Raw genomic sequence first — 55,959 nt, forward strand, 5'->3', positions numbered from 1 at the left:
AGATGATCGCGCTGCCGCTGAGCTTCCTGGTGCTGATCTGGGTGTTCGGTGGGTTGCTGGCGGCGGCGCTGCCGATGGCGCTCGGGGCGCTGGCCGTCGTCGGCTCGATGACGGTGCTGCGGCTCATCACCTTCACCACCGAGGTGTCGATCTTCGCGCTGAACCTGAGCACCGCCCTGGGCTTGGCGCTGGCCATCGACTACACCCTGCTGATCGTCAGCCGCTACCGCGACGAATTGGCCGAGGGCAGCGATCCCCATGAGGCGCTCATCCGAACGATGGCCACCTCGGGTCGCACGGTGCTGTTCTCGGCGGTCACCGTGGCGTTGTCGATGCTGGCGACGGTGGCGTTCCCGATGTACTTCCTGAAGTCGTTCGCCTACGCCGGCGTGGCCACGGTGGCGTTCGTCGCCGCCGCGTCCATCGTGGTGACCCCGGCCGCGATCGTGCTCCTGGGACCGCGGTTGAACTCGCTGGACGTTCGCCGGCTGATCCGCCACGCCCTGCGCCGGCCCGACCCGTTGCACCGGCCGGTCGAGGAGTGGTTCTGGTACCGGTCCAGCAAGTTCGTGATGCGCCGCTGGGCGCCGATCGGGCTGGGCGTGATGGCGCTGCTGCTGTTGCTCGGGCTGCCGTTCTTCTCGGTGAAGTGGGGTTTCCCCGACGACCGGGTGCTGCCGACGTCGGCGTCGTCGCACCAGGTCGGCGACGAGCTGCGCACCGGTTTCGCACACGACTCCGCGACCGCCGTCCCGGTCGTCGTCCCCGACGTCCGCGGATTGAGCCCGGCGGCTTTGGACGATTACGCCGCGGACCTGTCGCGGGTCCCCGACGTGTCTGGCGTGTCGGCGCCGGACGGAACCTTCGTCGGCGGAAACAAGGTTGGACCACCGGCCGCGCCCACCGGGCTGGCCGCCGGCAGCGCCTTTTTGACCGTGAGCAGCAACGCGCCGCTGTTTACCCAAGCCAACGACACTCAGCTCAAGCGGTTGCACGAAGTGCGCGGCCCCGGCGGCCGATCGGTGGAAATGGGTGGGGTCGCACAGGTCAACCGGGACAGCGTCGACGCGGTGACCGACCGGCTTCCGCTGGTGCTGGGCCTGATGGCCGCCGTGACGTTCGTGCTGCTGTTCCTGCTCACCGGCAGCGTGGTGCTGCCGCTGAAGGCGCTGATGTGCAACGTGTTGTCGCTGAGCGCGGCGTTCGGTGCGCTCGTGTGGATTTTCCAGGACGGCCATCTCGGCGCGCTGTGGACGACCCCGAGCGGAACGCTGGTGGCCAACATGCCGGTACTGCTGTTCTGCATCGCCTTTGGGCTGTCGATGGACTACGAGGTGTTCCTGATCTCCCGCATCCGGGAGTACTGGCTGGAGTACCGACCGGCAAAGCCGACGGCGAAGGAGGCGCACGCAGCCAACGACGAGGCGGTGGCGCACGGCGTCGCCCGCACCGGACGGGTGATCACCGCGGCGGCGTTGGTGATGTCGATGTCGTTCGCGGCGCTGATCGCCGCCCACGTTTCGTTCATGCGGATGTTCGGCCTGGGCCTGACCCTGGCCGTGTTCGCCGACGCGACGCTGGTGCGCATGGTCCTCGTCCCGGCGTTCATGCACGTGATGGGCCGCTGGAACTGGTGGGCGCCAAAGCCTTTGGCGCGACTGCATGAACGGTTCGGCATCAGCGAGGCACCCTCCGCGATGGCCGTGCACGCCGAGCCGGCCGCGGAAGCGGTGCAGCACAACGGGCGCCCGGTCCGGGAGTCGGTGACCAATATTGGTTGACGTGTCGGTCGAGGGTCTCCGTCGGGCCCGTGCCCCCCGTGGTTCCGGCGAGCGGCTTCACGACGAGATATTGTCGGCGGCCACCGAGCTCCTGTTGGAAACGGGTCACGCCCGATCGGTGTCGATCCGTTCGGTGGCTCAGCGCGTCGGCGTCACGCCGCCGTCGATCTATCTGCATTTCGCCGACAAGGACGCCCTGTTGGACGCGGTGTGTGCGCGCTACTTCGAAAAGCTGGACCCCGAGATGCGGCGGCTGGCCGGGGAGCACACTTCACCGGTTGAGGCGCTGCGCGCCCAGGGGCTGGCCTATATCCGGTTCGCGGTCGCAACCCCGGCGTTGTACCGGATCGCCACGATGGGCGAGTGGCGCTCGGGAAGCAGCGTCGATACGACGCTGAACGGCTCGGCGTTCAAGCACATCCGCGCCACCGTGCAGAGGCTGATGGACGACGGCACCTACCGCCCGGGCGACCCGACCACCGTCGCCTTGGAGCTCTGGAGCGCGCTGCACGGAGTGGCGGCCATGCTGATCGCCAAGCCGCACCTGCCGTTCGGCGAAGCCGAGGCGTTCGCGGACCGGGTGCTGTCATCTGTATTCTGCGGGCAATTGGTGATCGGGTACTGCGGTCGGGACGCCACACCGCAGAGGTTGGCGGCATGGGTCGCGACGCATCGGCCGCAGGAGGGCACTCGGGTATGACGCAGGTAGTGGAATCCACCATCGACCATCCGTTTTTCGCGCGCATCTGGCCTGTCGTCGCCGCCCACGAGGCGCCGGCGGTGCGGGCCCTGCGCCGTGAGAACGTGGCCGGCCTGTCGGGCCGCGTGCTGGAGATCGGGGCGGGGGCCGGGACGAACTTCGCCAACTATCCGCCTTCGGTCGAGAAGGTCGTCGCGGTCGAGCCCGAGCCGCGCCTGGCCGTCCATGCCCGCGCCGCGGCGGCCGCGGCGCCGGTGCCGGTCGAGGTCATCGGGCAGACCGCGGAGGCGTTCAGCGACGAGGAGCCGTTCGACGTGGTGGTGTGCTCGCTGGTCCTGTGCTCGGTGCGCGCCCCCGCCGGCGTGCTGCGGCGGGTTTATTCGATGCTGCGCCCGGGCGGGGAGCTGCGTTTTCTCGAGCATGTGGCCAGCGCCGGCGGGCGGGGCCGCGTGCAGCGGTTCGCCGATGCGACGTTGTGGCCGAGGCTGTTCGGCAACTGCCATACCCACCGCAACACCGAGCGCGCCATCATCGACGCGGGGTTCCAGATGGACACGTCACGGCGGGAGTGGACGCTGCCGGTGTGGGCGCCGCTGCCGGTGTCGGAATTGGCGCTGGGCCGGGCGCGCCGGCCTTAGCTTTTCGGCGCCGAGACTGCGCTCAGCGGGCGCCTCGGCGGCGAATCGCGACGTGTGCGCGGGCTCGCCGAAGGTCTACTTCAGCAGCGCGGGCAACCGCTGCAGCAGCTCGGGCAGCGCCTGGCTGGCACCCTCGCGGATGCTGATCGTCGCGCTCCGCGTCAGCGGTGTCGGCTCGGGATTGACCTCGACGACGATGGTGCCGCGCGACAGCGCCAGGTCCGGCAGGCCGGCCGCCGGGTAGACGATCGCCGAGGTACCCACCACCACCATCACGTCGGCCGACTGCGTCGCCTCGACCGCGCGCTGCCACGGCTCGTCGGGCAGGGCCTCCCCGAACCACACGATGTCGGGCCGGATCAGGCCGCCGCAGTGGCACACCGGGGGTTCGACCTCCAGCGCCGGCTCTGCCATTCGGGGGAGCGGCCCGGTGTAGTCCATATCGCAACGGTCGCAACGGAATTCGAAAAGGCTTCCGTGCAGGTGGTGCACCGCGGTGCTACCGGCGCGCTCGTGCAGGTCGTCGACGTTCTGGGTGACGACGGTGACCTCGGCGTGGTCTTGCCAGGCGGCGATCGCGCGGTGCCCGGCGTTGGGTTCGACGTCGGCGACCAGGTAGTGGCGCCACAGATACCAGCCCCAGACCCGTTCGGGGTTCTTGTGCCAGCCTTGCGTGCTGGACAGCTCGTAGGGATCGAAGCGGGCCCACAGTCCGTTCTTGTCGTCACGGAAGGTGGGCACTCCGCTTTCCGCGGAGATCCCCGCGCCGCTGAGCACAGTTACTCGCATCCCACAAACATAGTCGTGGTTGGGACATACTGAAGACGTGGAGCTGCGGGATTGGCTGAAGGTCGATGTCAAGGCGGGCAAACCCCTGTTCGACCAGCTCAGGACCCAGGTCATCGACGGGGTCCGGGCCGGCGCGTTGCCGCCCGGTTCCCGCCTCCCGACGGTGCGTGACCTGGCGGGGCAGCTGGGCGTCGCGGCAAACACGGTGGCCCGCGCCTACCGCGAGCTCGAGTCCGCGGCGATCGTCGAAACGCGTGGGCGCTTCGGCACTTTCATCTCCCGCTTCGATCCCACCGACGCGGCGATGGCCGCCGCGGCCAAGGAGTACGTCGACGTGGCCAAGGCGTTGGGGCTGACCAAGTCCGACGCGATGCGCTATTTGACCAACGTGCCGGACGACTGAGCGCCCTTGGCGCGCCTTGTGTTAGCGCAACACCTTGGCCAGGGTGCGCAGGTTGCGGGTCGTCGTCGAGGATTTGTAGCGGGCGTTGCCCATCGTCTTGCCGATCGTGCTGTCCAGCGTGCTGCCCTTGGGAACCTGCCAATACAGCACGCCGTCACCACGGGCGATCTTCTCGCCGGCGCCCGCCTTCAGCCCCGCGAGCTCGTCCAGCACGGCCGCATCGGCGACGAAGGTGACGTAGGACTGATACCCGTCGACCTCGCGGTCGAACGGATAGGCGTCGACGACGGCGCGCACCGTCTCGAGGTCGTACACCAGCACCCACGCGTCGTAGCCGAACCTCTCGCGCAGCGCGGCTTCGGCCTTCTTGCGCATCTCAGTAACCCCAGCCGCCCCGGCCGACGAGTCCAGCAGCACGTTGCCGCTGGCCAAGATCGTGCGGACCTTGCTGAACCCGGCCTCGGTCAACGCACCCGCGACCTCGGCCATCTTGAGGTTGACGCCGCCGACGTTGACGCCGCGCAGGAACGCCGCATATGTGGTCATGCCCCGATTTCACCACGACGTAGGCTTTCTCCCATGGGACGCCAAGTCTTCGACGACAAACTGTTGGCCGTGATCAGTGGGAACTCCCTCGGGGTGCTGGCCACCATCAAGCGCGACGGGCGGCCCCAGCTCTCGAACGTGAGCTATCACTTCGACCCGCGGGAGATGGTGGTGCGGGTGTCCATCACGGAGCCCCGGGCCAAGACCCGCAACCTGCGCCGCGACCCGCGGGCTTCGATCCTGGTCGACGCCGACGACGGATGGTCCTATGCCGTCGCCGAGGGCACCGCGGAACTGACCCCCCCGGCGGCCGCGCCCGACGATGACACCGTCGAGGCGCTGATTGCCTTGTATCGCAACATCGCCGGTGAGCATCCGGACTGGGACGACTACCGGCAGGCGATGGTCACCGACCGGCGGGTGGTGATGACGCTGCGCATCTCGCACGTCTACGGCATGCCGCCGGGCAAGCGATAAAACCACAAGCCAGGCCGGGCCGGGCAGGCTAGGCTGCCGGTATGGCCGAATCGAACCCCCAGAACGAGGACGACACTAAGCGCAAGTTTCGTGAGGCCCTCGACCGCAAGAAGGCCAAGTCGGCGGGCACGTCCGATCACAAAGACGGTGGCGACAAGCACTCGCGGGCGCACGGCCCGGTGGAAAATCGTCGCGAATTCCGCCGCAAGAGCGGGTGATTCGGGGGTAACCGGCGCGGGCCGTCCGCGCGGCGGTCAGTGCTGGTGATGGTGGATATGCCCGGTGACGATTGCCCACACGAACCACACGAAAAACGCCGTCGTAGCAACCAATATCAACGCGCCAAACGCGATCCCGAGCACCTTCATGAATTTTTCTTCGCTGTCGAGCGCACCCGAGGCATACTCGTCGACCGCGAGGGTCCCCAAGCCGAATGTCTCGACGAGGCTGCGCCATTCGGCGTCCGTGACCACGTAGATGGGCCCGCGTTCCACCCGATCGAGTCGATACGCATGGTCCAAATCGAGTGGCCGTGCCTTTCGGCTCCAGGCATACCGGAACTGGTGACCGGTCCACGTCGAGACGCGCATCGGCAGGACTCCGATCCGCACGTCCAGCACGCCGGGTGACTCGAGGAGCAGCAGCGGCTGCTTGTACAGCTTCCTGTTGGATTCGGACGAGTGGTCCACGGGTGCGTAAATCCCCGGTGTCGCGGTGACCTCCCGAATCGCCACGGAGCCGATCACCGCCTTGCTGGCCGGGTCAACGATCGAGACCGAATCTCCGCCCACGTCGATGGCCAGCAGCGGTTGCTCGGCGAATGTCTTGACCGCGTCGTCTTGGAGCGCGCGCTGCTTGTAGGCGAATCCATCCGGGTTCGCGAACAGCAGGTAGCGGCTGGATTCCGCCGGTTCGTCTTGCAGGCTCACCCCGACAGAATCCCACTCTCAGGCTTGGGGCGGCGCGAACAGGGCGATCGATGGGTCGGCCTGGCCCGGCTGGCCGCGCAGGCTCCCTCGGGTGCTGGGGTGTCCGAAGTCCACGTGGGACGGGTCGTTTCGGTACGCCCAGTCCGCCACGATGGTGCGTTGGCTGAACTTCCACCGACCGTCGTGTTTGGTGTACTCGTCCAGGTACCGGCCGCCGATGACGACGTCGGAGTCGTGGTCGGGGCCGGCGAAGGTGTGAAAGACCAGGCAGTAGATCTCGCCGCGGGCCCAATCGCCGTCGATCACGAAGTTCGTCGTGGTGATGTTGTGTTGGGACACACGCACATACGGTTCCGCCGCCCGTAGCTGCGCGATGAACTCTTCGACGCCGCCCGTCGAGAACGAGCCGTGCGCGTCGGTCGCGTCGGGGTGGTAGAGATCCCGGAGCGCTTCATAGTCGGCGCGGTCGACGGCCCGGCAATAGGCATTGACGAGCCGATGCAGTTCGTCCCGGGCGAGCAGCAGTGTCAATCCGGCTTCATCGACCACCGCGCCACGATAACCCGGCGTTGCGGTGGTCGCTGTCGAACCGAGCGGTCCCGGTCGTAGGGTGTTCAGCGGAAGGAAGGTCGTTGACAGTGAAACTTTGCCTCGCTCAAGACCCGGCCGCCGACGCGCTGCTGGACGACGACCCGTTCGCGTTGCTTGTCGGCATGCTCCTGGACCAACAGGTTCCGTTCGAGACGGCCTTCGCCGGCCCGAAGAAGATCGCGGACCGGATGGGCGGCCTGGACGCCGCCCAGATCGCAGACTACGACCCGGACAAGTTCGCCGCGCTGTGCTCGGAAAGGCCTGCGGTGCATCGGTTCCCGGGATCGATGGCCAAGCGTATCCAGGCCCTGGCGCAGATCATCGTGGACCGCTACGACGGTGACGCGGCCGGGTTGTGGACCGCCGGGGCGCCCGACGGGCACGAACTGCTGCGGCGGCTCAAGGGGCTGCCCGGTTTCGGCGAGCAGAAGGCCAAGATCTTCCTGGCGCTGCTCGGCAAGCAGTACGGCGTGACGCCGGCGGGTTGGCGGGAGGCGGCCGGTGACTTCGGCAAGGCCGGAAGCCACCTGTCCGTCGCGGACATCGTCGACGCGCAGTCCCTCGGGAAGGTGCGGTCGCACAAAAAGCAGATGAAAGCAGCAGCGAAGGGAAAGGCGGCACCGTGAAGACACACATTACGTGTCCGTGTGGCGAAGCCATCGTCGGCAAGGACGAGGACGAACTGGTCGAATTGACGCAGTCCCACCTCGCCAGTGCCCACCCAGGCCTCGAGTACGACCGCGACGCCATCTTGTTCATGGCGTACTAGTCAGCCGCCGCGCGTGTCCGACAGCTGACGCAGCACGCGCAGGAACACGCGGCGGTCATCGGCCGACAGCGTTGCGAGCCAGCGCTCTTCGCCGCGCTGAATGTCTTGCTGCGCGGCGTCTTTCGCGGTCCGGCCGGCCTCGGTGAGCGCAAGCAGCCGCACTCGGCGGTCGTCGGGGTCGGGGCGGCGCTCGATAAAACCCCGGCTTTGCAGCTCGTCGAGGGTGGGGATGATGCGTGTCTTGTCGGCGCCGATCGCCTCCGCGAGCGCCGCCTGACTGCGAACCGGCGAACGATCAAGCGCATTCAGCACGACGTAACCCCACATCGACAATCCATGCGCTGCCAGCACGGGAATCTCGGCGGCGATCATCTCGCGAACCAGCGGCCCCATCATCGCGGCGAGATCGGGACGCCGTGCCGTCGGTGCCATGGTGGAAGCGTAGCCGTTGACAGATGATATGCAGCTACCTATCGTATGCTAATGCATACTATTCCCGATGTCCGTTCCCCACACCGAACCGCCGTGCAGGCGTCCGTCGACGTCGTCGCGGCGGTCACCCGCGACGATCTGGGCCGGCCGACGCCCTGCGCGGGCTGGAACCTGCACGACCTGCTCTCCCACATGACCGTGCAGCATCACGGGTTCGCCGCGGCCGCGCGTGGCGGCGGGGACAGCCCGACCCTCTGGGCGCCGGACCGGGTGGCCGACGCCGTAGCGGCCGATCCCGCCGGCACCTACGCCGCGGCCGCCGCCGACGTGCTCGATGCGTTCGCCGACGACGGGGTGCTCGACGCGACGTTCGCGTTGCCCGAGTTCGGCCCCGGGGCGAGTTTTCCCGGCGCGGTCGCGATCGGCTTCCACTTTGTCGACTACGTGGCGCACGGCTGGGATGTCGCCCGCAGCGTCGGCGCCCAATTCGCGCTCCCCGACGACGTTTTGGCCGCCGCGCTACCCCTCGTGCTCGTCGTTCCGGATGGCGACGACCGCACCACCGACGGCGCACCGTTCGGGCCGGCCGTGGCCGCGCCCGGCGACGCGACCGACCTCGACCGCATTCTCAGCCACCTCGGCCGCACGCCCGACTGGCACCCCTGAACCGGGTCCGCCGCCTACGGCACCACCGTCGAGCCGATGGTGGGCATGAACTGGCACTGCTTTTCCTTGGTGGTGACCTGTCCGAAGATCGTCGACATGATGCTGCCCGAGCCGGTGTCCACGATCGCCGTCAGCGTCGTCGGACCGTCCCCGTTGATGTCGGTGCGCGGCTTGAGCGTGACCGTCCCGGACTTGCCGGTGGTCAGATTCACCCAGGTCACGTTCAGCGGCAGCTTCTGCACCTCGGCGGGCCCCGGCGTGCCGACCGCGGTGAACACATAGGCGGTCTGGCCGGGCCCGGGTCCTGGCGTCGGAATCTTCGCCGGGCCCGCCACCGACAGGGCGGTCGCGATCGCACTACTGCCGTCCGCAAGGCAATTGGTGCCGATCGAGGGATACATGAAGTCCTGCGTGGGCGGGGCGTCCGGGCCGAAATCGGGCGACGCGGAGGGCGCGGCACCGGGCGCGGGGGCCGGTGCCGGTGCGGGCGTGCGGGCGCAGGCGCCGCGACCGGGCCGGGACCGGCGGCGTGAGCCGGATCGATGCCCGGCGGCAGGTGCGACTGGAAGCCGGGCTCGATGCCCGCCGGCGGCACGTGTTGCACCGGCGCGGTGTCGGGCGGGGTGGCGACACCCGGCCCGGGCGCCGGCGCACCGGGAACCGGCGAGCCCGGCTCGGCCACGAAGTGATTCACCGACGCCGCAACGTTTTTGGCCTCGTTGGGCGCCGTCGGGCTGTGGGTGAAAGCTTGCGCGGCGGCCATGAGCAGCTGAGTCGCCTGCCCGGGGTTGCTGGCCGCTTGCTGGATGATCGGGCTCAGCTCCGAAAGCGCCGGCAGGCCCGGTAGTTGCTGGCTGGAGTTCGCCTGCGGTGTCGGCAGCGGCGCCGCCGGGTCGGCGGCCGCGCCCGGGCAGAACCCGAGCGCGGCAGCCGACGCCGTGACGACAGCGGCCAACCCTTTGGACAGATTCCGAGTGCTTACCACGATGCCCTCCGGTCTAGGTTGTGGGTTTGCCGATTAACGGAATGCTCAGGGGATCGCCGAGAGCAGCGGCGCCATCGGGTTGGTGAGCGACGGCAGGGTCGCCGCCGGGGCGGCCGGTGCGGCCGGGGCGGCCGGGGCCTGTCCGGTGGCGAGCGCCGTCAGGTCCTGCGGAAGCGTCAGCTGCGCCGGCACGCTGACCGGCAGGCCGGACGGCAGCGCCGGCATGTCGACCTTCGCCTGGGGGATCTGCGGGGCCGGGGGCGTCGCGGGCGCCGCCGGTGCCGACAGCCCGGGGATCGCCGGCAGGCCCGGAATGGACGGCGCGGCCGGGGCGGCGGGTGCCGCCGGCGCCTGCTGCGTCAGGCCCGGGATCGAGCCGAGCCCCGGGATCGCCGACGTTGCCGAGGGAGCCGTGGGCGCGGCGGGCGAGGTGAGCCCCGGGATCGACGGCATGCCCGCCGAAGGCGACGCGGGCGAAGTCGCCGAGGGCAACCCCGGGAACGTGATGCCGGGAGCGGCCGGGGCCGCCGGGGGCGTCGCGCCGAGCGCGGTCGCGAGGTTTTGCAGGATCTGGGGCGCGTTGGCCGCCGAACTGATCAGCTGCTGCGGAATGTTCGGCACGGGCGGGGCCGGCACGGGGTCGGCGTGGGCGATACCGCCCGTCAGTAGGGCGGCGGACGAACCGACTACGACGGCGGTCGCTCGCAAATAGGTCCAGATGGTTGGCATGACTCTCCCTGGTGATCGACGACGGGTCCGCGGCCGAAGTTACTTTGATACTCGTGTGACTCAAGTGACACGTGTGGCATTTATTCGATCGTTACCGATACGAGTGACGGCGGTGACCGGGCGGGCACCGTGATCGCTAAAGTCGGGCGCATAGACACCACCTCGACCGCCGCCCCGGCGGTCCCGTTCCACCGGCGGCTGGCGGGCCCGCTTCAGGCGGCCGCACCGGCGCTGCTGGCCGTGAGCGTCCTCGCGCGGCTGGCCTGGACCTACCTCGTGCCCAACGGCGCGAACTTCGTCGACCTGCACGTCTACCTCGGCGGCGCGGCCGCGATCGACCATCCCGGCACGCTGTACAGCTACGTGTACGCCGACCAGACCCCCGACTTCCCGCTGCCGTTCACCTATCCGCCGTTCGCGGCGGTCGTCTTCTACCCGCTGCACCTGTTGCCCTTCGGCCCGGTCGCTTTCCTGTGGCAGGTCGCGACGATGGCCGCGTTGTACGGCGCGATCCGGGTCAGCCAGCGCATCATGGGCGTCCCCGCCGATGCCGGTCAGCGCGTGGCGATGGCGTGGACGGCGGTCGCGCTCTGGATCGAGCCGCTGCGCAGCACGTTCGACTACGGACAGGTCAACGTGCTGCTCATGCTGGCGGTCCTGTGCGCGGTCGCCACCTCGCGGTGGTGGCTATCGGGGCTGCTGATCGGCGTGGCGGCCGGGATCAAGTTGACCCCCGCGATCTCCGGCGTCTACCTGGTCGGCGTTCGACGTTGGCCGGCGGCTGCATTCTCGGCGGTCGTGTTCCTGGCGACCATCGGCGTGTCGGTTCTGATCGTGGGGGATCAGACCCGCTACTACTTCACCAAGTTGCTCGGCGATGCGCACCGCGTCGGGCCGATCGCCACGTCGTTCAATCAATCCTGGCGCGGCGGCATCTCCCGGATCCTCGGCCATGACGCCGGCTTCGGTCCGCTGGTCCTGGCCGCCATCTCCGTCACCGCCGTGCTGGCCCTGCTGGCCTGGCGGGCGCTCGACGGGTCCGATCGGCTGGGCAAGTTGCTGGTGGTCGAGTTGTTCGGGCTGTTGCTCTCGCCGATCTCGTGGTCGCACCACTGGGTATGGCTGGTGCCGTTGATGGTCTGGGCGATTCACGGGCCGCCGCGCGAGCGGCCGGGCGCCCGCGTCGTGGGGTGGGGCTGGTTGGCGCTCACGATCGTCGGCGTGCCCTGGTTGCTGAGCTTCGCGCAACCGAGCATCTGGCAGATAAGCCGGCCGTGGTACCTGGCGTGGGCCGGGTTGGCCTACATCGTGGCGGCGATGGCGACGCTGATCTGGGTCGTGGCCACCGGCCGGCGCGAGGCCGGGTCTACGGATTAGTCCCCGACGATCCCGTCGATGTCGCGCGCCATGTCGACGTCGTTCTGCGTGATGCCGCCCGCGGAATGCGTGACCAAGGCGAAAGTCACCGTCCGCCAACGGATATCGATGTCCGGGTGATGGTCCTTGCTCTCGGCGTGCTCGGCCACCCGGCGCACCGCGTCGATGCCGTCGAGAAACGTCGGGAACTTGACCGACCGGCGCAGGGCGCCCCCGGAGCGCTCCCATCCGTTGAGTTCGGGCAGTGCGGCGTCTACTTGCTCATCCGTTAACACAGCCATACCCCGACGGTATACCGTCACTGGCCATGCCGACCCAGATCGTCGTCGCCGCAGCGGTCATCTGCGGCCCCACGGTGTTGGTCGCGCAGCGCGTCCGGCCGCCGGAGCTGGCCGGGCGCTGGGAACTGCCCGGCGGCAAGGTCGCGCCCGGCGAAACCGAGCCCGACGCGCTGGCCCGAGAGCTGGTCGAGGAGCTGGGCCTGCAACGCGGCGACATCGCGGTGGGCGAGCGCCTGGGGGCCGACATCGCGCTGAATGAAAAGACCACGTTGCGGGCCTATCGGGTTCGGCTGCTGCGCGGGGAACCCCACCCGCGCGACCACCAGGCGCTGCGGTGGGTCACGGCGGCGGAACTGCACGATGTCGACTGGGTGCCCGCGGACCGCGGCTGGCTGGAGGACCTGGCCAAAGCGCTGTGAGCGGGCTCATAACAAGTCCACAGGCTGCATGCAGGCAACCTTCAGCGCTATCGCAGCGGACACGCGTGAAATCGGAAGGTACAAGCCCCGAAAAACCGTAACGTCGATGTGCATGCCGAAAGCGATCCCGACGCCAGTTCGCACGGTGTGGCCCTGGCCGCCATGCCGGGCCGCGCGTCGCGGTGTCGAGAAAACGCGGCATGACGGCACCGGTTTTCCCTAACGCCCGCTGCGGGTTCCGAGCACTCGGAACCAACGGCGGGTTTCGACGCGGATCTAATAGGAGGCTTTTTTCTTGACCGTCACACCGCACATTGGTGGACCGCTCGAGGAGCTACTGGAACGCAGTGGGCGATTCTTCACCCCGGGCGAGTTCTCCTCCGATTTGCGCACCGTCACCAGGCGGGGTGGCCGCGAAGGCGACGTTTTCTACCGCGACAGGTGGAGCCACGACAAGGTGGTCCGGTCCACGCACGGGGTGAACTGCACCGGATCGTGCTCGTGGAAGATCTACGTCAAGGACGGGATCATCACCTGGGAGACCCAGCAGACCGACTATCCCTCGGTGGGCCCGGACCGGCCCGAGTACGAACCGCGCGGTTGCCCGCGGGGTGCGTCGTTCTCCTGGTACAGCTACTCGCCCACCCGGGTGCGTTACCCGTACGCCCGCGGCGTGCTGGTCGAGATGTTCCGGGAGGCCAAGGCGCGGCTGGGGGACCCCGTGCTGGCCTGGGCCGACATTCAGGCCGATCCGGAGCGCCGCCGCCGCTATCAGCGGGCGCGCGGCAAGGGCGGGCTGGTGCGGATCAGTTGGGCCGAGGCCACCGAACTGATCGCGGCGGCCCACGTGCACACGATCAAGACCTACGGCCCCGACCGGGTTGCGGGCTTCTCGCCGATTCCGGCGATGTCGATGGTGTCCTACACCGCCGGTTCGCGGTTCTATGAGCTGATCGGTGGCGCCATGACGTCGTTCTACGATTGGTATGCCGATCTTCCGGTGGCTTCCCCGCAGGTTTTCGGCGACCAGACCGATGTGCCAGAGTCCGGGGACTGGTGGGACGCAGCGTATTTGATGATGTGGGGTTCCAACGTCCCGATCACGAGGACACCCGACGCGCATTGGATGGCCGAAGCCCGCTACCGGGGCACCAAGGTGGTGACCGTCAGCCCCGACTACGCCGACAACACCAAGTTCGCCGACGAATGGATGCCGTGCGCGGCCGGCACAGACGGGGCGTTGGCAATGGCAATGGGCCACGTGATCCTGTCGGAATACTATGTGCGTAACCAGGTTCCGTTCTTCACCGACTTCGCGCGCCGCTACACCGACCTGCCGTTTTTGATCAAGCTCGAAGAACGCGGCGACATGCTGGTGCCCGGCAAAAACCTCACGGCCGCGGACATCGGCGAGACGGTCGAGAATGCCGCGCTCAAACCGGCGGTAGTTGACGAGGCCACGAATTCTGTTGTGGTGCCTCAGGGCTCGCTGGGATTCCGCTACGGCGAGGATGGCGTCGGAAAGTGGAACCTCGACCTCGGAGATCTGGCGCCGGCGCTGAGTGTCCGGGGCGCATCCGGCGGCATCGGCGATCAAGACACCGCGCTGGTCCACCTGCCCAGCTTCGACACCGTGAACGGCGAGGGTGGCACGCTGGCGCGCGGGGTGCCGGTGCGCCGCGTCGGTAAACACCTGGTGTGCACGGTATTTGACCTGCTCCTCGCCCAGTACGGGGTGGCGCGCCCCGGGCTGCCCGGCGACTGGCCCACCGGCTACGACGACCCGGCCCACCAGAACACCCCCGCCTGGCAGGAGCCCATCACCGGCGTGTCGGCCGGGCAGGCGATCCGCGTGGCCAAGGAATTCGCCCGCAGCGCAGAGGAATCCGGCGGGCGCTCGATGATCATCATGGGTGGCGGCATCTGCCACTGGTTCCACAGCGACACGATCTACCGCGCGGTGCTGGCGCTGTTGATGCTGACCGGGTCGATGGGCCGCAACGGCGGCGGATGGGCGCACTACGTCGGCCAGGAAAAGGTGCGCCCGCTCACCGGCTTTCAGACCATGGCGATGGCCACCGACTGGTCGCGCCCGCCGCGGCAGGTGCCCGGAGCCTCGTACTGGTACGCGCACACCGACCAATGGCGCTACGACGGGTACGGCGCCGACAAGCTCGCCAGCCCGGTGGGACGCGGCAGGTTTGCGGGCAAGCACACGATCGACCTGCTGGCCTCTTCGGTAGCGATGGGCTGGAGCCCGTTCTACCCGCAGTTCGACCGGTCCAGCCTCGAGGTCGCCGACGAGGCGCGCGACTCGGGCGGGGACGCCGCCGAGTACGTCGCCGAGCAGCTCGGCCGGCGCGCGCTCAAGCTCGCCGTGACCGATCCGGACAACCCCGTGAACTGGCCGCGGGTACTCACCGTTTGGCGGGCCAACCTGATCGGCTCGTCGGGCAAGGGCGGCGAATATTTCCTGCGTCATCTGCTGGGGACCGATTCCAACGCGCAGGCGCAGCCGCCGCAGGACGGGGTGCGCCCCGTCGACGTGGCGTGTGACGGTGAGATACCCGAGGGCAAGCTCGATTTGATGATGTCGATCGATTTCCGGATGACCTCGACGACGTTGGTATCCGACGTGGTGCTGCCGGCCGCGACCTGGTACGAGAAGGCGGACCTGTCCAGCACCGACATGCACCCCTACGTGCACGCGTTCAGCGCCGCCACCGATCCGCCCTGGGAAACCCGTTCGGACTTCGATGCTTTCGGCGCCATCGCTCGCGCGTTCAGCGCGATGGCCAAGGACCATCTGGGCACCCGCAGCGACGTGGTGCTCACCGCGCTGCAGCACGACACCCCCGACGCGATGGCCTATCCCGACGGCACGGAGCGGGACTGGCTGCGGGGCGGCACCACCCCGGTACCGGGACGCACGATGGCCAAAGTCACTGTGGTGGAACGGGATTACGCCGCGATCTATGACAAGTGGCTCACCCTGGGCCCGCTCGTCGACCAGTTCGGGGTCACCACCAAGGGCGTCACGGTACATCCCTTCCGGGAGGTCGAGGAATTGGCCGCCCGGTTCGGCGTGATGAATTCCGGTGTGGCGGCGGGGCGCCCGGCGATCACGACGGCCAATCGGATGGCCGACGTGTTGCTGCTGCTCTCGGGGACGACCAATGGCCGGCTGGCCGTCGAGGGGTTCCGGGAACTGGAGAAGCGCACCGGTCAGCGGCTGGCGCACCTGGCCGAGGGCAGCGAGGAGCGCCGCATCACCTACGCCGACACGCAGGCGCGCCCGGTGCCCGTGATCACCAGCGCGGAATGGTCCGGCAGCGAGACCGGCGGGCGCCGCTACGCGCCGTTCACGATCAACGTCGAGAACCTCAAACCGTTCCACACGCTCACCGGGCGGATGCACTTCTACCTGGCGCACGACTGGGTGGAGGAACTCGGCGAGCAGCTGCCCGTCTTTCGCCCGCCGCTGGACATGACCCGCCTGTTCGGCCAGCCGGAGCTGGGCCCCACCCCGGACGCCGCAGGCGGCGTCGGCCTCACCGTGCGTTATCTGACCCCGCACTCGAAGTGGTCTTTCCACTCCACCTACCAGGACAACCTGTACATGCTGTCGCTGTCCCGCGGCGGGCCGACGATGTGGATGAGCCCGGGCGACGCGGCGAAAATCGGAGTGCGCGACAACGATTGGGTCGAGGCGGTGAACGTCAACGGCATCTACGTGTGCCGGGCGATCGTCAGCCACCGGATGCCCGACGGCGTGGTCTACGTCTACCACGTGCAGGAACGCACCGTCGACACCCCGCGCACCGAGGCCAACAACAAGCGCGGCGGCAACCACAACGCGCTGACCCGCGTGCGCATCAAGCCCAGCCACCTCGCCGGTGGCTACGCGCAGCATTCGTTCGCGTTCAACTACCTGGGCCCCACCGGAAACCAGCGCGACGAGGTGACGGTGGTGCGGCGCCGCAGCCAGGAGGTGACGTACTAGATGAAGGTCATGGCGCAGCTGGCGATGGTGATGAACCTCGACAAGTGCATCGGCTGCCACACCTGCTCGGTCACCTGCAAGCAGGCCTGGACCAACCGCGGCGGTACCGAGTACGTGTGGTTCAACAACGTCGAAACCCGCCCGGGTCAAGGGTATCCGCGCACCTACGAGGACCAGGAACGCTGGCGGGGCGGCTGGATCCGGGACAAGAAGGGCCGGCTGCGGTTGCGCGACGGCGGCCGGATCAGCAAGTTGCTGCGGATCTTCGCCAACCCCAAGCTGCCCACCATCGACGAGTACTACGAGCCGTGGACCTACGACTACGAGAACCTGACGACGGCCCCGGCGGGTGACACCTTCCCCACGGCCGCCCCCAAGAGCATGATCACCGGCGAGCCGATGAAGGTCTCGTGGGGACCCAACTGGGACGACAACCTGGCCGGCTCGCCCGAAATTCTCTCGGGGGACCCGATTCTGAAGAAGGTCAGTGACGAGGTCACCCTCAAGCTCGAAGAGACCTTCATGTTCTACCTGCCGCGCATCTGCGAGCACTGCCTCAATCCGTCGTGCGTGGCGTCCTGCCCCTCGGGCGCGATGTACAAGCGCAGCGAGGACGGGATCGTGCTCGTCGACCAGGATCGCTGCCGCGGCTGGCGGATGTGCGTGTCCGGATGTCCTTACAAGAAGGTTTATTTCAACCACAAGACCGGCAAGGCCGAGAAGTGCACGCTGTGCTACCCCCGCATCGAGGTGGGCCTGCCGACCATCTGCTCAGAGACGTGCGTGGGACGGCTGCGCTACCTCGGGCTGGTCCTCTACGACGCCGACCGGGTGCTCGAGGCCGCGTCGGTGGAAGACGACAAAGACCTCTACGAGGCGCAGCGCCGGATCCTGTTGGACCCCTGCGATCCCGAGGTCATCGCCGCCGCGCGCGCCGAGGGCATCGCCGACGAGTGGATCGAGGCCGCGCAGCGCTCCCCGGTGTACGCGCTGATCAACAAGTTCCGGGTGGCGCTGCCGTTGCACCCGGAGTACCGCACCATGCCGATGGTCTGGTACATCCCGCCGCTGTCGCCGGTGGTCGACGCCGTCAGCCGCGACGGGCACGACGGCGAGGAGCTGGGCAACCTGTTCGGCGCGCTGGACGCGCTGCGCATCCCGATGCAATACCTGGCCGAACTGTTCACCGCCGGGGACACGCGCGTCGTCGAAGACGTGTTGCGCCGGCTGGCCGCGATGCGCTCCTACATGCGCGACATCAACCTCGGCCGGGACACCCAGCCCCACATACCGCAGGCCGTCGGCATGACCGAAGAAGAGATCTACGACATGTACCGGCTGCTCGCGATCGCCAAATACGAAGAGCGGTACGTCATTCCGACCGCATTCAGCCCGCAGGCCCGGGATCTGGAGGAGATGGGCTGCTCGCTGTCGGGCGAGGGCGGTCCGGGGATGTACGAATCCGGTCCGTTCGGCGAGGGCAGCGGGGCCCCGGTGCCGGTCGCGGTGGAGACCTTCCACGCCCTCAAACAGCGCCAGCGCGGCGAGGACGGGGAGCGCGGCCCTCGTCGCTCCCGGGTCAACCTGCTCAATTGGGACGGCAACGGCGCGCCGGCGGGCCTGTTCCCCGAGTCCGAGCCGGTGCAGCGATGAGGCTGCTGGCCCAGGTTCGCCGAAGCGCGGGCCACCGGACGATGCGGGACCGGCTGGTGTGGCAGGCGGCATCGCTGCTGCTCGCCTACCCGGACTCGCACCTGGCCGAGCGGCTCGACACGGTCGGCGAATTCGTGGACCACATCGGCGGGCCGGCGGCGGCGCTGCTTCGCCGAACGGTCTCGGCCCTGCGCGCCCTCGAACCGATGGCCGCGGCGACGGGGTACGTCGAGACCTTCGACATGCGCCGGCGCAACACCATGTACCTGACTTATTGGACCGCGGGGGACACCCGCAACCGCGGGCGGGCGATGCTGGCGTTCGCCACCGCCTACCGCGACGCGGGCGTCGAACCGCCCCGCGCCGAGGCGCCGGACTACCTGCCCGTCGTCCTCGAATTCGCCGCCACCGTCGACCCCGACGCCGGGCGCCGCCTGCTGATCGAGCACCGCGTCCCCATCGACGTGTTACGGGAAGCCCTGGCGGACGCCAAGTCGCCCTACCAGCACACCATCGCCGCGGTGTGCGAGACGCTGCCGCCCGCCACCGACCAGGAGGCGCGCCGGGCGCAGCGGCTGGCGCACGCCGGCCCTCCCACGGAATCCGTTGGGCTGCAACCATTTACCTTGACCGTCCCGCCGAAGCGCACCAAGGGAGCCTGACTTGGTACACCTCAAGTTGATCGAAATCTTCTGGGACGACGTGCCTTACGTCGTGCTGGCGGCCGCGGCCGTCGGCACCTGGTGGCGCTACCGCTACGACAAGTTCGGCTGGACCACCCGTTCGTCGCAGATCTACGAGTCGAAGTTGTTGTCGATCGGCAGCCCGCTGTTTCACTTCGGCAGCCTGGCGGTGATCATGGGCCACGTCATGGGCCTGTTCGTCCCGGAATCGTGGACCCGCGCGGTCGGGATGAGCGATCACATCTATCACTTGCAGGCACTGCTGCTCGGCGTGCCGGCCGGTTTCGCCACGCTGATCGGCATCGGGCTGCTGATCTACCGGCGGCGCACGCACGGGGCGGTCTTCTTGGCCACGACCCGCAACGACAAGCTGATGTATTTGGTGCTCGTATGTGCGTTGGTGGCGGGGCTGTGCTGCACCCTGGCGGGCGCCACGCACTTCGGCGAGCTGCACGACTACCGCCAGAAGGTGTCGGTCTGGTTCCGGTCGATCTGGCTGCTCGATCCGCGCGGGGACCTGATGGCGCACGCGGCGTTCTACTACCAGATACATGTGGTGATCGCGCTGGCGCTGTTCGCCCTGTGGCCGTTCACCCGGCTGGTGCACGCGTTCAGCGCCCCGATCGCCTATCTCTTCCGGCCCTACATCGTCTACCGCAGCCGTGACGTGGCCGACACGCACGAGCTGATCGGGTCGGCGCCGCGCCGCCGCGGCTGGTAGGGCCGGCGCGGACGATTTGGTGCGCATCCTGGGCGTGGGGTGTGCACTCACGGCGACGACACGCCGACGCGGCACACCGCCACCGCACACTCGGCGCCGCCACCGCACACTCGGCGCCGCCACCGCACACTCGGCGCCGCCACCGCACACTCGGCGCCGCCTATCCATGTGTCGGCGGGCGCGCGTCGGTCAGTTCGCTATCTGAGGCGCCCGCTGCCAGAATCACCGACGTGCCATTCCGCAACGTCGCCATCGTCGCCCACGTCGACCACGGGAAAACCACCCTGGTCGACGCGATGCTGCGGCAGTCCGGGGCGCTGCACCACCGCGGCGACGACACCCAGGAACGCATCATGGACAGCGGTGACCTGGAGAAGGAAAAGGGCATCACCATCCTGGCCAAGAACACGGCCGTGCATCGGCATAACACCGACGGCACCGTCACCGTGATCAATGTCATCGACACCCCGGGGCACGCCGACTTCGGCGGCGAGGTGGAGCGCGGGCTGTCCATGGTGGACGGGGTCCTGCTGCTGGTCGACGCATCCGAGGGCCCCTTGCCGCAGACGCGTTTCGTGCTGCGCAAGGCGCTGACCGCGCACCTTCCCGTCATCCTCGTCGTCAACAAGACCGACCGGCCCGACGCGCGCATCGCCGAAGTCGTCGACGCCAGCCACGACCTGCTGCTCGACGTCGCGTCCGACCTGGACGACGAAGCGGCCAAGGCCGCCGAGCATGCGCTGGGCTTGCCGACGCTGTACGCGTCGGGCCGCGCGGGCATCGCGAGCACCGAAGCGCCGGCCGACGGCGAGGTGCCCGCGGGCGACAACCTCGACCCGCTCTTCGACGTGTTGATGGAGCACATCCCGCCCCCGTCGGGGGACCCGCAGGCGCCGCTGCAGGCGTTGGTGACCAACCTCGACGCGTCGGCCTTCCTCGGGCGCCTCGCCCTGATCCGCATCTACAACGGCAAGCTGCGCAAGGGCCAGCAGGTCGCCTGGATGCGCGAGGTCGACGGGGTGCCGGTCATCACCAGCGCCAAGATCACCGAGTTGCTCGCGACCGAGGGCGTCGAGCGCAGCCCCACCGACGAGGCGATCGCCGGGGACATCGTCGCGGTCGCCGGCCTGCCCGAGATCATGATCGGCGACACCCTGGCCGACCCCGACCACGCGCACGCGTTGCCGCGCATCACGGTCGACGAGCCGGCGATCTCGGTGACCATCGGCACGAACACCTCCCCGCTGGCCGGCAAGGTCTCCGGCCACAAGCTGACCGCGCGGATGGTCCGCAACCGGCTGGACACCGAGCTGGTCGGCAATGTGTCGATCCGCGTGGTCGACATCGGCCGGCCCGACGCCTGGGAGGTGCAGGGCCGCGGCGAGCTCGCGTTGGCCGTGCTGGTCGAGCAGATGCGCCGGGAGGGCTTCGAATTGACGGTGGGCAAGCCGCAGGTGGTCACCAAGACCATCGACGGTCGTCTGCATGAACCGTTCGAGGCGATGACGATCGACTGCCCCGAGGAATTCGTCGGCGCGATCACCCAGCTGATGGCCGCCCGCAAGGGCCGCATGGAGGAGATGACCAACCACGCGGCCGGCTGGGTCCGGATGGACTTCATCGTGCCCAGCCGGGGCCTGATCGGCTTCCGCACCGACTTCCTCACCCTCACCCGCGGCACCGGCATCGCCAACGCCGTGTTCGACGGCTACCGCCCGTGGGCGGGGGAGATCCGGGCCCGCCACACCGGCTCGCTGGTGTCCGACCGGTCGGGCACCATCACGCCGTTCGCGCTCATCCAGCTCGCCGACCGGGGCCAGTTCTTCGTCGAGCCCGGGCAGGACACCTACGAGGGCATGGTCGTCGGAATCAACCCGCGCGCAGAGGATCTCGACGTCAACGTGACCCGCGAGAAGAAGCTGACCAACATGCGGTCGTCGACCGCGGACGTCATCGAGACGCTCGCCAAGCCGCTCGAGCTCGACTTGGAGCAGGCCATGGAGTTCTGCGCGCAAGACGAATGCGTGGAGGTGACTCCGGAGATCGTCCGGGTGCGCAAGGTGGAACTGGACGCCACGACCCGGGCCCGCAGCCGCGCGCGGGCCAAGGCCCGGGGTTAGCGCCGCGTGGTACGGCGGGCCGCTGGGCGCCTGCTCGATACCCTGATGGGCGTGCCAAGACCAGCCCGCCGCCTTTTCCTGACGGGCGGCGCGGTGGTCTCGCTGTTCGGGCTGGTGCTGGCGGCGTGCACCGTCAACCCGCCGCCGGCGCCGCAGAGCACCGACACACCTCATAACTCGGCGCCGCCGCCGCAGCGGCCGACCCAGATCATCATGGGCATCGATTCGATCGGCGCCGGGTTCAACCCGCATCTGCTTTCGGACCTGTCGCCGGTGAACGCGGCGATCAGCGCGTTGGTGCTGCCCAGCGCGTTTCGGCCGGTGCCCGACCCCAACACCCCGACGGGCTCGCGCTGGGAGATGGACCCGACCCTGTTGGTCTCCGCCGAGGTGACCAACCAGAACCCGTTCACGGTGACCTACAAGATCCGGCCCGAGGCGCAGTGGACCGACAACGCCCCGATCGCCGCCGATGACTTCTGGTACCTGTGGCGGCAGATGGTCAGCCAGCCCGGCGTGGTCGACCCGGCCGGATACGACCTCATCACCGGCGTGCAATCGCTCGAGGGCGGCAAGCAGGCCGTGGTCACCTTCGCGCAACCGTATCCGGCCTGGAAGGAGCTGTTCAGCAACATCCTGCCGGCGCACATCATCAAGGACGTGCCGGGCGGTTTCCTGGCCGGGCTGGCCCGCACGCTGCCCGTCACCGGCGGCCAGTTCCGGGTGGAGAGCATCGACCCGCAGCGCGACGAGATCCTGATCGCCCGCAACGACCGCTACTGGGGCCCGCCCGCCAAACCCGCGCTGATCCTGTTCCGCCGCGCCGGCGCCCCGGCCGCGCTGGCCGATTCGGTGCGCAACGGCGACACGCAGGTGGCCCAGGTGCACGGCGGCTCGGCGGCCTTCGCCCAGCTCTCGGCCATCCCGGACGTGCGCACCGCCCGGATCGTGACGCCACGGGTCATGCAGCTCACGCTGCGGGCCAGCGAGCCGAAGCTGGCCGATGCGCAGGTCCGCAAGGCGATCCTGGGCCTGCTCGACGTCGACCTGCTGGCGGCCGTGGGCGCGGGCAGCGACAACACCGTCACGCTGGACCAGGCCCAGATCCGCTCGCCGAGCGACCCCGGCTACGAGCCGACGGCGCCGCCCGCCATGACCACCCCGGCGGCGCTGGCGCTGCTGTCGGCGTCCGGCTATCAGATCGAGACCAACCCGTCGGCGTCACCGTCTCCCACCCCCGCGAGCCCCGGGCCGCCGGAGGTCATCCGCGGCCGGATCAGCAAGGACGGCCAGCCGCTCTCGCTGGCCATCGGGGTGGCCGCGAATGACCCGACCTCGGTCGCGGTGGCCAACACGGCCGCCGACCAGTTGCGCAACGTCGGCATCGACGCGACGGTGCTGGCGCTGGACCCGGTGACCCTGTATCGCGACGCGCTGACCAACAACCAGGTCGACGCGATCGTCGGCTGGCATCAGGCCGGCGGCAACCTGGCGACGCTGCTTGCCTCGCGCTACGGGTGCCCCGCGCTGCAGACGACGACGCTCTCGCCGTCGAGCACGCCGACCACCACACCCGCCGCGGCGCCGCCGCCCGGCGGCCCCGGCACCACCGCCGCGACGTCTCCGGTGACGCCGACGCCGGCGCCGCCGGCCTCCCGCCCGCCCGAGCCCGGCGCGCTCGTGCAGGCGCCGTCGAACCTCACTGGAATCTGCGATCGCAGCATCCAGTCGAACATCGACGCCGCGCTCAACGGCACCAAGAACATCAACGACGTGATCACCGCGGTCGAACCGCGACTGTGGAATATGTCGACGGTGTTGCCGATCTTGCAGGACACCACCATCGTGGGGGCCGGGCCCAGCGTGCGGAACGTCAGCCTGACGGGCGCGGTACCGGTCGGCATCGTCGGCGACGCCGGCCAATGGATCAAAACCGGGCCGTAACGGCGCCGCGGCGCCCGCCCGAGAGTCTGAAAGCCGCGATTTCCAAAAACGCCGTTTCCGCGACGGCGGAGCGATACCCGCTCGGTCATCCCGAGTTGATCTGTTCGTCGGAGGTGCACGATGTCTTTCCTGATCGCGGCGCCGGAGATGGTGGCAGCGGCGGCAACGGATCTGGCGAATATCGGTAAGACGATCGGCTCCGCTAACGGCCTCGCTGGCGCGGCAGCAGGTCTTCAACGGCGGCCAGATCGCCGGCCTGGTGGGATCATTCGACCAGCGCTGGGCGGGCGCGTTTGACTTGGCGGACGTGCTCCTCGGGACGTAAAGCCGCATCGAGCCGTGTGAATCGAAAGTAACGAATTAATCACACGAATTAATCCGATCGGGTATTCGCGAAGTTCGTTAATGCAAACAACCGTTTTCAGTACGCCATTTCGATACGCTGCGGCCATCGCAACGCCTGCCCGATCGGGCGACGGGGGTAGAGCGACCATAGCTGTGCTGAACCGGGGAGGTCTTCAGTGTCGTTTCTCATCGCAGTGCCCGACCTAATCGCCGATGCGGCAAGCAATTTGGCGAACCTTGGCTCCGTCATCGGCTCCGCCAACAGCGCGGCCGCCGCCGCGACCACGGGGTTGCTGCCCGCGGCAGCGGACGAGGTTTCGGCGGAAATTGCCGCGCTCTTTTCCTCGCATGCCGCCGGCTATCAGCAACTCAGCGCGCAGGCGGCGGTATTCCACCAGCAGTTCGTGCAGAGTTTGACCGCCGGTGCGGGCAGCTATGCCGCCGCCGAGGTAAACGTCGTGCAGACGCTCGCGAGCGCGGTACCGGCGCTCGGCATCGACCTGAGTGGTGGGCTCGCCGGCCTCGAGGCCAGCCTGAGCGCCGACCTCAACGCGATCGGTGTCTCGCTGAACGCCGCGGTGTCGGCCAGCCTCGGAGGCAGCCTCGGGGCCAACCTCGGGGGACTGGCGCCCCTGGGTGCGGCGATCGCCACCAACGTGAACGGCGGGCTGACGACGTTGGCGCAGACCGGCGGCGCGCTGGCCACCAACGTCGGCACCAGTCTTTCCGGGCTGGCGGGCGGCTTCAACGCCGCGCTGCCCGGGCTGCAGGCCAGCCTGGGCGGCGGGCTTTCCGGGCTGAACGCCTCCCTCAACGCCGCGTTGTCGGGCGGCCTGGGCGGCAGCCTTGCGGGGTTGGGGCCGCTCGGTGCAACGTTGGCCGCCAACTTCAGCAATGGCCTGTCGGGATTGGTCCAGAGCGGTAACGCGCTCGCGGCGAGCCTCGGCGCCGGGTTGCCCGGCCTGATCGGCGGCCTGAGCCTGGCGTTCCCGGGCCTCGCGGCCAGCCTGAGTGGCGGGCTTTCCGGGTTGAGCGCCTCCCTCAACGCCGCGTTGTCGGGCGGCCTGGGCGGCAGCCTTGCGGGGTTGGGGCCCCTCGGCGCGACGTTGGCCGCCGACATCGGCAGTGGCCTTTCGGGATTGGCGCAGACCGGTGGGGCGCTGGCGACCAACCTGAGCGCCGGGCTGTCCAACCTGGCCGGCAGCTTGACCGCCGGGCTGCCGGGGCTGAGCGGCGCGATCAACGCCGCGCTGTCGGGCGGCTTCGGGGGCAGCCTGTCGGGCCTCGGCGCCGCCCTGTCTGGTGCCTTGCAGACCGGTGGCTCGCTGATCGGCAACCTCGGCGCCGGCCTGCCGGCGTTGATGGGCGGCTTTGCCCTGCCGACCAACCTGAACGCCGCGCTCGCGGCGCTGGGCGGCGTCTTCGGCTTCAGTCCGAGCCTGGGCGCCAGCATCAGCGCCGGCCTGTCGGGGCTCAGCGCCCAACTCAACGCCGCCTTGAACGGGGGCCTCAGCATCGGGCTTGCCGGGCTGCCCACTCTGTTCGCCAACCTGGTGGCGCCCTGGCAAGTGCTGCTGACGGCGCCGAGCGTGCCCGCCTTCCTTACTCAGTTGCAGGCGATGGAGCTCGGCTTCAACGGCGCGTTGATCACCAACGAGCTGGGCTTCAACGGCGCCTTGGTCGCCCAGGAGACGGCGCTGGAGACGGCCCTGTTCGGCGGCACCGGCGCGGTCGGCGGCGTGCTCGACAGCTTCTTCAACTTCTGGAACACGGTGCTGGGCACCGGCGAGGTGACCTTCGACAGCCTGTTGGGCGCGCAGCTCCCGACCGGCGGCGCCATCCTGGCGAGCCTGGCGGTCGGCGCCCCGGCCAACCTGATCGCCGGCGGCGCGCTCGGTGGGTTCCTGGGGGCGGTGGACACCAAGTTCCTGTGGGACCTCGACGTCATCAGCGCGGTGGCGACGTCGCTGACCGGCAACGGCTCCCTGCAGGCCGCGTTGACCGCGGGGATCAACGCGGCCGGCTTGCAGGCCTCGCTGAACGGGGCGCTCAACGGATCGCTGTTCGCCGGCCTGCCCAACCTCGGGGTGGCGCTGGTGGCGGCGCCCACCGCGGGGTTGCAGGGCCTGGCTTCTGGCCAGCTCAACTTCCTGTCCAACCTGATTCCCGCGGAGGTCGGCTTCAACACCAACCTGGTGAACAGCGAAATCGCTTGGGAGACAAGTACGTTCGGGAGCAACGCCGCCTTCAACGGCGGACTGAACCGGCTCTTCAACGCGGGCAACCTGATTCTGGGCACCGGCGAGCAGACGGTGAACAGCTTCGTGGGCGGTGTCCAGGCGCCGGCCATCAGCACGTTGCTGACCGGTACCGCGGCGCAGGTCTTCAACGGCGGCAACATCGGCGGCATCGAGGGCATCTTCGACCAGACCCTGGCCGCTGGCACCGATTTCGCCGGCTTGTTCCTGGGCTAGTCGCTCGCGGCCACCGAGCGTGGCGGGATAACCGTGTCGACGATGGTCGCCAGGTCGCGCCGGTTCGGCGGCTCACCGGTGAGCATGAACTGGTGGTTGATCAGCGCCGGCCCCACTCGCGCGGTCAGCGGTGTGACCGTGCCCGGGTCGAGGTCGCCGTCGTCGACGGCGGCCTGCAGGATCGATTCGAGGATCTTGAGACGCGGGCACACCACGGCGTCGGCAAAGATGGCGCGCATTTCCGGTTCGTGCAGCAGCTGGTGGATGACGTCCAGTCCGGGGAAGCTGGTCTTGCCGGCCAGCATGTCGCGGTGCGCGGTGAACATCGTCAGCAGGTTCTCCCGGGCCGACCGGCCGGTGCGCAGCTCGGGCAGCGGCGGCAGGGCATAGACCAGCGCGGCGTGCACCAGATCATGCTTGCTGCACCAGCGCCGGTACAGAGCGGCCTTGCCGGTGTGGGCGCGCGCCGCGATCCCTTCCATCGTCAGCCCGCCATATCCCACTTCGGCCAACTCGGCCAGCGTGGCCTCGTACAACGCACGTTCGAGCACTTCGCCTCGTCGCCGCCTCCGCGTGCCACTCCGGTCCTGGGTTAGCTGCGACATTTCTCGATAGTAGCCGCCCGCGTTCCTATCCGCTGCCTTGCCGTGCTGCGCCATCGCCGCCGAGCGCCGCGGTAGGGTGCGTCCATGCCCGAGACTCCGCGGCTGCTGTTCGTTCACGCGCACCCCGACGACGAGAGCCTCAGCAACGGCGCCACCATCGCGCACTACACCGCGCGCGGCGCGCAGGTCGACGTTGTCACCTGCACCCTCGGCGAGGAGGGCGAGGTGATCGGCGATCAGTGGGCCGGGCTCGCCGTCGATCACGCGGACCAACTCGGTGGCTACCGAATCGGCGAGCTCACCAACGCATTGCGGGCGCTCGGCGTCAGCGCACCCCGCTATCTCGGCGGTGCGGGACGGTGGCGCGACTCGGGCATGGAGGGCACCCCGACACGGCGGCGCGAGAGGTTCGTCGACGCCGACGAGCGCGAGGCCGTCGGCGCGCTGGTCGGCATCATCCGCGCGCGGCGCCCGCACGTCGTCGTGACCTACGACCCGGGCGGCGGCTACGGCCACCCCGACCACATCCACGCCCACACCGTCACGACGGCCGCGGTCGCATCTGCCGGCTCGCACGCCGGCGACGCCGACGACTACCCCGGCAAGCCCTGGGCGGTGCCGAAGTTCTACTGGACGGTCCCGGCGGAGAGCGCATTCCACGCGGGGTGGCGGGCGCTGGAGCGCGAAGACCTGCTGCCCGACTGGGTGATTCCGCCCCACGAGGAGTTCGACTTCGGGTACGCCGACACCGACATCGACGCCGTCGTCGAGGCGACCCCGGAAGCGCTCGCGGCGAAGACGGCCGCCCTCGCCGCGCACGCCACGCAGGTCGTCGTCGGCCCGACCGGCCGGGCCTGCGCCCTGTCGAACAACATGGCGCTGCCCATCCTCGCCGAGGAGCACTACGTCCTGGTGGGCGGCGCCGCGGGGGAGCGCGACGGGCGCGGCTGGGAAACGGATCTGCTCGCGGGGCTGGGTTTCACCGCCGCCGCGGCGCGGTAGGCTGCGAAACAGGCAGCCACGGAAGGAATTAGCATGGACCCCGACCTGGACCCTAACCAGCAGCACTGGCAGGACCGGCTCGACAGCCTGCAGTGGGTCATCGGCTCGATACTCGCCAACATCGACAGCGTTCCGACCTGACCGAAACGAAGCCGCGCGCCGCGTCCGCTGAGGACGGCGGCGCGACCGATCCCGCGATTCGTTTCGTTGTGTTGGCGCTGCTGGCCGTCGACGGGATCCTGTCGGCACTCGCCGGCGCGCTCCTGCTGCCTACCTATATCGGCTCGGTTCCGTTCCCCATCAGCGGGCTGCTCAGCGGACTGCTGAACGCGGCACTGGTCTGGGCCGCCGGGCTGTGGACCAAATCTCCGCGGGTGGCCGCGCTGCCCCTGTGGACGTGGCTCCTCACGGTGGCCGTGATGAGCATGGGCGGGCCGGCCGACGACGTCATTCTGGGGGGTCGGGGGCTGATGGCGTACGGGGCCCTGCTGCTGATCGGACTCGGCGTCGCGCCGCCGGTATGGGTGCTGTTGCGGCGCGGCCGCTGGGGCTGACCGGCCGGTTACGGGAAGAACGGCGGCAGCGGCGGGAGCGGCGGCAGGAAGCTCAAGAACCAGTTGATCTCGGTCTGGATGAAGTAGTTGATCGATGCCGTGGTGGCCCCGATGAAGTTGTTCAGCCCCTGGGCAAAGGTGATGGTGCCGCCCAGCCAGTCCAGGAGGTTGAACAGCCCGCTCTGCACCATGGGCTCGAAGAGGTTGTAGACGTACATGATCTGTGGGGCCACTATCCAGCCGATCCAGGGCAACCAGCCCGCGGCGTAGGAGGCCAGCTCGAAGCCGTACTGCACGTACGGCTCGATCAGCAGGTAGGCGTTCTCGATCGACTCGGCGATAGGAGCAAATGCGTTGGCCGCCGACACCGCCGCGGCGTTGGTCACGGCGGCCGGCGCGAGCAGGGCGCTGGCCGCGGTCAGCGCCCTCACCCCCCCGGTGGGCCCGAGCAGCAGCGCGGCGGCCTGGCTGACGCCGCCGAACAGCCCGGCGCCACCCAGGAGATTGGCGGATCCCGCCACGACGCTCTCGACCTCGGTCATCGCACCGGACACGGCGTTGACGGCCGCACCCGACAGGGCGTTGACGGCCGCACCGGCCTGACCGGCGATCGCCTGGGCGCCACCGCCGAGCAGCCCGGCTCCGAGCAGCCCCGCGCCGCCGCCCAGGAAATTGGTGGAGCCCGCTACGACGCTCCCGGCCTGGTTCACCGCACCGGACACGGCTCCACCGGCCACCGCGGCCGCACCGGCGACGCCGGTGGCCCCGCCGCCGCCGAGCAGCGTCGCGGCGGGGGCGTTCGCCGCAGCGGCGAGGTTCTGCGCTGCGTCGGCCTCGGCCGTCGCGTACGCACCGGCGCCGGCGCTCAACGTCTGGACGAACTGGTCGTGAAACCCGGCGATTTGCGCGCTGATCTGCTGATATCCCAGCCCGTGCTCGGAAAGAAACGCGGCGACCTGCGCCGACACCTGATCGGCGGCGGCCGCCGCCACCGCGCTGGTCGGGGCCGCCGCCGCGGCGTTGGCCGTGCTGAGGGTCGATCCGATGCCGGACAGGTCCGAAGCCGCTGCTGCGAGCGCCCCCGGGTCGGCGAATAGGAACGACATCTAGCACCTCTCTGAGATACGACGGATGGTAACGCGGTCGCGGCGGGTTAGCGGGCAAGTCCAACAAACACATAGCAAAGGGCCGCGGGTGCCACCGGCGGGCCGGGATGTCGGCGGCGGAGTGGCCGCGGCCGAGCGCTACTGTTGCGCGTATGGCACCGTTGCCCAAGGTTCCACAGGTTGGGCCGGCGGATGAAATTCGATCGTGGGGAAGTTACACCAACGTGCCACTGACACCGGGAACACCGGAGCCTCTGGAGCCCGTCGCCCTGCCCAGCCCCGTCGTTCCGGCTGCGACCTTGCCGAGGGCCGGCGCGTCGGCGTTGCGGCGCGTCCTGCGGCGGGCCCGTGACGGGGTCGCGCTGAACCTCGACGAGGCGGCCATCGCGATGACAGCGCGCGGCGAGGATCTTGCCGACCTGTGCGCGAGCGCGGCGCGGGTGCGAGATGCGGGCCTCGAGTCGGCCGGGCGCCGCGGCCCGGGCGGACGGTTACCGATCAGCTATTCGCGCAAGGTGTTCATTCCGGTCACCCACCTGTGCCGCGACACGTGCCACTACTGCACCTTTGTCACTGTCCCCGGCAAACTGCGGGCCCGCGGCGCCGGCATGTACCTGGAGCCCGACGAGATCCTCGACATCGCCCGCCGCGGGGCCCAACTGGGTTGCAAGGAGGCGCTATTCACCCTCGGTGACCGGCCCGAGGACCGATGGGACGAGGCGCGTGATTGGCTTGACCAGCGGGGCTACGACTCCACCCTGTCCTACGTCCGGGCGATGGCCATCCGGGTGCTGGAGGAGACCGGGCTGCTGCCGCACCTGAACCCCGGCGTGATGAGCTGGTCGGAGATGTCGCGGCTCAAGCCGGTGGCGCCGTCGATGGGCATGATGCTCGAGACCACGTCGCGACGGCTGTTCGAGACGAAAGGGCTTGCGCACTACGGCAGCCCGGACAAAGACCCGGCGGTTCGGCTGCGCGCGCTGACCGACGCCGGGCGGTTGTCGATTCCGTTCACCACCGGGCTGCTCGTCGGCATCGGCGAGACACTGCCCGAACGGGCGGACACCTTGCTGGCGATCCGCAAGTTGCACAAGGAGTTCGGGCACGTCCAGGAAGTGATCGTGCAGAACTTCCGGGCCAAGGAACACACCGCGATGGCCGCCGTTCCCGATGCGGGGATCGAGGACTACCTGGCGACCGTGGCGGTCGCGCGGTTGGTGCTCGGGCCGGGGATGCGCATCCAGGCGCCGCCCAACCTGGTGTCGCGGGAGGAGTGCCTGGCGCTGATCCGCGCCGGCGTCGACGACTGGGGCGGCGTGTCACCGCTGACCCCCGACCACGTCAACCCCGAACGGCCCTGGCCCGCCCTGGACGAGTTGGCCGCGATCACCGCCGAGGCCGGATACGAACTGGTGCAGCGGTTGACCGCACAGCCCAAATACGTCCAGGCCGGCGCGGCGTGGATCGATCCGCGGGTGTCCGGACACGTTGCGGCGCTGGCCGATCCGCGCACCGGCCTGGCCCGCGACGTCAACCCGGTCGGCATGCCCTGGCAGGAGCCCGACGACGTGGAGTCCGCCGGCCGGGTCGACCTGCACGCGGCGATCGACACCGAGGGCCGCAGCACCGAAGCCCGCAGCGACCTCGACAGCGCGTTCGGCGACTGGGAATCGATCCGCGCCCGGGTGCACGAACTGGGCGCGCAGGGCGCCAAAGCGCCAGAACGCCTAGACACCGACGTGCTTGCCGCCCTGGCCTCGGCCGAACGTGATCCCGCCGGCTGCACCGACGACGAGTACCTGGCGTTGGCGACCGCCGACGGCCCTGCGCTGGATGCGGTTGCCGCGCTGGCGGATTCGTTGCGGCGCGACGTGGTCGGCGATGACGTGACCTTCGTGGTGAACCGGAACATCAACTTCACCAACATCTGCTACACCGGCTGCCGGTTCTGCGCCTTCGCGCAGCGCAAGGGCGACGCCGACGCGTATTCGCTCTCCACCGCTGAGGTGGCCGACCGCGCCTGGGAGGCGCATGTCGAGGGCGCCACCGAGGTGTGCATGCAGGGCGGGATCGATCCCGAGCTGCCCGTGACCGGGTACGCCGAGCTGGTGCGCGCGGTCAAGGCCCGCGTGCCGTCGATGCACGTGCACGCGTTTTCCCCGATGGAGATCGCCAACGGTGTGACCAAGAGCGGGTTGAGCATTCGTGAGTGGCTGATCAGCCTGCGCGAGGCGGGTCTGGACACCATCCCCGGCACCGCAGCCGAGATCCTGGACGACGAGGTGCGCTGGGTGCTCACCAAGGGCAAGCTGCCGACGTCGATGTGGATCGAGATCGTCAGCACCGCGCACGAGGTGGGCCTGCGGTCCTCGTCGACGATGATGTACGGCCACGTCGACAGCCCGCGGCACTGGGTCGGCCACCTCAACGTGCTGCGCGACATTCAGGACCGCACCGGCGGTTTCACCGAGTTCGTGCCGTTGCCGTTCGTGCACCAGAGCTCGCCGCTGTACCTGGCCGGCGCGGCGCGGCCCGGACCCACCCATCGCGACAACCGGGCGGTGCACGCGCTGGCGCGGATCATGTTGCACGGCCGCATTTCTCACATCCAGACCAGCTGGGTCAAGCTCGGTGTCGAGCGCACGCGGGTGATGCTCAACGGCGGCGCCAACGACCTGGGCGGCACGCTGATGGAGGAGACCATCTCGCGGATGGCAGGCTCCGAACACGGCTCATCGAAGACCGTGGCGGAGCTGGCCGCCATCGCCGAGGGCATCGGACGCCCGGCGCGCCAGCGCACCACCACGTACGCCCCGCTGGCGGCGTAGTTCGGTTACTCGTCGGGGCTGCCGGGTATACCGGACGCCGTGAAGCGACAGATCGACGACGAGCGTTTCCCGGAATGGCGGCCCTTTCTGGACGCGGTGCAGCGGCGCCGACCGGACGCGGGCACCTGGTGCGAGGCCTGGACGGTCCGCGACGTGGTCATCCACCAAGCCGGAAACGCCGAGGAGCTCGCCCGGGTGCTCGGCGCCCACCTGGAGGGCGAACCCGTCGGCACGCGCGGCTTCGAGGAGCGCGAGGCTCCGCTGCGCGCCCTCAACGATGCGGACCTGTGGGACGCGTTCCACGACCGGATGGCCGCCCTGAACGAGGTGGCGGTCGCCGCCGACGGCGTCTCGCCGGATACCGACGTCGCCTGGACCGGTCGCACCATGAAGGTGCCGTGGTTCGCCGAGCACATGCGGGAGGAGCTCGTGTTGCACGGCTGGGACATCACCGGGGACTGCGATACCCGCACGGTGTTCCAGGCCGGGCTGGCCGAGCCCTGGATGACCTCGCACAGCGTCGTGGCCGTCGGACGTCCCCTGCTTGCCAAGGGCGCCAAGGGATTACGCCCGGGTGAGCGAATCGAAGCCCGACTGCGCGTTGCCGGCACCGACGATGTGCTGCTCGGCGCCGAAGCCGACCAGACCACCATCGCGATGGCCGAGCCCGAAGGCCCGGCCACCCTGGAGACCGATGCGGCCGCCCGGGTGCTATTGCTTTGGGGCCGTCGACCCGCGGACGGGTCGCGGATCTGCAGCGACGCCGGCCCGGAAGCGCTGGGCCGACTACGCCGTCTGCTCAGCGGCTACTGAGGTCTCGGTCAGTAGTTGTTGCAGCTGCCGGCCACCGACAGCACGTCGTTGAAGTACGGCGCGGCCTGCGGCATGGCCTGGATCTGGCGGGCCATCTGCAAGCGCTTCGGCGGCGGCGACGCGAGGAACTGGTTCAGGTAACTCACCGCGATCGGCGATGCGGTGAGCTGCGCGGCGGCAGCCGGGTCCGTCGCGTTGAGCGCCGCCATCACCTGCCCGTAGTTGCACGTCGTGTTGATGACCGGATCCAGGGGATCCGCGGATGCGATCCCGGAACCAGCAGTCAACGCGAACGCCACGCCGCCAGCGGCGGCGGCAAATTTGGTCAACGACAGCCTTGCCATCTGTGGACACCTTCCCCATTCAATGCACCGTCGGAAAACGGCGACGACATCAGCCCAACGGTTGCCGTCTGCGGTCGAGGCTACCAGGCCCCGTGAGCTTTCATCCTCGCAACCGTTATCGCACAGGAAGCTCTAATCGTAACTTTGCGCAGGTCAGCGCCGTGCGGAGGATGTTCGCCGTGAGTGAAAGCGGGCCGGGGCGGGGCCGGGCGGCCCGGCGGCGCGCGTGACGGCCCATTTTGCGCCCACGTGTTGCATGCCCAGTGGTTGACGTGTATGTGCAACGTCTAGTATCAGTAACCGAAAGCTTTCGCCGGGGCGGCCGAAGCCGCGGCGAGCCGAGCAGCCCACACGCGGTACATGGACAGAGCTGGAGGAGACGTCTGTGACGTACACGATCGCCGAACCCTGCGTCGACATCAAAGACAAGGCATGCATCGAGGAGTGCCCGGTCGACTGCATCTACGAGGGCGCCCGGATGCTCTACATCCACCCCGATGAGTGCGTCGACTGCGGGGCATGCGAGCCGGTCTGCCCCGTCGAAGCGATCTACTACGAAGACGACGTGCCGGAGCAGTGGAGCCAGTACACGCAGATCAACGCCGACTTCTTCGTCGAGCTGGGGTCGCCGGGCGGCGCGGCGAAGGTCGGCTTGACCGAGCACGACCCGCAAGTGGTCAAGGACCTGCCCCCACAGGGCGAAGGCGACTGAGCGGGCCGGTGCCGCACCAGCCCGAGGCGGGGGCGCGGCCCCCGCACGGGAAAGTTTCGGCGTCCCTGCCCGAGTTTCCCTGGGACACCCTGACCGACGCGAAAGCGGTGGCCGCGGCCCATCCGGGCGGCATCGTCGACCTGTCCGTCGGCACGCCGGTCGACCCGGTCGCGCCCGTCATCCGGGAGGCGCTGGCCGCAGCCGGCTCCGCACCGGGGTATCCGGCCACCGCCGGCACCCAGCGCCTGCGCGAATCGGCGGTGGCGGCGCTGGCCCGCCGCTTCGGGGTCACCGGGGTGGCCGAGGCGGCCGTGCTGCCGGTGATCGGCAGCAAAGAGCTCATCGCGTGGCTGCCGACGCTGCTGGGCCTGGGCGCCGCGGACGTGGTCGTGGTGCCGGAGCTCGCCTACCCGACCTATGACGTCGGGGCCCGCCTGGCCGGGGCCCAGGTGCTGCGCGCGGATTCGCTGACCCAGGTTGGCCCGCGGTCCCCGGCGCTGTTCTACCTCAATTCGCCGAGTAATCCGACCGGACGCGTGCTGGGCGCCGAGCACCTGCGCAAGGTTGTCGGCTGGGCTCGTGAGCGGGGCGTCCTCGTCGCCTCCGACGAGTGCTATCTGGGCTTGGGCTGGGAGGCGCAACCGCTGTCCGTGCTGCATCCCTCGGTCTGCGACGGCGACCACACCGGGCTGCTGGCGATTCACTCGCTGTCGAAGACCTCGTCGCTGGCCGGTTATCGGGCCGGCTTCGTCGCCGGCGATGCGGCGTTGATCGCCGAGCTGCTGGCCGTCCGCAAACACGCCGGGATGATGGTGCCGACGCCGGTGCAGGCCGCCATGGTGGCCGCGCTCGACGACGACGCCCACGAGCAGCTGCAGCGCGCGCGCTACGAACGGCGGCGGGCGGCCCTGTTGCCGGCGCTGCGCGCGGCCGGCTTTGTCGTCGACCATTCCGAGGCGGGCCTGTACCTGTGGGCCACCCGCGACGAGCCCTGCCAGGACAGCGTCGCGTGGCTGGCCGCCCGCGGTGTCCTGGTGGCGCCCGGCGACTTTTACGGCCCGGGCGGCGCCCGGCATGTGCGGGTCGCGCTGACCGCCACCGACGAACGCATCGCCGCCGCGGTTCAGCGACTCTCGTAGACGGGTGGCGGCGACCCGTCTACGCCGCTTGCGACCGCCACTAGCCAAGCTCAGGCAGAATGCTTGGTCGTGACTAGTTCGGCTGGCGGATCGGCGGGCAAGCTGCACATCCCGACGTCTATCGGGGACATAGCCAAACGGGTGTTCCTCGGCAAGCCGCTGATCACCGAGGAACTGGCAAGCGAGAAGCTGTCGAACCCGGTTGCGCTGGGGGCGCTTTCGCCGGACGCGATCTCGTCGACGGCGTACGGCCCCGAGCAGATCCTGATCGAACTGCTGCCGCACGCGGGTCTGGCGGCGTTCGTGCTATTGCTGCCGGTCACCGGTGTCATCCTGCTGATCCTGACGTTCGTGGCCGCGTCGTATCGGCAGGTCGTCATGGCCTACACCCGGGCGGGCGGGTCGTACATCGTGGCGCGGGAGAATTTCGGGCCCCGGGTGGCGCAGGTCGCCGCCGCGGCGCTGTTGATCGACTACGTGGTCACCGTGGCGGTCCAGGCGGCGGCGGGCACGGTCGCGGTGGCGTCGGCGATACCGGCCCTGGGTCCGCACAGCCTGAAGATCACCGTCGGCGTGGTGCTGATCATCTGCTACCTGAACCTGCGCGGATTACGGGAAGCGGGCTGGCCGTTCGCCGCGGCAACCTACTTCTTCGTTGTCATGATCGGCCTCACGATCGTTGTCGGCGTCATCCGCGAAATTTTTTGGGAATTACCTGTATACGATCCGCACCAGCTGAGCGGCACGGTGCCGGTGCAACATGGTAGCGGTCTGGTGATGGGCGCAACGATACTGACCTTGCTGCGCGCGTTTGCCAACGGCGGTTCGTCGCTGACGGGTGTTGAAGCGATCTCCAATACGGTCGATGTATTCCGAAAGCCGCAGGGCGTGAACGCACGTCGGGTGCTTACCGCCATGGCCTGCATTCTCGGGTTCTTGCTGGCGGGCGTCGCTTATCTGGCATACGCCACCCACTCGACGCCGTACCTCAGCGAATATCCGTCGGTGTTGTCACAGGTCGGTCGGGCCGTCTTCGGGAACGGCGTGATCGGAAACGTCTTCTTCATCCTCGTCCAGGCATCGACCGCCGCCATCTTGTACGTGGGCGCAAACACAAGCTTTAACGGCTTCCCCGCGCTGGCGAGTTTCGTGGCCGAGGACCGCTTCCTGCCCCGGCAGCTGACGAAACGCGGTCACCGCCTGGTGTTTTCGAACGGGATCCTCACACTGACGGCGCTGTCTGTGGCGCTGCTCGTGGCGACAGGCGGCTCGGTCAACGCGCTGATCCCGGTTTTCGCGATCGGCGTGTTCACCGGGTTCTCGATGGCCGGCTACGGGATGACCAAACACCACCTGACCCACCGGGAACCGGGATGGCGACGACGGCTGGCGATCAACCTGTCCGCGGGGATCCTGTCGACGATCGTGGTGGGCATCTTCGCGGTGGCGAAGTTCACCGAGGGCGCATGGCTCGTCGTCGTCGTCTTCCCGGTGCTGGTCTTTTTGCTGATCCGGCTCAATCGCGAATACCGCGCAGAGGCGGCCATTCTCGAGATGTTCCGCACCGACCGGCCCGAGTTGGTGAAGTATGCCAGGCACCGCGTGTTCGTGTTCGTGAACTCGGTCGACCTCGCGACGATCGAGGCGTTGCGCTACGGCAGGGGATTGCGGGCCGACGAGCTCATCGCGGTGCACTTCATGGTCGACGCGGCCTACGCCGCGCAGCTGCGAAAGCGTTGGGATCACTTCGAACTCGACACGCGGCTGCGGGTGGTGGACTGCCCGGACCGCCGGATCAACCGGTCGGCGCAGGTGCTGGTCGCCAAGGCGGTGCAGGAACAGCGGGACACCAACGTCACGGTGTTGCTGCCGCGCCGCACCTATTCGCCGCTGCTGGGGAGGCTGCTGCACGACCGCACCGCCGACAAGATCGCCCGGGCGGTCAGCCTGATCCCGGACGCGGCGGCGACGATCGTCCCGTACGACGTGGAGTCGCGGATCAAGGAGGCCTTCCCCGACGACTTCGAACATCGGATCGCGCGCGGACTCGACCGGGTCGAGGCGTTGGTCCTGAAGGACGAGGAGCGGGACGTCGAAGCCTACGAACACCCCGAACGGCCGTCGGTGATCACCGTGGCCGGGCTCATCCCGGGCCAGCGCGCCACCGTCGAGGGGCGGGTCACCCAGGTCGAGGACATCACCAAGCGGCGCCGCACGCTCCGGTGGATCGTCGTCGGCGACGACAGTGGCGAACTCAACGTCACGTTCCGCCCCGGGCGCGGGGGCGCCGACATCCAACCCGGCCAGCTGTTGCGGATCACCGGCAAGGCGCGACAGAGCGGGAACAAGGCGGTGTCGATGGTCGACCCGGCGTATCACGTGATCGACGACCCCGCCAAGGCCGAGGAGGCCGGGGAGTCCGACGAAACCGGAAAGGGCCAGGCGTGAAACGAGTGGCCGCCGTGCTGGTGTCGGTGCTGGGCCTGGCCTACACCGCCAACGGCTTTCGACCGTTGACGAGGGACCGCTACGGGTCGGGCCTCGCGTTCGCCCACGGCGTGTTCGCCTCGGAGCTTCCGATGCAGACCCTGGCCGTCCAGCTCGCGGCCATGGCGACGGTGTCGCGCCGGCTGCCGCCGCGGACACGCCGGTTCAGCTGGCTGGTGTCGGCGGTGTCGTGGCTGGGGCTGATGGGCCTGCGCCGCGTCGGACGGCGGGCGGACGAGCCGCTGACCGCCGCGCTGGACGCGGCGCTGGGCCCCGACCGTCGGACCGAGTCGGGCGACCTGTGGACGCGGCCCGCGCCCGGGGGCGCGACCGCCAAGAAGCCCGGCCCGGCGCGGATGTTGCGGATCTACCGCGACTACGCGCATGACGGCGACATCAGCTATGGCGAGTGCGGCTCGCGCAACCACCTGGACATCTGGCGCCGGCCCGATGTGGATCGCGGCGGGCGGGCCCCGGTGCTGCTGCAGGTTCCCGGCGGCGCCTGGATGGTCGGAAACAAACGCGGGCAGGCGCATCCGCTGATGAGCCACCTGGCCGAGCTCGGCTGGATCTGTGTCGCGATCAACTACCGGCTGAGCCCCCGCTCCACCTGGCCCGATCACATCGTCGACGTGAAGCGCGCGATCGCCTGGACGAAAGCGCACATCGCCGAATACGGCGGCGACCCGGACTGGATCGCGATCACCGGGGGCTCGGCCGGCGGGCACCTGTCGTCGCTGGCGGCGCTGACCCCCAACGACGCGCCCGGTTTCAGCCGGGCTTCGAGGACGCCGACACCCGCGTGCAGGCGGCCGTTCCGTTCTACGGGGTGTACGACTTCGGCTCGCGCGAGGCGATGCATCCGTTGATGGCGCCGATAGTCGCCAAGCGCGTGTTCAAGCTGAGCTTGACCGACGTCGGCGAGCCCTTCCGGGTCGCGTCGCCGATCACCCACGTCCGCGAAGACGCGCCGCCGTTTTTCGTGCTGCACGGCACGAACGATTCGCTGATCCCGGTCGAACAGGCCCGCCGCTTCACGGCGCGGCTGCGCGAGGTCAGCCGCCAGCCCGTCGCGTACGCCGAGTTACCTTGCGCGCAGCACGCTTTCGACATCTTCGGGTCGGCTCGCGCGGCGCACGCCGCGGTGGCCGTCGAGCAGTTCCTCGCCGAAACGTACGCGTCGCGCCGGGCCGTGGCGCAACGGTCAGGCACCGGCTAGCCCGGCGATCAGCAGGATCGTGCCGACCGCGGCCAGCAGGCTGGCGACCTCGACGCGGCGTCGCGACCGGATCCAGTCGTGCAGCGCGCCCATCGCCGCGCGCGTCCGCCGGGGCGCCGCCAGGTACGCGAGCAGCGGAAGCTCCACCAGCTCGAAGGCCACGACGTTGAACATCACCAGCGCCCCGACTTGCGTCGCGGCCGCCGCGCCCGAGGCCAGGATGACGGCCAGCGCGGCCAGGTAGTCCACCGACGGCAGCGCGATCCCCAGCCCGGCGACTCCCGCCACCCACAATGAGCGCCCGTTCACCAGTCGCTGAGCGTGCGTCGCCAACCGTTCGGGCACGGCGGCGCGGCGCATGTCGGGCCGCACGATCACCACGGCGGCGACCGCGAGCGCCAGCAGGCCGATGGCGATCTGCACCCTGGGCAACGTGAAGTATGTCGACCCCAGCAGCCTGCGTCGCAGGACGAACAACACGACCAGGCCCACGCTCAGGCCCATCGCGAAGCCGCCGCACAAGAAGGCGAGCAGTTGCAGCATCGGCCGGGGCCGGTTGAGCATCAGCACCGTCATGCCGACCCGGAACGGTTCGAGGCTCACGGCGATGGCCATCACCAGGATCGTGATCAACATGACGGCCGCCAGGTTACCGTCCGGCCTTCGCTACGTGGTTACGCCCCAATGGAACACGCGGGAGGTGAGCAGCACGAGCCCGAGGGAGACCGACGCGACGACGGTCAGCCCGATGACCGCGACGACGAGCGGGCGCCACCCGGTGCGGGCGATTTGCCGGATGTCGGTGGTGAGGCCGACGCCGGCGAAGGTCAGCAGGAACGCCCATTTCGACACGTTGGCCAGGTTCGCGGTCTGCCCCTTGCTCAGCCAGTGCGCGGTCGCGATCGCCGAGACCGCCAGGAAACCGAGCACGAATTTCGGGAACTTCGCCCAGACGAACGCGGCCTTGGCCCTGGCACCGGGCGCGATCGCGTCCGCCTGTCCGCGGCCGGCCCAGTACAGCGCGAATCCCAGGACGACGAAGCCGATCAGCGCGTTGCGGGTGGACTTGACCAACACGGCGATCTTGCCGGCGTGCTCGGAGAACAGGTATCCGGTCGCGGTGGTTTCGGCGGTATTGTCCACCGCCAGGCCCGCCCACAGGCCGAATTCGTAATTGGTGAGCCCGAACAGGTGCCCCAGCGGCGGCAGCGCGAACAACCCGACCGCGCCCAACGCCAGGATCGCCGCGATCGCGTAGCTGACGTCGGCGTTGCGGGCCCGGATCGCGCCCTTGGCGGCCACGATGGCCGACACCCCGCAGATCGAGGTGCCGATCGCCAGCAGCGAGCCCAGCTTGCCCGACAGGCCGAAGGCACGCGCCACCGCCAAAATGATCGTTCCCGCGACCGCCATGTCCACCAGGATCTGCACCAGGCTGGTCGCGCCGAGCTTGGCGATATCGCCCAGCACGAATCGCGACCCCAGCGCCACGATCCCAACCTTGAGCCAGAACTGGTAGGTCAGCACGCCGGGCCGAAATATCCGGTGCAGGCCAACGGTATTGGTGATCAGCAGGCCAATCACGATGGCCCACAACACGTATTCGATGTCGGGAACGGTCCAGTGGTGGTGTTTGGCCGCTGTGTTCCACCAGATTTGGGCGTACTTGCCCAGCACGCCCACGCCGATCAGCAGCAGGATGCCGGGCAGGTAGTCCAGTGGGCGCCCGCTGGTGAACGCGGCTTCCGCCGACTCGTCCTCCGCTTCCCGCGCGTCGACGCTGAGGGTGCTCACGGCGTCACCAGGGAATCCTGGGAAGCGCGCCGGCGACCGCCAGCGCGACGATCACGCCCGCCAGCAGCGTCGCCCACCAGTCCTCGGATAACCGTCGCACGACGCAATGGTGGCGTGGCCGCCCTTGTGGGCCAACCGATTGGCTCGCGCTGAATTTAGGTCGGTAGCCCATTTCGCTCGGCGTCGGCGCGGTAGCGCTCCACCCATTCGTCGGAGCGCTGGTCGGCCTGGCGCTCCAGCGCCGGTTCGGGCGCCAGGCGCGGGTCCAGCCCCAACGCCTCGAGGATGGTGGCCACCACCTGAGTCAGGTTGCGCCACAACACCGGATACGGGACTTCCATCGGCTCGACGTCTTCCTCGGCGAACCAGGTCCGCCAGCCCTCCTCCTGGGCGCGCAGCATGGTGACGACGTGGGCGATCGCGCCGGCGTGGTAGGTGGCGCGCGCGTCGCGGACCGGATCTGGCCTGCCGCGCCACACGCGAGTCTGCACCGCGCGCCAGAAGGACACCGCCTGCGACACCACGTCGGGCCGGTGCACGTGGATAAGCAGCGGCTCCTCGCCGACGACGTCGCGGATCGCGGCCCGCAGGCCGTCCCCGGACCGATTGGGCAGGTCTTTCGCGCGATTCAACAGCAGCGGTGTTTGGTTCCACATCAGCTTGCCGCCCCACACGCCGTTGGGAGTCCTGCCGACCGTGCGGATGTAGTCGCGCCAGATCTCGGGCGGCGCCAGGTCGGGCGTGCCTGCGTCCAAGGGGTCGAGCAGACGCAGGATCGACTCGTCGTCCACGCCGGCGAACCACTCCCGGGGCTGCGGGGACTGGCTCGTGGCCGGCAGGTACTGAAAGAACTCCTGGGGCTCGCCGGCCACGCCGGTGGCGCGCAGGGATTCCACCAGCAGCGTGCTGCCGCTGCGCTGAGAAGCCAGCACCAGATAGGACGACGGGCTGTCAGTCACCAAGAAAGCGTAACCGGGGGAAAACGCGCCGCAACCCGTTCGATTGGCTTCACGCTGAACATAAGTATTGCCCGCCGGGTGGCGCCTGCCGGATGCGATGATGACCGTCGTGCACAACTCCGCCAAGGAGGCGGCCCGCCGAATCATCTGGCGCGCCGACCGGGGAACCACCGCCGAGCTGCGTCGTCGCTTCGTGCCACTGAATCCGGTGGGCGTGGACGGCTTTCGTCAATACCTCCGCGAGCACTGGTCGACGGTGGACTATTGGGATTCCGAGGTTGGGCGCCACGACATGGATGAGCACACCGTCGGGCGGCTGATCTACGACCGGCACGAGTATGTGCCCTGGCTGGACGGCCTGCGCCGCCTGGACGGGGCGCGAGTGTTCGAGATCGGCTGCGGGACTGGGTCGTCCATCATGGCCCTGGTCGAGCAAGGCGCCGAGGTCACCGGGATCGACGTGGTGGAAGAATCCATCGCCGTGTCGCGGGCCCGGTTGCGTTTCTTCGGGCTCGACGAACCGTCGCTGCATCACCTGAATGCGACCGAGATAGCCACGCATTTCGACCACGCCGGCTTCGATTTCGTCATCTTCTTCGCGTCGCTGGAACACATGACGTACCACGAGCGGTTGACCAGCCTGCGAGCCGCCTGGCAGTTATTGGCCGACGGCGGGATCCTCTGCATCATCGAAGCGCCCAATCGGCTATGGCTTTTCGACGATCACACCGCCGACTTGCCTTTCTTTCACTGGCTGCCGGACGAGATAGCCCTGGAGTACCTGAAGCGGACGCCGAGGTACCAGGCGTCGGCGTTCGACACCACGTCGGAGGACGCCAAGCTGGAACTCACCCGTCGCGGTCGGGGAGTGAGCTATCACGACATCGAGTTGGCCTTGGGACCGATCTCAGAACTCGACTTCATGGCCGATCGGCAGACGTTCCAGATGAAGCAGAACCCCTTGCGCTGGCTGTACTATCGCCAGTCCGCGAACCGCCGCTACGCCAACCTGTTACGCCGGCAATGCCCTGAGCTGCCGTTCGGCCTCTTCATGCCATACCTGAACGTCGCGATTCGCAAGCCGGCGGGCTGAACCAGCGGCCTTGTTCGGATCGAATCCGTAGTGTCGGCGGGAACAAGTCGAGTAGGGGTCGAGTCGTGAAGTAAGCACTTCCGCCGGGGTCGCTGGAAGGATGGTTACCAGCACGGCCCGGCGCGAGATCGACAGTGAAGGGCGCCACATGAACAACCTCACCATTGGGTGCCTGCGCCCCACGTTGGGACTTATGGCCCCGCGTCAAGCGAAGGGGTCGTCCTCGCGTGCTGCCTTGAAGTGTTGGGGCACCGGGTAACTCGCCCGCCGACTAGGCCGGCCAGCGCGATACGAATCGGGCGCGCAGCGCTCGGCGTACACACGACCACCGGTCATGCCGCCGCTTGCGGGAGGCCTGCCCCCTCAGAACGGTGGGGGTTGATTGCGTTCGGCGATGCGCCCGGCGTTGAGGGCGCGCTCGGCGTCGATGCGGCGGGCGCGGTCTTGCTGCCGGGTCCGGCGGCGCTGGGGCATCATGACGCCGCGCTGGGCGGAAACTGGTTGCGTCGATGGAGCACTTGGCAATTCGCCAGTGGGCAAGCAAAGAGTCGGAAACAGCAGGCGGCTGCCCGGACGCGTGATGTACTTGCGCCCGATCGGTGAAGTCCACACGATGGTGCCATCGGGCCGTTGTTCGTCGCGCCACCCGGGCCAAAAGGTCTTCAAAAGATGATGCTTTCGGCATAGGCATTTGAGGTTCGAGGCATGGGTCGGCCCGAGCGGGTATGCGATCGTGTGGTCGATGTCGGCGAACTCGGCAGGTCGGTCGCAACCGGGAAACCGGCAAGTCATGTCGCGACAGCGGATGAACCGCTCGAGTTGGGCCGAGGGCCGATAGCCGGGCTCGGCCGGAGCATCGGCGGGGTGTTGGAGCGGTTGGACTTTGGCGCCGTCGCGGATCAGCTCGGCCACCATCGAGGCGGGGAGGGTGCCGCCGCCGGTGAGGTGGGGTTCGGGGTCGGGGGCCAGCGCCTCGGCCAGCGTCATCTCCGGTGTGATCGGCCGCGACTTTCGTTCGCCGGAGGTGTGCGGGTCCGGACGGGCATCGAGGGCCGACGCGTCGGCGACGACATGGACCACCACCGCCGCGGCCCGGGGGTCGACGCCGGCCCCGCACCCGGCGTTGCCGCAGCCGCATGCGAGGTGTTCGCTGCCGGCGGCCAGCGCGCCCAGCGCGTCGGCGCGTCGCTGATCCAGCGTGCGCGGGTCGTCTTCGCAGACCTGTTGCGCCATTTGGGCCAACCGGCTGTCCAGGGCCGCGGCGTCGGTCGCGTACAGCGAACCCCAAAGGGCCGCGGTGCCCGCGTCGCTGTCGGCGGGGCTGATGGTGACGTGTCGCGCGCGGGCCGCGGCCCGGCTGCGGCGCAGGGCGCCTGGGTCATGGCGGTCGACGATGGCCTCGATAGCCTGGGCGGTCTTGCTCACCGATAGCGGCCCGAATCGCGTCGCGTCCCGCGCCAGCGCCTCGTCGACCAGCCGCAGCGTGTCGGGATCTTTGATCAGATCGGTGTGCCACAGCATCGCCGAGGCCAGCCGGAGGCTGATGGTGCCCGCGGCGAACAGTGCCGCTACCTTGGGCAGGCGGTCGCGCAACGCCACCGCCAGGTACATCTGCCCCGACGCCATGGGATGGCTGATGCTTTGGGCCGCAGCGACTTCGGCGGCGATCGCATCCCAGTTGTCGCACGACCAGTACGCGCGGTCGACCGGGCCGTCGGCGCGGCGGCGCACCAACTCCGCGATGGCCGCCAGGCGCCGGGCGCCGGCGGCGGCCTCGGCGCGGGCCGCCTCCGCGATCGCGGACACCACCGACGCCTCGCCGGCACTGCGCAGCGCGTCCCCATCGAGCAACTCGAACATGCTTTCGAAGCTAGTCGACCCCACCGACTCGGGCGAGCGCTGAGCACGGACCCTGTGGACAAGTTCCCGACTGTGAATAAGCCGGCCGCCGAGCTAACTATGGCCACGGTGCGCAGAGAGGCGCACAGGCCGGCCCGCGCGGCACATGGTCTCCCTCGACAATGTCGTTGTGCTGAGGGCTGTCCGGGAAGCCGGCCGCGGGATACCAATAGTCGTGGCAAACACTCAAGTCCCACCCCTCGCGCTGCATGGCGGCGATTGGGCCTCCCGGTGAGATGTGGTCATTGGGATCCGGATGGCCTGGGCACCAGGTGAAGTGGTTAAGCGGCGCAGGCCCGGGCTGGGCCTGGGCGGTACCCGCGGCCAGCCCGCCCAAACCCGCGACCCCGATGCCGCCCGCCAGCAACGCCATGGCAATGAACGATCGCGGAGCGCGAGTGGTGTCCACGGTGCTTCCTTTCGCCGCTGTCAGGTCGCAGATTAAGGTCGAGCGCTTGCGAAATCCTTGCGTCCGGTGGCAACCGATCCACTCCCGACAAATCGGTGGTGCGGATTACGCCGACCGCTCGGTCGCCCGCAATCCCAGCGAAAACAGCAGCCGCACCTCTGGATCCGACAGCGACGTCGCCAACAGCTTCTCGATCCGTCGCACCCGGTAGCGAACGGTGTTGGGGTGCACCTGCAGCGTTCGGGCGGCGGTTCCGACGTCGCCGAAGCTGTCCAGGTAGGTCCGCAGCGTGTCGGCCAGCACCGGGTCGTGCGCGCGCAGGTCGCGTATCCGCGGATCGACCAGCCGCTGGTCGGCGCCCACCAGGGTGACGATCTCGTCGAGCAGGACGGTGGTGCGCGCTTCGGCCAGCGTGGTCACCCGTCCGATCGAAACCGGGTGTCGCTCAGCGCTATCGAGCACCCGGTCGACCTCCGTGCGGGCGGCGGCGACCCCTGCCGGGCCGGCCACCGACGCGGCGATGGCGGCCCGCAGCTCGACGCCGAGTTCGGCGCGCAGGGAGCCGATCGTGCCGCGCACCCACGAGGTGACCGACCGGGTCTGTGTCTGTGGCAGCAGCACGTAGACGCGCGACTGGCGCGAGGCGACCTGGGCGTCCCGCCGAAAAGCGCTGGCGCTCAACGCTAATACGTCCGCAATCCGCGGGTGGGGAGTCCGCACGGTGTCCCAGCCGACCAGCGCGGCGGAGCCATCGGCGGACAGGCCGAGTTCGTGGGCGACGGCGGCAGCGTCGGCGGCCTCGTCGGTGAGGCCGAGCAATTGCTGCACCCGTCGTGCATGCGTCGACGGGCGGGCCGCCAGCCGCAACATGATTCGTGCGGCGAGGACCGCCGCGCCGCGCAGCATGTCCTCGGCGTCCTCGGCCAGGGGCTGGGAGCCGCGCTGCACCCAGATGGCGCCGGCGAACACCGGCGGTCGGCGGGGGCCCGCCGGCGGCTGGTGGATGCCGATCGCCAACCGGGGGCGTAGGCCAAGCTCGGGGCGTTCGGCGACCCGTACCACCTCCCCGCTGGATCGCAGCGCGTCGAAGATGCCCCACTGGCCGATCCACTTCAGGTGCTCGGGGGGCCCGGCGCGGCCCAGGATGGACAGGCGGCGCAGCTCGTCGGCTTCGTCGTTGGAGGCCGAATAGGCCAGCACGTGCGACTGGGCGTTCTCGATGCTGACCATGCCGTGGATGCGGTCGGCCAGCGACTGCGCCAGGCCGAACAGGTCGGTGCCCGAGTCATCGACGGGGTCGCCGCGATCGCCGTGATGTTCCAACACGTGATTGACCAACTGATAGAGCCGCTCCCATCGGGCCCTCGGCTCCACGGCCACCACCGCCGAGCCGGCCGCGACCGCCGCCGCCACGAGACGCTCCGACGGCTCTTTGGCGAAGATCGCCACCGGGACGCGCTCGCGTGCCTGGTTGTCCACCCACCGGCGAGCCTCGTCGTCGGCGACCCCGAGCAAAAAGAAGACGTCGGCCGAGCCCGCCGCCGCCGCCAGGCCAAGCCGCACGTCGTCGGAATCGATCAGCGCCGCCGACCCCACGGGGAGATCCAGGCCCCGCGGCGCGTCCACCAGGCTGACCAGCGTCGCGTCCAGGGCGAGCAACAACTGGCCCAGGCCGACGCCCACCGCTCGCATATTGTCCGATCTTACTAGCAAAAGCGCCAAGCCCTGTCCAATCGGCCAATAGGATCACCCGCCGCGCCGGGGATCCTTGGCACCATGGACGCGATCACCCAGGTACCAGTCCCGGCCAACGAGCCGGTCCACGACTATGCGCCACACTCCCCGGAACGAACCCGCCTGCTCGCCGAGTTGAGCGCCCTGGCCGACCAGCCGATCGACCTCCCCCACGTCATCGGCGGTGACCGCCGGATGGGGGAGGGCGAGCGGATCGATGTCGTCCAGCCGCACCGGCACGTCGCCACGCTGGGCACCCTGACCAACGCCGTGCACGCCGACGCGACGGCGGCCATCGATGCCGCGATGGCCGCGAAGAAGGCCTGGGCCGCAACGCCTTTCGACGAGCGCGCCGCGGTGTTCCTGCGCGCCGCCGACCTGTTGGCCGGACCGTGGCGCGAAAAGATTGCGGCCGCAACGATGCTCGGCCAATCCAAGTCGGTCTATCAGGCCGAGATCGACTCGCCGTGCGAGCAGGTCGACTTCTGGCGGTTCAACGTGGCGTTCGCCCGTCAGATCCTGACGCAGCAGCCGATCAGCGGACCCGGCGAGTGGAACCGCAGCGACTACCGCCCGCTGGACGGCTTCGTCTACGCCATCACGCCATTCAACTTCACCTCGATCGCCGGCAACCTGCCGACCGCGCCCGCGCTGATGGGCAACACCGTGGTGTGGAAGCCGTCGATCACCCAAACCCTGTCGGCCTATCTGACGATGCAGCTGCTCGAGGCGGCGGGCCTGCCGCCCGGCGTGATCAACCTGCTCGCCGGCGACGGATTCGCGGTTTCCGATGTGGCACTGGACGATCCCCGGCTGGCCGGCATCCACTTCACCGGGTCCACGGCCGCCTTTCAGCGCCTGTGGCAGCGGGTGGGCGCCAACATCGGCCGCTACCACAGCTACCCGCGGCTGGTCGGCGAGACCGGTGGCAAGGACTTCGTCGTCGCCCACGCGTCGGCGCGCCCGGAAGTGCTGACCACGGCGCTGATTCGCGGGGCGTTCGACTACCAGGGGCAGAAGTGCTCGGCCGCGTCGCGGGCGTTCGTCGCGCACTCGGTGTGGCAGCGCATGGGTGACGACTTCCTGGGCGCGACCGCCGCGTTGCGCTACGGCGACGTCACCGACCTGACCAACTTCGGCGGCGCGCTCATCGACCGGCGCGCCTTCATCAAGAACGTCGACGCCATCGAACGGGCGAAGGGCGCGCCCGGCGTCACGATCGCCGTGGGGGGCGAATACGACGACAGCGTGGGCTATTTCGTGCGGCCCACCGTGCTGCTGTCGGACGACGCAGGCGACGAGTCCTTCGCGACCGAGTACTTCGGCCCGTTGCTGTCGGTGCACGTCTACCCCGACGACCAGTACGAACGGATCCTCGACGTCATCGACGGCGGTTCCCGCTACGCGCTGACTGGCGCCGTCATCGCCGACGACCGGGCGGCCGTGCTGAGGGCCCAGGACCGGCTGCGGTTCGCCGCCGGGAATTTCTACGTCAACGACAAGCCGACCGGCGCGGTGGTCGGTCGCCAGCCGTTCGGCGGATCCCGCGGGTCCGGCACGAACGACAAGGCCGGTTCGGTGCTGAACCTGCTGCGCTGGACGTCGGCCCGCACGATCAAGGAGACGTTCGTCCCGGCCACGAACCACACGTACCCGCACATGGCGGCCGACTGATGGCCGGCGTGTTCGCCCACACGGTGCGCCCGGCGATCATGGCGGCCAGCCGGTGGGAGGCGTTGCGCCGCACGGCCGAACGCATGCCGGCCACGCGTAAGGTGGTGGGCCGGTTCGTGCCCGGGGAAACGATCGACAGCGCGCTGGCAAGCGTTGGCGCGCTTCGTGATTCGGGCCGGCTGGTCAGCGTGGACTATCTGGGTGAGGACGTCACCGACGCCGACGGCGCCGACGCGTCCGTGCGGGTGTACCTCGATCTGATCGACGGGCTGGGGCGGTCCGGTGCGAAGGGCGGCGGCGTCCGGCCGCTGGAGGTGTCGCTGAAGCTGTCCGCGTTGGGGCAGGCCCTGGACCGCGACGGGGAGAAAATCGCCCGCGAGAACGCCTGGTCGATTTGTCACGCCGCCCAGCGAGCCGGCGTGTGGGTGACGGTGGACGCCGAGGACCACACCACGACCGATTCGACCCTGTCGATCGTGCGCGACCTGCGGGCCGACTTTCCCTGGCTCGGCGCGGTTGTGCAGGCCTATCTGCGCCGCGCGCGCGGGGATTGCGAGGAATTCGCCGCGTCCGGGGCGCGGATCCGGTTGTGTAAGGGCGCCTATGACGAACCCGCCTCGGTGGCCTACCGAAGCGGCGCCGACGTCGCCGACTCGTACCTGGCCTGCCTGCGCGTGCTGATGGCGGGGCCGGGCTATCCGATGGTGGCGTCGCACGACCCGGCGGTGATCGAGGCGGTCCCGGCCATGGCGCGCGCAGCGGGCCGCACCGTCGACGATTTCGAATACCAGATGCTGTACGGCATCCGCGACGATGAGCAGCGCCGGCTCGCCGACTCCGGCAACCACGTGCGGGTGTACCTGCCGTTCGGCACGCAGTGGTACGGCTACTTCGTGCGGCGGTTGGCCGAGCGACCCGCCAACCTGAAGTTCTTCCTGCGGGCGCTGGCGCATTGAGTGTGAACGCACGGCGTTCAGTGTGAACTCAGGGAGGAGATTTCGCCGAAATCCCGCCCTGGCCGCACACCCGAAACCCGGGATGCGCACTCGATGCGCGCCGGGCGTAGCGTCTCGGGCATGAGCCTGGTTGTCGACGAAATGCCCGACCTGGGCATCACCCGGCTGTCGCGCTGGATCTTCAACTGTTATGTCCTGCGCAGCGGCGACGGGGCGGTGGTGGTCGACGCCGGGCTGCCGCGGGTCGCCGGCGATCTCGCGGCCGCCCTGGGCCGCGCCGGAACCCTGCACGCCGTCGTGGCGACCCACGGGCACAGCGACCACGTCGCCGGCGCGGCGGAGCTGGCCGCGCGCCACCGCGCGCCAATCTGGTTGCCCGAGGCCACACTTGCCTACCTGGACGGGGCGAAACCGCGGACCCCGACCCTGGGCCGGGCCGCGAGCATCTGGCCCACCATGATCGACCAGCCGCTGGATCGGCGCGGCGTGGCCGGGTTTGTCAGCGGCGCCTGGGTGGCGGGATACGGCACGCCGGCCGGTATGCGCTGGACGGGTCCGCCGCCCGGCGGCGGCCTGGTCGACGGCCAATCGGTGCCCGGGGCGCCGGAGTGGACGGTGGTCACCGCCAACGGCCACACCGACGACAGCGTCGCGCTGTGGAATCCGACGACCCGCACGCTGCTGTCCGGCGATGCCGTGCTGACCGTTCGCGGCCAGGCCTGGCACACGCCGGAAATCGTCGACGCCGCGAGCGCCGCCGCCACCCGCAAGCGTCTCGAAGAACTACCCGTCGCGCATCTGCTGCCCGGCCATGGCCGACCGGTGCACGCTGCCGACACCGTTTGGGCCCAGCAGCGCCGCTGAGTGTGCGCTCAGGCACTCGAGTGTGCGTGCAGGGCGCGAAAATCGCCCACATCTCGCCCTGGGCGCACACCAACAGCCCACGATGCACACTCGACGACCAGCCTCAGCCGCGGCGGGGCCGCGCGCGATCGCTGGCGAATCCCCGGACCACGTGCGCGCGCACGAATTCCGCCGCCACCTCGGGATCGTCCATGTCCAGCGTCGACGACGGCGTGCTGAAAAGCGAAAAGAGTATGCGCGCGAACCATTCCCCGGCGGCCTCGACATCGAGGTCCTTGCGGACCTCGCCGGTGAGCCGGGCGGCGGAAAGATAGGGCGCGAAGAAGTCGACACACTCGCGCAGCAACACCGCGGCGTCTTTGGTCAGCAGCAGGCTGATCGCGTCCTCGTCAAAGTACTTCTCGGAGGCGATGACCCGCCGCGCCTGGGTGACGAACACCGCCGCGCGGCTCAGCTTGTCTTCCAGCGAGCTGCCCTGGTCCATCGCCTTGGACATCTCGCGGTAGAACCGTTCGGAGGCGTGTTCGGCGCAGGCCTCGACGATCGCGCCCTTGTCGCTGAAGTACTCGTAGATGGTGCTGCGCGAAACGCCGGCTTGCTTGGCGATGTCGACGATCGTCGCCTTGTCCAATCCCTGTCTGCCGAAACAGATGAACGCGGACTCGACGATGAGCTCGCGCGTATCGGTGGCCGGGGCCGCCTGCGTCATGGCACCAACGCCCCCCTGGGCACCAGCCCGGCATCGGCCGAGGCGAAGGCGTCGTTGACGTCGGCCAGATGGTAGGGCTTGGGCATCAGCCGGCCGAACGGAAAGTCGGTGTGCTGCAGGAAGGACAGCCCGATCGCCAGCGTGACGGGGTCGTAGAGCATCACGCCGCGCACGGCCTTGTTGCCGTAGACCAGCGAGCTCGGATCGAGCTCAAAGGTGCGTCCCATCCCGACGTTGCCGACCTCGAGCAGCGTGCCGCCGTTGTTCAGAAAGCCGACCCCGTCGGGGATGACGCCCGGCACCCCGACGACCTCGAGCACCCAGTCGGCGCCGGTGGCGTCGGTGTGTGCTCGGACCCGCTCCGCCACCTCGAAGGTCGAGATGCCGCTCGCGTCGATGCAGCTGGTGGCGCCGAAATCGGCTGCGACGTCGAGCCGTTCGGGAATCTTGTCGATGACGATGACGGCTGCCGCGCCGGCGGTGCGTGCTACCGCCGCGGCGTTGATGCCCAGCCCGCCCGCACCCTGGATGACTACGGTGTCGCCCAGGCGCACATCGCGCAGCGCGAACAACACCTGCGCCAGAGCGCAATTCAGCGGCGCGACGGCCTCGTCTGCGAGGTCCTCGGGCACCTTGTACAGCGGCTGCCGCCGACTGGTGTAGTAGTACTCACCGTGCGCGGCGACGAAATGCGGCTCCTGGTCGTGGGTGCGATACTCGCCGGCCATCAGGTTCTGGCACGCGTGGGGGCGGCCCCGCGCGCACGCGTGGCAACGCCCGCAGGTCCAAAAGTACGGTGTGACGACGCGATCGCCGACGGCGAGCGGCTTGCCGGTCGCGTCGGTGGTGAGCCCCTCACCGAGTTCGGCTATCTCGCCGACCATTTCGTGGCCCAGGGCGAAGGGGCACGGCAAGGGCAGCTCGCCGCGGAAGATGTGCAGGTCGGATCCGCAGATGCCCGCCATCCGCAGCTTGAGGGCCGCGGTCCCCGGGGCGGGCGCGGTGAGCGGGAACTCGGCCAGCTCGATCGGCCCCCCGGGCGCGGTCAATACCGCGAGCTTGGGCATGAGCTTCCCCCTTAATCGGCAGGCGCGAGGATCAGCCCGCTGGTGGGCACGCCGGTCCCCGAGGTGACGAGCACGTGCTCGACGTTGTCGACCTGGTTGTGCGAGGTGCCCCGCACCTGCCGCACGCCCTCGGTGATGCCGTTCATGCCGTGGATGTACGCCTCGCCGAGCAGCCCGCCGTTGGTGTTGATCGGAAATTCCCCGCCGAGCGAGAGCCGCTCGACGGTGGCGAAGTCCTTGGCCTCGCCGCGCCCGCAGAAGCCGAGCTCCTCGAGCTGGGTGAACACGAACGGCGTGAAATGGTCGTAGATGAAGGCGGTTTGGATGTCCTGGGGTTTGAGGCCCGAATCGCGCCACAGCCGGTCGGCGACCACCCCCATCTCCGGGAGCCCGGTGATGTCCTCGCGGTAGTAGCTGGTCATCATCTCGCCGTTGGCGGCCGCGCCCTGGGCGGCCGCGGTGATCACCGCCGGCGGTTGGCGAAGATCCCGGGCGCGTTCGGCGCTGGTCACCACCAACGCGACCCCGCCGTCGCTCTCCTGGCAGCAATCCAGCAGCCGCAGCACGGGTTCGACGATCCAGCGCGAGTTCTGGTGGTCCTCCAGCGTGATCGGGCGCTGGTAGAACCAGGCGTCGGGATTGGTCGCCGCGTGCGCCCGGTCGACGACGGCGATGCGGCCGAAGTCCTCGTTGGTCACCCCGTACGTCGACATGTAGCGCTGGGCGTGCATGGCGACCCAGGCCGCCGGCGTGAGCAACCCGAACGGCGCGTAGTGCGCCATGAACAGCGGGGTCTCCGTCATATTGCGCCCGCTGCCGCCGAACCGGAAGCCGGAGCGTTCGTTGAAGGCGCGCCAGCACACCACCACGTCGGCGACGCCGGTCGCGACGGCCATCGCCGCGTGCACGACGGTGCCGGCCGCGGCACCGCCGCCGTGGTGCACGCGGGAGAAAAAGCTCAGGTCGCCGATGCCGACATTCCGCGCGATCTCGATCTCGTCGCTGGAATCCATGGTGAAGGTGACCATGCCGTCGACGTCGGCGGGCGTCAGGCCGGCGTCGTCGAGCGCGGCACTGACTGCCTCACAGGCCAATTGGAGCTCGCTGCGCCCGGACTCCTTAGAGAACTCGGTCTGGCCGATGCCGACGATGGCGCAGCTGCCGGGCAGCGAACTGCTCACGAGCCGGCTCCGTCCAGCAGGCTGAGCACCGCGGTGCCGGAGACGTGATCGCCCAGGCTGTTCGAGCCCTTGAACGTCACCTCGACGAAGTTCTCAGCCGTCGTAGGCCCCGCTGGGCCCCGAGTTTTGGACGTCACGCTGCCCGTGAAGCGCAGCGGGTCGTCGGGGAAGCACGGCACGCCGAGGCGGATCGACAGGTTCTTGACCATCGCCTCCGGCCCGGCCCAGTCGGTCAGGAAGCGCACGCAGTACCCGTTGGTGGTCAGGATGTTCATGAACAGGTTCGGCGAGCCTTGCTTCTTGGCGAAGTCGCGGTCGTGGTGCACCGGCATGAAGTCCCGCGAGGCGATCGCGCCGGCGACGATCATCGTTGTGGTGATCGGGATTTCGAGCGGGGTCACGTCGTCGCCGACGTTGATGTCGGCCCACTTGAGCGTCGAGCGGGGCCTGGCCGCTGTGGTCGGGGTCATCGGATTCCTTCCGGATAGGTACTGCCGATACTGGCCAGCTGGGCCGGCGCGGGACCGAGGGCGAGCTCGTTGTGTTTGGCCCACAGGAAATAGCGGTGCAGCGGATAGGTGATGTCGATCCCGATGCCGCCGTGCACCTGCTGGGCGGTGGCGGCGACGCGGGAGCCGGCCTCGGCGGCCCAGAACTTCGCGATGCGGGCCGCCCGGTCGACCTCGCCCCAAGGTCGCCCCCGCGCGATCAGCCAGGCCGCATGCCAGGTGGTCCAGCGGATCGCCTCGACGTCGATGAAGGCGTCGGCCATCCGCTGCTGCACCGCCTGGAAACTGCCGATGGGCCGCCCGAATTGCTCACGGCCGGTTGTGTATTCGGCCGCGATGCGCAGGGCGCGCTCGCAGACGCCGAGCTGAATGGCGCACAGGCCGATCAGGGCACGCGTGTGCAGGGATCCGACCGGGCCGTCGAGCCGGTCGTCCGCGTAAACGATTGCGCCGTCTAAGAATACGTCCGCGTGCGGTTCCCGGTTGGTGGTCGCGACCGGCCGGATCTCGACGCCGCGGGCGTCGGCGGGCAGCAAAAACAGGCCCACGCCACCGTCGTCCATGGCGGCCGGAATCAGGATGGTGTCGGCCAGCTGGGCGGCCGGCACCAGTTCCTTGGCTCCGTCCAGCCGCCAGTTCGGGCCGTCGCGACGGGCCGTGGTGGACGGGCTCATCGGGTCGGATCGGCCGGGCTCCTGCAGCCCCGCGCTCAGGATGCGGGCTCCCGTGACGACGCCGGGCAGGAACCGTCGCTGTTGCTCCGAAGTTCCGTGCCGGGCGATCGGGTCGGCGCCGAGCACCAGCGTCGCGTAGGCCGGCACCGGGGCCACGCTCCAGCCCACCTCGGCGAGCAGCACGCCGAGCTCCAGGAAGCCGCCGCCGTTCCCGCCGACCGCCTCCGGCAGCGCGGTGCCCAACAGGTCGGCGGCGGCGAGCTCGCTCCACAGCGCGGCGTCGTAACGGTTCTCGCCGGCCTCCACTTCGGTCAGCCGGTCGGGGGCGGCCCGGCGCTCGAAGAGCTCGCGGGCGAGCTTGGCGATGGTCTCCTGCTCTTCGGTGAACGTGAAATCCATTGCGCCACCTACCGAACGGGCCGAAACTGGTGCAGCACCAGGTCGTTGTCGAAACTCTGGTAGTAGACCTCGACCGGCATCCCGACCGTGACGTCGGCGGGGTCGATGCCACACAGGTTCGACACCAGCCGCACGCCCTCGTCGAGCTGCACCAGCACCACGATGTAGGGGTACTCGAAGAACGGGAATTTGGGCTCGTGCGGCATCACGTAGCTATAGACGGTGCCGCGGCCCGACGACTCGATCGCCTCCCAGTCCAGGGACCGGCAGTGGGGACACATGGGGCGGGGCGGGTGCCGCAGCGCGCCGCATCCGGAGCAGCGCTGGATCAGCAGCTTCTGGTCGCGCAAGCCGTTCCAGAAGAACTCGGTGTCCGGGCTGATCGCCGGCGCCAGGCGGGGGGCCATCAGGCTGCCGGCCTGAATCGCAGAACCCGGAATCGCTGTCGCCCCAGCACCTCACCGGTCTGATCGGTGTAGGTGATCAGCCAGGTCAGGAAGAAACCCGTGCCCAGCGCCGTCTTCTTCTCGTCGGAGACCTCCTCGAACACCGACGTCGAGCTGATGACATCGCCGAGCCGGGGATAGCGTTCGATCTCGAATTCCGAGTTGGTCGCCACCGTGCTGGTGTACCCGGCCTCGTCCAGGAATGCCGTTGGGTTGCTGAGGATCTCGACCGGAGCGCCGCCCCGCTCGCGGATTCCCTCCAGCTTCGGGGACGGCATCGTCCAGGTTTGCAGCATCACGGGCGGCGACACGATGCCGCCGAACCGCG

The 55,959-nt window shown here is 69.2% G+C and carries 52 protein-coding genes and 2 pseudogenes (2 of these 54 cut by a window edge); 31 read left to right on the plus strand and 23 right to left on the minus strand.

Annotation, left to right across the window (positions count from 1 at the left end; all coding sequences use genetic code 11):
- The 3 genes in view from MTAB308_RS23470 to MTAB308_RS23480 are tightly spaced (at most 1 nt apart) and all read left to right on the plus strand, a layout consistent with a single transcriptional unit that may run on beyond the window.
- Positions 1–1,781: the 3' portion of an MMPL family transporter gene (locus MTAB308_RS23470; protein ID WP_077102596.1), read on the plus strand. Its footprint begins 544 nt before the window's first position; the window shows 1,781 of its 2,325 coding nt (coding positions 545–2,325); its start codon lies beyond the left edge, outside the window; its stop codon occupies positions 1,779–1,781.
- Position 1,782: 1 nt separating this feature from the next.
- Positions 1,783–2,481, plus strand: coding sequence for a TetR/AcrR family transcriptional regulator (locus MTAB308_RS23475; protein ID WP_077102597.1), 699 nt, complete (start codon positions 1,783–1,785; stop codon positions 2,479–2,481).
- On the plus strand, positions 2,478–3,119 hold the full coding sequence (locus tag MTAB308_RS23480) for a class I SAM-dependent methyltransferase (RefSeq protein ID WP_077102598.1): 642 nt from the start codon (positions 2,478–2,480) through the stop codon (positions 3,117–3,119). The genes MTAB308_RS23475 and MTAB308_RS23480 overlap by 4 nt, the downstream gene beginning before the upstream one ends.
- A 75-nt stretch (positions 3,120–3,194) precedes the next feature.
- On the opposite strand, the gene MTAB308_RS23485 is transcribed toward MTAB308_RS23480, so the two are convergent.
- Positions 3,195–3,908, minus strand: a complete 714-nt coding sequence (locus MTAB308_RS23485) for an NAD-dependent deacylase (protein ID WP_077102599.1) — start codon at positions 3,906–3,908, stop codon at positions 3,195–3,197.
- Positions 3,909–3,945: 37 nt separating this feature from the next.
- Between MTAB308_RS23485 and MTAB308_RS23490 the strand changes: the two genes are divergently transcribed.
- Positions 3,946–4,311 carry an Rv1152 family transcriptional regulator gene (locus MTAB308_RS23490; protein ID WP_066914931.1) on the plus strand — a complete coding sequence of 122 codons (366 nt, stop codon included), beginning with the start codon at positions 3,946–3,948 and terminating at the stop codon, positions 4,309–4,311.
- 21 nt (positions 4,312–4,332) lie between these two features.
- Here MTAB308_RS23490 and MTAB308_RS23495 read toward each other — a convergent pair whose 3' ends face one another.
- On the minus strand, positions 4,333–4,857 hold the full coding sequence (locus MTAB308_RS23495) for a DUF1697 domain-containing protein (protein WP_077102600.1): 525 nt from the start codon (positions 4,855–4,857) through the stop codon (positions 4,333–4,335).
- 33 nt (positions 4,858–4,890) lie between these two features.
- Between MTAB308_RS23495 and MTAB308_RS23500 the strand changes: the two genes are divergently transcribed.
- Entirely contained in the window at positions 4,891–5,334 is a 444-nt protein-coding gene (locus MTAB308_RS23500) for a PPOX class F420-dependent oxidoreductase (RefSeq protein ID WP_066972163.1), read from the plus strand.
- 41 nt (positions 5,335–5,375) lie between these two features.
- Positions 5,376–5,552 (plus strand): DUF5302 domain-containing protein, encoded by a 177-nt coding sequence (locus MTAB308_RS29075; protein ID WP_157901005.1) that lies wholly within the window; start codon positions 5,376–5,378, stop codon positions 5,550–5,552.
- A 36-nt stretch (positions 5,553–5,588) separates the two neighbouring features.
- On the opposite strand, the gene MTAB308_RS23505 is transcribed toward MTAB308_RS29075, so the two are convergent.
- Entirely contained in the window at positions 5,589–6,263 is a 675-nt protein-coding gene (locus tag MTAB308_RS23505; RefSeq protein ID WP_077102601.1) for a hypothetical protein, read from the minus strand.
- Positions 6,264–6,281: 18 nt separating this feature from the next.
- Positions 6,282–6,812, minus strand: a complete 531-nt coding sequence (locus MTAB308_RS23510) for a nuclear transport factor 2 family protein (RefSeq protein WP_077102602.1) — start codon at positions 6,810–6,812, stop codon at positions 6,282–6,284.
- 89 nt (positions 6,813–6,901) lie between these two features.
- On the opposite strand from MTAB308_RS23510, the gene MTAB308_RS23515 reads away from it, so the two are divergent.
- Together MTAB308_RS23515 and MTAB308_RS23520 are read left to right on the plus strand one after the other, a co-directional pair.
- Positions 6,902–7,480, plus strand: a complete 579-nt coding sequence (locus MTAB308_RS23515) for an HhH-GPD-type base excision DNA repair protein (protein WP_077102603.1) — start codon at positions 6,902–6,904, stop codon at positions 7,478–7,480.
- The gene (locus tag MTAB308_RS23520) at positions 7,477–7,623 is read left to right on the plus strand and encodes a DUF1059 domain-containing protein (RefSeq protein ID WP_077102604.1); all 147 of its coding nucleotides are present in this window, start codon (positions 7,477–7,479) and stop codon (positions 7,621–7,623) included. Before MTAB308_RS23515 ends, MTAB308_RS23520 begins: the two co-directional genes overlap by 4 nt.
- On the opposite strand, the gene MTAB308_RS23525 is transcribed toward MTAB308_RS23520, so the two are convergent.
- Positions 7,624–8,055, minus strand: coding sequence for a MarR family winged helix-turn-helix transcriptional regulator (locus tag MTAB308_RS23525; protein WP_077102605.1), 432 nt, complete (start codon positions 8,053–8,055; stop codon positions 7,624–7,626).
- 51 nt (positions 8,056–8,106) lie between these two features.
- On the opposite strand from MTAB308_RS23525, the gene MTAB308_RS23530 reads away from it, so the two are divergent.
- Entirely contained in the window at positions 8,107–8,721 is a 615-nt protein-coding gene (locus MTAB308_RS23530; protein WP_173842221.1) for a TIGR03086 family metal-binding protein, read from the plus strand.
- Positions 8,722–8,735: 14 nt separating this feature from the next.
- Here MTAB308_RS23530 and MTAB308_RS23535 read toward each other — a convergent pair.
- Positions 8,736–9,706: pseudogene (locus MTAB308_RS23535) on the minus strand (Rv1157c family protein).
- Between the two features lie 45 nt (positions 9,707–9,751).
- A complete protein-coding gene (locus tag MTAB308_RS23540) occupies positions 9,752–10,435 on the minus strand; it encodes a hypothetical protein (RefSeq protein WP_077102607.1) in 684 nt (227 codons plus the stop codon).
- An 87-nt stretch (positions 10,436–10,522) separates the two neighbouring features.
- On the opposite strand from MTAB308_RS23540, the gene MTAB308_RS23545 reads away from it, so the two are divergent.
- A complete protein-coding gene (locus tag MTAB308_RS23545) occupies positions 10,523–11,812 on the plus strand; it encodes a mannosyltransferase (protein ID WP_077102608.1) in 1,290 nt (429 codons plus the stop codon).
- Here MTAB308_RS23545 and MTAB308_RS23550 read toward each other — a convergent pair.
- Positions 11,809–12,093 (minus strand): 4a-hydroxytetrahydrobiopterin dehydratase, encoded by a 285-nt coding sequence (locus tag MTAB308_RS23550; protein WP_077102609.1) that lies wholly within the window; start codon positions 12,091–12,093, stop codon positions 11,809–11,811. The genes MTAB308_RS23545 and MTAB308_RS23550 overlap by 4 nt on opposite strands.
- A gap of 26 nt (positions 12,094–12,119) precedes the next feature.
- Between MTAB308_RS23550 and MTAB308_RS23555 the strand changes: the two genes are divergently transcribed.
- The 9 genes from MTAB308_RS23555 (at position 12,120) to MTAB308_RS30360 (ending at position 26,455) form a co-directional block, all read left to right on the plus strand.
- Complete coding sequence (locus tag MTAB308_RS23555) at positions 12,120–12,512, plus strand: (deoxy)nucleoside triphosphate pyrophosphohydrolase (RefSeq protein WP_077102610.1); 393 nt, start codon at positions 12,120–12,122, stop codon at positions 12,510–12,512.
- 295 nt (positions 12,513–12,807) lie between these two features.
- Entirely contained in the window at positions 12,808–16,515 is a 3,708-nt protein-coding gene (locus MTAB308_RS23560) for a nitrate reductase subunit alpha (RefSeq protein ID WP_077102611.1), read from the plus strand.
- On the plus strand, positions 16,516–18,168 hold the full coding sequence (gene narH / locus MTAB308_RS23565; protein WP_077102613.1) for a nitrate reductase subunit beta: 1,653 nt from the start codon (positions 16,516–16,518) through the stop codon (positions 18,166–18,168).
- Positions 18,165–18,830: a nitrate reductase molybdenum cofactor assembly chaperone gene (gene narJ, locus MTAB308_RS23570; protein WP_077102615.1), complete on the plus strand. Its 666-nt coding sequence runs from the start codon at positions 18,165–18,167 to the stop codon at positions 18,828–18,830. The genes narH and narJ overlap by 4 nt, the downstream gene beginning before the upstream one ends.
- A gap of 1 nt (position 18,831) precedes the next feature.
- A complete protein-coding gene (gene narI, locus MTAB308_RS23575; protein ID WP_083746639.1) occupies positions 18,832–19,572 on the plus strand; it encodes a respiratory nitrate reductase subunit gamma in 741 nt (246 codons plus the stop codon).
- Positions 19,573–19,802: 230 nt separating this feature from the next.
- The gene (gene typA, locus MTAB308_RS23580; protein ID WP_077102617.1) at positions 19,803–21,692 is read left to right on the plus strand and encodes a translational GTPase TypA; all 1,890 of its coding nucleotides are present in this window, start codon (positions 19,803–19,805) and stop codon (positions 21,690–21,692) included.
- Positions 21,693–21,737: 45 nt separating this feature from the next.
- The gene (locus MTAB308_RS23585) at positions 21,738–23,636 is read left to right on the plus strand and encodes an ABC transporter family substrate-binding protein (RefSeq protein ID WP_173842222.1); all 1,899 of its coding nucleotides are present in this window, start codon (positions 21,738–21,740) and stop codon (positions 23,634–23,636) included.
- A 120-nt stretch (positions 23,637–23,756) separates the two neighbouring features.
- Entirely contained in the window at positions 23,757–23,933 is a 177-nt protein-coding gene (locus tag MTAB308_RS30355) for a PE domain-containing protein (protein ID WP_083746640.1), read from the plus strand.
- 224 nt (positions 23,934–24,157) lie between these two features.
- Positions 24,158–26,455 carry a PE domain-containing protein gene (locus MTAB308_RS30360; protein WP_077102621.1) on the plus strand — a complete coding sequence of 766 codons (2,298 nt, stop codon included), beginning with the start codon at positions 24,158–24,160 and terminating at the stop codon, positions 26,453–26,455.
- On the opposite strand, the gene MTAB308_RS23600 is transcribed toward MTAB308_RS30360, so the two are convergent.
- Positions 26,452–27,060, minus strand: a complete 609-nt coding sequence (locus MTAB308_RS23600; protein ID WP_077102623.1) for a TetR/AcrR family transcriptional regulator — start codon at positions 27,058–27,060, stop codon at positions 26,452–26,454. The genes MTAB308_RS30360 and MTAB308_RS23600 overlap by 4 nt on opposite strands.
- An 84-nt stretch (positions 27,061–27,144) precedes the next feature.
- Between MTAB308_RS23600 and mshB the strand changes: the two genes are divergently transcribed.
- A complete protein-coding gene (mshB, locus tag MTAB308_RS23605) occupies positions 27,145–28,062 on the plus strand; it encodes an N-acetyl-1-D-myo-inositol-2-amino-2-deoxy-alpha-D-glucopyranoside deacetylase (RefSeq protein ID WP_077102625.1) in 918 nt (305 codons plus the stop codon).
- 92 nt (positions 28,063–28,154) lie between these two features.
- Positions 28,155–28,616 (plus strand): hypothetical protein, encoded by a 462-nt coding sequence (locus MTAB308_RS23610; RefSeq protein WP_077102627.1) that lies wholly within the window; start codon positions 28,155–28,157, stop codon positions 28,614–28,616.
- 8 nt (positions 28,617–28,624) lie between these two features.
- On the opposite strand, the gene MTAB308_RS30365 is transcribed toward MTAB308_RS23610, so the two are convergent.
- Positions 28,625–29,722 (minus strand): PE family protein, encoded by a 1,098-nt coding sequence (locus MTAB308_RS30365; protein WP_077102629.1) that lies wholly within the window; start codon positions 29,720–29,722, stop codon positions 28,625–28,627.
- Positions 29,723–29,874: 152 nt separating this feature from the next.
- Here MTAB308_RS30365 and MTAB308_RS23620 point away from each other — a divergent pair, with 152 nt between their 5' ends.
- Positions 29,875–32,550: a bifunctional FO biosynthesis protein CofGH gene (locus MTAB308_RS23620; protein ID WP_245831479.1), complete on the plus strand. Its 2,676-nt coding sequence runs from the start codon at positions 29,875–29,877 to the stop codon at positions 32,548–32,550.
- A 39-nt stretch (positions 32,551–32,589) separates the two neighbouring features.
- On the plus strand, positions 32,590–33,363 hold the full coding sequence (locus MTAB308_RS23625; RefSeq protein ID WP_077102633.1) for a maleylpyruvate isomerase N-terminal domain-containing protein: 774 nt from the start codon (positions 32,590–32,592) through the stop codon (positions 33,361–33,363).
- An 8-nt stretch (positions 33,364–33,371) separates the two neighbouring features.
- Here the strand turns inward: MTAB308_RS23625 and MTAB308_RS23630 are convergent, their stop codons facing one another.
- Complete coding sequence (locus tag MTAB308_RS23630; protein WP_077102635.1) at positions 33,372–33,707, minus strand: hemophore-related protein; 336 nt, start codon at positions 33,705–33,707, stop codon at positions 33,372–33,374.
- A gap of 385 nt (positions 33,708–34,092) precedes the next feature.
- Between MTAB308_RS23630 and fdxA the strand changes: the two genes are divergently transcribed.
- From fdxA to MTAB308_RS23650, 4 genes and pseudogenes are all read left to right on the plus strand, one after another.
- A complete protein-coding gene (gene fdxA / locus MTAB308_RS23635) occupies positions 34,093–34,419 on the plus strand; it encodes a ferredoxin (RefSeq protein WP_077102637.1) in 327 nt (108 codons plus the stop codon).
- 8 nt (positions 34,420–34,427) lie between these two features.
- Complete coding sequence (gene dapC / locus MTAB308_RS23640; RefSeq protein ID WP_077102639.1) at positions 34,428–35,558, plus strand: succinyldiaminopimelate transaminase; 1,131 nt, start codon at positions 34,428–34,430, stop codon at positions 35,556–35,558.
- A 63-nt stretch (positions 35,559–35,621) separates the two neighbouring features.
- Complete coding sequence (locus MTAB308_RS23645) at positions 35,622–38,006, plus strand: APC family permease (RefSeq protein ID WP_077102641.1); 2,385 nt, start codon at positions 35,622–35,624, stop codon at positions 38,004–38,006.
- Positions 38,003–39,264, plus strand: a pseudogene (locus MTAB308_RS23650) (alpha/beta hydrolase fold domain-containing protein). The gene MTAB308_RS23645 and the pseudogene MTAB308_RS23650 overlap by 4 nt, the downstream one beginning before the upstream one ends.
- Here the strand turns inward: MTAB308_RS23650 and MTAB308_RS23655 are convergent.
- The 3 genes from MTAB308_RS23655 to stf0 all read right to left on the minus strand — a co-directional run bounded on the left by MTAB308_RS23655 (position 39,250) and on the right by stf0 (position 42,017).
- Positions 39,250–39,900 (minus strand): GAP family protein, encoded by a 651-nt coding sequence (locus MTAB308_RS23655; protein ID WP_077102643.1) that lies wholly within the window; start codon positions 39,898–39,900, stop codon positions 39,250–39,252. The pseudogene MTAB308_RS23650 and the gene MTAB308_RS23655 sit on opposite strands and share 15 nt — an antisense overlap.
- Before the next feature lie 30 nt (positions 39,901–39,930).
- On the minus strand, positions 39,931–41,058 hold the full coding sequence (locus tag MTAB308_RS23660) for a YeiH family protein (RefSeq protein ID WP_077102645.1): 1,128 nt from the start codon (positions 41,056–41,058) through the stop codon (positions 39,931–39,933).
- Between the two features lie 155 nt (positions 41,059–41,213).
- The gene (gene stf0 / locus MTAB308_RS23665) at positions 41,214–42,017 is read right to left on the minus strand and encodes a trehalose 2-sulfotransferase (protein ID WP_077102647.1); all 804 of its coding nucleotides are present in this window, start codon (positions 42,015–42,017) and stop codon (positions 41,214–41,216) included.
- A 100-nt stretch (positions 42,018–42,117) separates the two neighbouring features.
- Here stf0 and MTAB308_RS23670 point away from each other — a divergent pair, with 100 nt between their 5' ends.
- A complete protein-coding gene (locus tag MTAB308_RS23670; RefSeq protein WP_157901006.1) occupies positions 42,118–43,110 on the plus strand; it encodes a class I SAM-dependent methyltransferase in 993 nt (330 codons plus the stop codon).
- Between the two features lie 363 nt (positions 43,111–43,473).
- On the opposite strand, the gene MTAB308_RS23675 is transcribed toward MTAB308_RS23670, so the two are convergent.
- Positions 43,474–44,970 carry an HNH endonuclease signature motif containing protein gene (locus MTAB308_RS23675; protein ID WP_077102651.1) on the minus strand — a complete coding sequence of 499 codons (1,497 nt, stop codon included), beginning with the start codon at positions 44,968–44,970 and terminating at the stop codon, positions 43,474–43,476.
- Between the two features lie 553 nt (positions 44,971–45,523).
- A complete protein-coding gene (locus MTAB308_RS23680; protein ID WP_077102653.1) occupies positions 45,524–47,110 on the minus strand; it encodes a PucR family transcriptional regulator in 1,587 nt (528 codons plus the stop codon).
- Positions 47,111–47,194: 84 nt separating this feature from the next.
- Here MTAB308_RS23680 and pruA point away from each other — a divergent pair, with 84 nt between their 5' ends.
- From pruA to MTAB308_RS23695, 3 genes are all read left to right on the plus strand, one after another.
- On the plus strand, positions 47,195–48,826 hold the full coding sequence (gene pruA, locus MTAB308_RS23685; RefSeq protein WP_077102655.1) for an L-glutamate gamma-semialdehyde dehydrogenase: 1,632 nt from the start codon (positions 47,195–47,197) through the stop codon (positions 48,824–48,826).
- Positions 48,826–49,782 (plus strand): proline dehydrogenase family protein, encoded by a 957-nt coding sequence (locus tag MTAB308_RS23690; protein WP_077102657.1) that lies wholly within the window; start codon positions 48,826–48,828, stop codon positions 49,780–49,782. The genes pruA and MTAB308_RS23690 overlap by 1 nt, the downstream gene beginning before the upstream one ends.
- Positions 49,783–49,902: 120 nt before the next feature.
- A complete protein-coding gene (locus MTAB308_RS23695; protein WP_077102659.1) occupies positions 49,903–50,646 on the plus strand; it encodes an MBL fold metallo-hydrolase in 744 nt (247 codons plus the stop codon).
- A 103-nt stretch (positions 50,647–50,749) separates the two neighbouring features.
- Here MTAB308_RS23695 and MTAB308_RS23700 read toward each other — a convergent pair whose 3' ends face one another.
- The 7 genes in view from MTAB308_RS23700 to MTAB308_RS23730 are tightly spaced (at most 11 nt apart) and all read right to left on the minus strand, a layout consistent with a single transcriptional unit that may run on beyond the window.
- Positions 50,750–51,355 carry a TetR/AcrR family transcriptional regulator gene (locus MTAB308_RS23700; RefSeq protein WP_077102661.1) on the minus strand — a complete coding sequence of 202 codons (606 nt, stop codon included), beginning with the start codon at positions 51,353–51,355 and terminating at the stop codon, positions 50,750–50,752.
- Positions 51,352–52,422: a zinc-binding dehydrogenase gene (locus tag MTAB308_RS23705; RefSeq protein ID WP_077102663.1), complete on the minus strand. Its 1,071-nt coding sequence runs from the start codon at positions 52,420–52,422 to the stop codon at positions 51,352–51,354. Before MTAB308_RS23705 ends, MTAB308_RS23700 begins: the two co-directional genes overlap by 4 nt.
- An 11-nt stretch (positions 52,423–52,433) precedes the next feature.
- Complete coding sequence (locus MTAB308_RS23710) at positions 52,434–53,603, minus strand: lipid-transfer protein (RefSeq protein WP_077102665.1); 1,170 nt, start codon at positions 53,601–53,603, stop codon at positions 52,434–52,436.
- Complete coding sequence (locus MTAB308_RS23715; RefSeq protein WP_077102667.1) at positions 53,600–54,073, minus strand: MaoC family dehydratase; 474 nt, start codon at positions 54,071–54,073, stop codon at positions 53,600–53,602. Before MTAB308_RS23715 ends, MTAB308_RS23710 begins: the two co-directional genes overlap by 4 nt.
- The gene (locus MTAB308_RS23720; RefSeq protein ID WP_077102669.1) at positions 54,070–55,185 is read right to left on the minus strand and encodes an acyl-CoA dehydrogenase family protein; all 1,116 of its coding nucleotides are present in this window, start codon (positions 55,183–55,185) and stop codon (positions 54,070–54,072) included. Before MTAB308_RS23720 ends, MTAB308_RS23715 begins: the two co-directional genes overlap by 4 nt.
- An 8-nt stretch (positions 55,186–55,193) precedes the next feature.
- Complete coding sequence (locus MTAB308_RS23725; RefSeq protein WP_077102671.1) at positions 55,194–55,592, minus strand: Zn-ribbon domain-containing OB-fold protein; 399 nt, start codon at positions 55,590–55,592, stop codon at positions 55,194–55,196.
- A protein-coding gene (locus MTAB308_RS23730) for an FAS1-like dehydratase domain-containing protein (RefSeq protein WP_077102673.1) crosses the window boundary here: on the minus strand, positions 55,592–55,959 show its 3' portion. Its footprint extends 181 nt past the window's final position; the window shows 368 of its 549 coding nt (coding positions 182–549); its start codon lies beyond the right edge, outside the window; its stop codon occupies positions 55,592–55,594. Before MTAB308_RS23730 ends, MTAB308_RS23725 begins: the two co-directional genes overlap by 1 nt.

The organism is Mycobacterium terramassiliense (assembly GCF_900157385.1).
Classification (GTDB): domain Bacteria; phylum Actinomycetota; class Actinomycetes; order Mycobacteriales; family Mycobacteriaceae; genus Mycobacterium; species Mycobacterium terramassiliense.

What these genes read in the sequence shown, in the direction of transcription:
- mshB (WP_077102625.1), top strand. Translation starts at nt 27,145, where the DNA reads ATGCCCGAGACTCCGCGGCTGCTGTTCGTTCACGCGCACCCCGACGAC.
- MTAB308_RS23555 (WP_077102610.1), top strand. Translation starts at nt 12,120, where the DNA reads ATGCCGACCCAGATCGTCGTCGCCGCAGCGGTCATCTGCGGCCCCACG.
- MTAB308_RS23670 (WP_157901006.1), top strand. Translation starts at nt 42,118, where the DNA reads ATGACCGTCGTGCACAACTCCGCCAAGGAGGCGGCCCGCCGAATCATC.
- MTAB308_RS23705 (WP_077102663.1), bottom strand. Translation starts at nt 52,422, where the DNA reads ATGCCCAAGCTCGCGGTATTGACCGCGCCCGGGGGGCCGATCGAGCTG.
- MTAB308_RS23600 (WP_077102623.1), bottom strand. Translation starts at nt 27,060, where the DNA reads ATGTCGCAGCTAACCCAGGACCGGAGTGGCACGCGGAGGCGGCGACGA.
- narH (WP_077102613.1), top strand. Translation starts at nt 16,516, where the DNA reads ATGAAGGTCATGGCGCAGCTGGCGATGGTGATGAACCTCGACAAGTGC.
- MTAB308_RS23500 (WP_066972163.1), top strand. Translation starts at nt 4,891, where the DNA reads ATGGGACGCCAAGTCTTCGACGACAAACTGTTGGCCGTGATCAGTGGG.
- MTAB308_RS23525 (WP_077102605.1), bottom strand. Translation starts at nt 8,055, where the DNA reads ATGGCACCGACGGCACGGCGTCCCGATCTCGCCGCGATGATGGGGCCG.
- narJ (WP_077102615.1), top strand. Translation starts at nt 18,165, where the DNA reads ATGAGGCTGCTGGCCCAGGTTCGCCGAAGCGCGGGCCACCGGACGATG.
- MTAB308_RS23620 (WP_245831479.1), top strand. Translation starts at nt 29,875, where the DNA reads ATGGCACCGTTGCCCAAGGTTCCACAGGTTGGGCCGGCGGATGAAATT.
- pruA (WP_077102655.1), top strand. Translation starts at nt 47,195, where the DNA reads ATGGACGCGATCACCCAGGTACCAGTCCCGGCCAACGAGCCGGTCCAC.
- MTAB308_RS23540 (WP_077102607.1), bottom strand. Translation starts at nt 10,435, where the DNA reads ATGCCAACCATCTGGACCTATTTGCGAGCGACCGCCGTCGTAGTCGGT.
- MTAB308_RS23680 (WP_077102653.1), bottom strand. Translation starts at nt 47,110, where the DNA reads ATGCGAGCGGTGGGCGTCGGCCTGGGCCAGTTGTTGCTCGCCCTGGAC.
- MTAB308_RS23695 (WP_077102659.1), top strand. Translation starts at nt 49,903, where the DNA reads ATGAGCCTGGTTGTCGACGAAATGCCCGACCTGGGCATCACCCGGCTG.
- MTAB308_RS23675 (WP_077102651.1), bottom strand. Translation starts at nt 44,970, where the DNA reads ATGTTCGAGTTGCTCGATGGGGACGCGCTGCGCAGTGCCGGCGAGGCG.
- MTAB308_RS23700 (WP_077102661.1), bottom strand. Translation starts at nt 51,355, where the DNA reads ATGACGCAGGCGGCCCCGGCCACCGATACGCGCGAGCTCATCGTCGAG.
- MTAB308_RS23495 (WP_077102600.1), bottom strand. Translation starts at nt 4,857, where the DNA reads ATGACCACATATGCGGCGTTCCTGCGCGGCGTCAACGTCGGCGGCGTC.
- MTAB308_RS23550 (WP_077102609.1), bottom strand. Translation starts at nt 12,093, where the DNA reads ATGGCTGTGTTAACGGATGAGCAAGTAGACGCCGCACTGCCCGAACTC.
- MTAB308_RS23530 (WP_173842221.1), top strand. Translation starts at nt 8,107, where the DNA reads ATGCATACTATTCCCGATGTCCGTTCCCCACACCGAACCGCCGTGCAG.
- MTAB308_RS23690 (WP_077102657.1), top strand. Translation starts at nt 48,826, where the DNA reads ATGGCCGGCGTGTTCGCCCACACGGTGCGCCCGGCGATCATGGCGGCC.
- MTAB308_RS29075 (WP_157901005.1), top strand. Translation starts at nt 5,376, where the DNA reads ATGGCCGAATCGAACCCCCAGAACGAGGACGACACTAAGCGCAAGTTT.
- MTAB308_RS23630 (WP_077102635.1), bottom strand. Translation starts at nt 33,707, where the DNA reads ATGGCAAGGCTGTCGTTGACCAAATTTGCCGCCGCCGCTGGCGGCGTG.
- MTAB308_RS30365 (WP_077102629.1), bottom strand. Translation starts at nt 29,722, where the DNA reads ATGTCGTTCCTATTCGCCGACCCGGGGGCGCTCGCAGCAGCGGCTTCG.
- MTAB308_RS23585 (WP_173842222.1), top strand. Translation starts at nt 21,738, where the DNA reads ATGGGCGTGCCAAGACCAGCCCGCCGCCTTTTCCTGACGGGCGGCGCG.
- MTAB308_RS23480 (WP_077102598.1), top strand. Translation starts at nt 2,478, where the DNA reads ATGACGCAGGTAGTGGAATCCACCATCGACCATCCGTTTTTCGCGCGC.
- MTAB308_RS23485 (WP_077102599.1), bottom strand. Translation starts at nt 3,908, where the DNA reads ATGCGAGTAACTGTGCTCAGCGGCGCGGGGATCTCCGCGGAAAGCGGA.
- MTAB308_RS23725 (WP_077102671.1), bottom strand. Translation starts at nt 55,592, where the DNA reads ATGGCCCCCCGCCTGGCGCCGGCGATCAGCCCGGACACCGAGTTCTTC.
- MTAB308_RS30355 (WP_083746640.1), top strand. Translation starts at nt 23,757, where the DNA reads ATGTCTTTCCTGATCGCGGCGCCGGAGATGGTGGCAGCGGCGGCAACG.
- MTAB308_RS23720 (WP_077102669.1), bottom strand. Translation starts at nt 55,185, where the DNA reads ATGGATTTCACGTTCACCGAAGAGCAGGAGACCATCGCCAAGCTCGCC.
- MTAB308_RS23655 (WP_077102643.1), bottom strand. Translation starts at nt 39,900, where the DNA reads ATGTTGATCACGATCCTGGTGATGGCCATCGCCGTGAGCCTCGAACCG.
- MTAB308_RS23715 (WP_077102667.1), bottom strand. Translation starts at nt 54,073, where the DNA reads ATGACCCCGACCACAGCGGCCAGGCCCCGCTCGACGCTCAAGTGGGCC.